Raw genomic sequence first — 56912 nt, forward strand, 5'->3', positions numbered from 1 at the left:
CATCATTCTCGGCGCCGTGCAAAATGAGAAAGTCAACCTTTCAGCAGGCGTGACGAAAGACCTGATCGAAAAAGGCCTTCATGCCGGCAAAATGGTCAAACAAGCGGCTGAAGTCTGCGGAGGCGGAGGCGGAGGCCGTCCGGACATGGCGCAGGCCGGCGGAAAGCAGCCTGAAAAATTGGAAGAGGCGCTGGCATCTGCGGAAGATTGGATAAAATCCGTTTTATAATCCTTTCAAGTAGTGTAGAATGATGATAAGATGAGGACCTCAGGCTGAACTTTGCCTGCGAATTTGGGAAAGAGGTGCAAAACGGTGAGCTCGTTTGATAAAACGATGAAATTTAATTTCTCCGATGATTCTGCTGAAACAAACGTCGAAGAAGTGCTGAATACGGTATATGATGCGCTTCAGGAAAAGGGGTACAATCCTATCAACCAGATTGTCGGATACTTGCTGTCTGGAGATCCTGCATACATTCCTAGGCATCGCGACGCCCGGAACTTAATTCGCAAACTGGAACGTGACGAATTAATCGAGGAATTGGTAAAATCCTATCTAGAACAGCATAAAGAGGCGTAAATACATTCATGAGAATATTGGGACTTGATCTTGGAACGAAAACACTCGGCGTAGCTTTAAGCGATGAAATGGGCTGGACCGCTCAAGGCATTGAGACGATAAAAATAAACGAGGCTGAAGGAGATTACGGTCTGGACCGTTTATCCGAGCTGATGAAAGACTATAATGTAGAGAAGATCGTGCTCGGTTTTCCGAAAAACATGAACGGGACGATCGGTCCGAGAGGCGAAGCCAGCCAAACATTTGCGAAACTGCTTGAAACAGCGTACAATGTCCCTGTTGTGCTGTGGGACGAGCGTCTGACGACGATGGCGGCTGAAAAAATGCTGATCGCGGCTGACGTCAGCAGGCAAAAACGAAAAAAAGTCATTGATAAAATGGCGGCTGTCATGATCCTTCAAGGATATCTGGACAGTTTAAACTAAGAGGTGAAAAAAATGGAACACGGCGAAAAACACATTACAATTGTCGATGATCAAGGCAACGAACAGCTTTGCGAAGTGCTGTTCACATTTGAAAACGACACATTCAACAAATCTTACGTACTTTATTATCCGATTGATGCTCAAGACGATGATGAAATCGAAATTCACGCTTCAAGCTTCGAACCGAACGAAAACGGTGAAGACGGCGAACTGATGCCGATTGAAACTGATGAAGAGTGGGAAATGATCGAAGAAACGCTGAACACGTTTTTAGCGGAAGAAGACGAAGAATAAAATGAACGGGAAAAGCCGGAGCGCATATGCGCTTCGGCTTTTTTTTGTAATAAATTGCCGAATGCACATGAATCATGTAGTATAAGAGCTGTTGGGAGGAAAATACTTGTATGAATATCAATCAGACTAAACATTCATTTCCGCGTAAAAACAAAAAAACGACGATAATACTGTCCTCCGTGATCGCTCTGCTTATCATCATTTGCGGTGCTTTTTTCTATGGAAAATCTCTGCTGTCCCCGGTTGACAAAGGCAGCAAAACGGCAGTCAATATTAATATTCCGAGCGGTTCTTCCGTTTCGGCAATCGCTGAAATTCTTGAGGATCAGCATGTCATCAAAAGCAAAAAAGCATTTCAGCTGTATGTGAAGTATAAAGGCGCTTCCGGGTTTCAGGCGGGATTTTACCACCTGAATAAAGGAATGGATGTGGATGCGATTATCAAAAAACTGACCGCGGGATCAACGGGATATGCCTTTCAGATCTCCGTTCCGGAAGGAAAACAGCTTACACAGATTGCAGAGGCGATCGCAAAAGAAACATCATATTCTAAAGAAGAGATCATGGCGAAACTGGATGACAAAACATTCATCGGCAAACTGAAGAAACAGTTTCCTGATACGATAACGGACGCGCTTTCAAACAAGAAGCTCAAGCATCCGCTCGAAGGCTATCTGTATCCGGCCACATATCCGTTTAATGATCCGGATGCATCGCTTGACACGATTTTGACGACAATGGTTCAGGAAACAAACACCCGTATCGAAACGTATAAATCTGAACTGGAAAAAAAGAAACTTTCCGTCCATAACGCGCTGACAATGGCATCGCTAATTGAAGAAGAAGCCACCGCCAAAGCTGACCGTCACAAAATCGCCAGCGTTTTTTACAACAGGCTCGAAGAAAAAATGCCGCTGCAGACTGATCCGACGGTATTATATGCGGCCGGTAAGCATAAAAGCCGGGTCTACTACAAAGACCTGAAAATTGATTCTCCGTTTAATACGTATAAACATAAGGGGCTGCCGCCGGGACCGATTGCAAATGCCGGTGATTCATCATGGGAAGCGGCTCTCCGCCCTGACAAAACGGATTATCTCTATTTCCTTGCAAAATCAAACGGCGAGGTCGTTTTCACCAAAACATTAAAAGACCATAATAAAGCGAAGGAAAAGTATATTTCCAAAAAAGACAGCGAATAAAAGGAGGGCAAAAGCTCTCCTTTTATTCCATTCTGAAAGGTTTTATGATAAAATATATCGGGTTGTTTACTTATGGATAAAGAAGTGTCTTAAGAGAGTGTCCCCGCGGATTCGTCAGGGGCACTCCTTTTTAGAACGGAGGCTGTTTGCCGTGAATGATCGGTATGAACAAATAAACGAGTATATAAACGCGATGCTGAAGCCTCGGCCTGATAAAGTGAAAAAGCTTGAAGCCTATGCAAAAGAGCACCATGTTCCGATTATGGAAGAAGCGGGCATTGAAGTGCTGCTTCAAATGCTGTCGATTCAACAGGCGAAAAACATTTTGGAAATCGGCGCGGCAATCGGATATTCCGCCATACGGATGGCGCTTGAGCTTCCGGGTGCGAATATTTACACGATTGAACGGGACGACAAACGCTATGAAGAAGCTGTGAACAATATAAAAGACTTTGAAATGGAAAACCGGATTCACGTAATGCACGGGGATGCGCTGGAACTTTCTGAGTCTGTCCGTGTCACGGCTCCTTATGATGCCATTTTTATCGACGCGGCCAAAGGCCAGTACACGAACTTTTTTGAGCTCTATGAACCGATGCTTGCGCCGGATGGAGTCATTTTTACGGACAATGTTCTGTTTAAAGGACTGGTGGCACAAAATCACTCGGACATTGAGCCGAAAAGAAGACGGAAGCTTGTTGAAAAAATTGATCAATATAACCAATGGCTGATGAACCGGCCTGACTATCAAACGGTCATACTGCCGGTCGGAGACGGCATCGCCATCAGTAAAAAGAAGAGGTGAATGATCATGAAAAAACCTGAACTTTTGGTGACTCCGACTTCTGTACAGGATATTCTTCCGCTCATTCAAGCGGGCGCAACGGCCCTGTTAGTCGGAGAACAGAGATACGGCCTGAGACTGGCCGGTGAATTTTCAAGAGAAGATATAAAAGAAGCCGTAAAGACAGCTCATCAGGAAGGCGCGAAAGTGTACGCCGCCGTCAATGCTATTTTTCACAACGAAAAAGTGGACGAGCTGAACGGCTATCTTGCCTTTTTGCAGGAGGCCGGCGTTGATGCGGCTGTTTTCGGTGACCCGGCCGTTTTAATGGCGGCGCGTGAAGCGGCTCCCGAGCTTAAACTGCATTGGAGCACGGAAACAACGGGAACCAACTACTATTCCTGCAATTACTGGGGACGCAAAGGCGCACGGCGGGCAGTGCTGGCTAAGGAATTAAATATGGACAGCATCATTGACATAAAAGAAAACGCCGAAGTGGAAATTGAAATTCAAATCCACGGCATGACGTGCATGTTCCAATCGAAGCGTTCTTTAGTGGGCCATTACTTCGAATACCAAGGTAAAGTCATGGACATCGAACAGAAGAAAAAAGAAGCGGGGATGTTTCTGCATGACAAGGAACGGGGCAATAAATACCCGATTTTTGAAGATGAAAACGGCACGCACATCATGAGCCCGAACGATGTGTGCATGATTGATGAATTAGAGGACCTGATGGACGCCGGCATCGATTCTTTCAAAATCGACGGAGTTTTGAAGTCTCCTGAATACTTAACTGAAGTGACCCGCATGTACAGAGAAGCAATCGATTTGTGCTTCGAAAGCCGAGAGACATACGAAGAGAAAAAAGAGAGCTGGATAGAGCGGATTGAAAGCATTCAGCCTGTGAACAGAAGCATCGACACAGGATTCTTCTTTAAAGAAACGGTCTATTAAAAAGGAGGGTGCAACGGATGACAGCCGTAAATCAAACCATTTCCAAAGTCGTAAACGGAAAACGCGTCATTACGAAAAAACCTGAACTCCTTGCTCCGGCAGGAAACCTTGAAAAATTAAAAATTGCCGTTCATTACGGAGCGGACGCGGTTTTTATCGGAGGACAGGAATACGGACTCCGCTCAAATGCGGATAACTTCTCAATAGAAGAAATTGCAGAGGGCGTAGAATTTGCCAAAAAATACGGGGCAAAAATATATGTGACAACAAACATTTTCGCCCATAATGAAAATATGGACGGTCTGGAAGAATACTTAAAAGCGTTGGGAGACGCAAAAGTTGCCGGAATTATCGTCGCTGATCCGCTGATTATTGAAACATGCCGGAGAGTGGCCCCGGACGTAGAAATTCACCTCAGCACACAGCAGTCCCTTTCCAACTGGAAAGCGGTGCAGTTCTGGAAAGAAGAAGGGCTTGACCGCGTGGTGCTTGCCCGTGAAACGAGCGGACTGGAAATTAAAGAAATGAAGGAAAAGGTGGATATTGAAATTGAAACCTTTATCCACGGCGCCATGTGTATCGCTTATTCAGGCCGATGCGTGCTGAGCAATCACATGACGGCCCGGGATTCCAACCGCGGCGGCTGCTGTCAGTCCTGCCGCTGGGATTATGACCTGTATCAGACAGACGGTGCAAACGCGGTCGCGCTCTATGACGAAGAAGACGCTCCGTTTGCGATGAGCCCGAAAGATTTAAAATTAATTGAATCCATTCCGCAAATGATCGAGATGGGCATCGACAGCCTGAAAATTGAAGGCCGGATGAAATCGATTCATTACGTTGCGACGGTTGTCAGCGTGTATCGCAAAGTCATCGACGCATACTGCGCTGATCCTGAAAACTTTGTCATTCAAAAAGAATGGCTGGATGAGCTGGACAAATGTGCAAACCGGGATACCGCGCCTGCTTTCTTTGAAGGCACGCCCGGGTATGAAGAGCAGATGTTCGGCGAACACGGAAAGAAAACAACATTTGATTTTGCCGGTCTCGTGCTCGCGTATAACGAGGAAACTCAAATGGTGACGCTCCAGCAGCGCAATTTCTTTAAACAAGGTGACGAAGTGGAATTTTTCGGTCCTGAAATCGACAATTTCACATTCACAATCGGCACTATTTGGGACGAAGACGGAAACGAGCTTGATGCTGCCCGCCATCCCCTGCAAATCGTTACATTTAAAGTAGACAAAAAGATTTATCCGAGCAACATGATGAGAAAGGGGAAGTAATCACCAATGGGTAAGAGTCCTGTAGTTATAGGCATCGCAGGAGGTTCCGGATCAGGAAAAACAAGCGTCACCCGTTCCATCTATGAACAGTTTAAAGGACACTCGATTTTAATGATCCAGCAAGACCTTTATTATAAAGACCAAAGCCATCTTCCGTTTGAAGAAAGGCTGAACACAAACTATGATCACCCGCTCGCATTTGATAATGACTATTTAATCGAGCATATTCAAGAGCTTTTGAATTACCGGCCGATAGAAAAGCCGATTTATGATTATAAACTGCATACGCGTTCTGAGGAAACCATTCCGGTTGAGCCGAAGGATGTCATTATTCTGGAAGGCATTCTCGTTCTCGAAGATAAAAGACTTCGCGACCTCATGGATATGAAACTTTATGTCGACACGGACGCGGATCTCCGTATCATCAGACGGATTATGAGAGATATTAACGAAAGAGGCCGTTCAATCGATTCTGTCATTGAGCAGTATGTGTCCGTCGTCAGACCGATGCACAATCAGTTTGTTGAACCGACGAAACGCTACGCGGACATCATTATTCCGGAAGGCGGGCAAAACCACGTCGCGATTGATCTGATGGTCACGAAGATTCAAACGATCCTTGAACAAAATGCAATTTTGTAATACCATAGCATAGACATAAATAACTCAGACCATATTATGTATAGGCTGGAAGGGAATGAGACAGTTCCCTTCTTTCCCTGTTTATAAACCGAAACATTTGCAGAAAACACACATTCAGTTTAAGATAAACAGTACCTATATGGGAGAGAAGAACGAGGACTGCCCTGTGTTCTCATTCTTGATTTTTTCGTTTATGCTCTCATACATAATCACACGTTATTGTTGAGGGACAACCACCAAGGAGTGAAGGAACATGGCACAAGAAAAAGTTTTTCCGATGACTCACGAAGGAAAACAAAAACTAGAACAAGAATTAGAGCAATTGAAAACGGTTAAACGTAAAGAAGTAGTAGAACGAATTAAAATCGCAAGAAGCTTCGGAGATCTGTCAGAGAACTCTGAGTATGATTCTGCAAAAGAAGAACAGGCATTTGTGGAAGGGCGCATCACGACGCTTGAAAACATGATCCGCAATGCGAAAATCATCGAAGACGACGGCGGTTCAAATGTAGTCGGTTTGGGAAAAACCGTATCATTCATCGAATTGCCGGACGGTGAAGAAGAATCTTACACGATTGTCGGAAGCGCTGAAGCTGATCCGTTTGAAGGGAAAATTTCAAACGACTCGCCAATCGCCAAAAGCCTGCTCGGCAGAAAAGTGGACGAAGAAGTGACAGTTCAGACGCCGGGCGGAGAAATGCTCGTGAAAATTGTGAAAATTTCATAAGATCCGTTTAACAATGAAACACCTCGTCCAAAATATGGATGAGGTGTTTTTTATGATCGTATCAAAAAGGCTGAAAACGGCCGTGATTTGTTTTCTGCTCGTGTTTTTCTTTCTGCTTGCGAGGCTGGCTGAAATTCAGTTGTTTTTTACAGAATCTTTTTCAAAATCCAATATTAATCTGATTCAGGAAAGCGTCAAGCAGCGGACGGAAGAAGTCCTTATTTCGGATGGACGCGGCTCTTTTCTTGATCGGAACGGCAAAGAACTGACCGGAAAAAAGCAGCCTGCCGTCATACTGTTTCCCTTTCTCGTGACGCAGGATTGGCCGGTTGACCGGGTATCAGACATTCTCGGAATGAAACAGGGGGAGCTCAGGCAGCTGCTCACGGAAGCGAAAAAACCGGTGGTCCTGAACAGCAGAAAAATAAAACATTTGACGAAACAATCCGTGTCAAATATCAATTCTTTGAAATATCCCGGCATTTACGGCGTATATATGAAAGACAGCAAAGAAACAAACATAGCCGCTCATCTGTTGGGCGCGACAAACCAGGACCCTGAGCTTTTGAAAAAGAAATACCCCGGCAGGAAGGAACTGCCGATCACGGCAAAGATCGGGACAAGCGGGATGGAGCGGACGTTTGATGAGTTTTTACTGGCGGATCAGGACACAAAACTTTTGTATCATGTCGACGGAAGGGGAAACCCTTTATTCGGAATGGACGTCAAATATACGGCTGAAGCAAACGCGTTTTATCCGCTGCAAGTCAAAACCTCCATCGACCGCAATATTCAAAAAGCAATGGAAGATGTATTGAAAGACCGCGGGTTAAAAAAGGGGGGAGCCGTCCTTTTAGACATTGAAAAAAGCAGTGTGCTCGGAATGGTATCAAAGCCTGACGCCGACATGTCAAAGCAGCAGACACTGCAAAATTACATGCTGACGCCGATTTATCCGGGATCAGTATTTAAAACGGTGATCGCCGCAGCCGCAATAGAACAAAACGAAGTGAAGCCGGGCACATCCTTTAACTGCAATCTCAACCTGTACGGAGAGCCGGGGGATGACAAAGGCACGCTCAGTTTTGGAGAAAGCTTTGCCCAAAGCTGCAATTATACGTTTACAAGCCTTGCGGAAAAATTGATCAAAAAAGATGATTCCGTTATTGAAAACATGGCGGAAAAACTTGGTCTCACCCAGCGGGCGGGCTGGGAAGGCAAGCTGTACCGGGAAGACGGATTCAGGCAGCTGTATAATGAAAAAAGCGGGGTCATTTGGGGAGATGACAAAGACAAAACCGTAAAAAAAGCCGTCGCACAGACGGCGATCGGGCAAAAAAACGTGAAAGTCACGCCTCTTGAAGTCGCCAATATGATGGCGGCGATCGCGCGCGGCGGTGAAAAAAAACAAGTCAAAATCGCGGACAAAATTGAATACAAAAACAAAACGACGATGGCGTCATTCAAAGATCAGCCGTTAAAAGGGGAAAACATCGACAAATATACGGCGCAGCAGCTTCAAAAAATTCTCAGAGAAGTCGTCACCTCACCGAAAGGAACCGGCCGAAGGTTTCAGGATCTGCCGTATGAGATAGCAGGCAAATCGGGAACGGCCCAGACGGGAATGTTCACAAAAGAAAAACAGACGCTTTACCACAAATGGTTTGCGGGATACTTTCCCGCGGACAAGCCGAAATATGCTCTCGTGGTGCTGCACATGGACACGCCGGGGGATAAGGCTCTGACAAATACAGTGTTTTATGATATTGTTAAAAAGGTACATGAAAATGAAATAAATCAGACATAGAACAACCGCTCAGCCCATGTTAAAATATATGCTGAGCAAGAGGGATAAAGGAGTGCAGAATGATTGAGCAATAAACAATCTCGTTTTGAAAACCGTGATAAGCGCAGAAAAGCAAATATGGTGCTTAACATTTTAATTGCTATCGTATCTATTCTTATTGTCGTCGTTGCCGTCAGCCTCTTCATCAACAGTCCGTCGAGCGACGTGAGCGAAAAAGCGGACACGAGCCAGAAGCAGGAAACACCTGCATCAGGCAAGACGAAGCAGACATCGGATGAAGACATAAAAGACAGCAAAAAAGATACGGCATCAGACGATGACAAAAAAGATAAACAGGATAAGGACACATCTGATTCATCTTCAGACTCTGACAGCAAAAAAGACGATGATTCATCGAAAAGTGATGACAGCAGCAAAAAAGACTCTGATTCAAGCGATCCTTTTAAAGGCGCAAAAATAACAGAGGGCGGCTCATCAAGCGATGTCGAGAAAACAATTGTTAACCCAAAATGGAAAGCGGTCGGCACAAAGCAGACGGGAGAACATGCGGCGACGTATGACTCAAGCTCTGAAGACTGGTCCGAAATGCTTGACGCCATCTCTTACGCAACAGGCGTGTCAAAAGATCACATGACAGTGCTGTGGCTCGGAAACAATGGAAGCCCGCAAGATGCGAAGGGGAAAGTTTTAGACAAAACGAACGGCAAAAAGTATCAGGTTACCATCACTTGGAAAGACAAAAAAGGCTGGAAGCCGACAAAAGTAGAAACCTTAAAATAACCGCAAAAAAGCAGCTGATTAATCAGCTGCTTTTTTTTGTCATACGTCAGCTGAAAAATGCACCGACGCGCTGTAAAGGATTCTGCCGTCAACGGCCGTCACCTGATGGGATACGGAACGGACGCGAAGCATAATCGCCTGGTTGTTTTCAATCTGAACGTTTATTTTCTTTTCAAGCTCCTGCAAAGATGCCGCTTCGAAAAATTCTACTTTATCTTTGATTAAATCCAATTGAAAATTCATCAGTACAGATCCTCCTGATTTTTCTTCTGAGTCAATGAAAGTATAAGCCTTTCTGCCGTAATTGCGCAATAATCCCAAAGTATTTTAGTACCCTTCCATTCTTTTTTGTGATAGGATAGGAACTGTTCCACGATTAATCCATACTATACTCATAGGAATTATAAATTATGGAGAGTGAAAAATATGGGCCGTGAATTTATTCCATTATTTGAAGATTGGGCAGCGACTTATGACGCCACAGTGCACGGGGCTGACAAACAATATGCCGCTGTTTTTAAAGGATATGACAGCATTCTTGACAGCATTGTCGCACTTTCAGGTTCAAACGTTTTAGAGTTCGGACCGGGAACGGGGAATTTAACGGCGAAATTAGCCGCCGCGAACAAAAAGGTGTTTGGTGTAGAACCGTCTCCGTCAATGAGAAAACTGGCGGCTGACAAGCTTTCTGACAAAGCCGTGTTCAGTGACGGAGATTTTCTGGAGTTTCCCGCTCCGCCTTTTCAAATAGATACCATCGTCAGCTCGTACGCCTTTCATCATTTAACCGATGAAGAAAAGCGAACGGCTGTAAAGCAGTATGGCGCAATCCTTCAGAAGCATGATAAAATAGTGTTTGCCGATACAGTCTTTAAAGATCATGAAGCTTATGATGAGGCCATTAAAAAAGCAATCCGAAACGGCTATCATCAATTAGCGGACGATTTAAAGACGGAACATTATCCGACACTCGGGACAATGAAAAACATCTTTTCAGAAGAGGGATTTGCCGCGCGGTTTACGCAGCAAAATGACTTTGTCTGGATAATGGAGGCGATTAAACGGTAAATCGAAGGGATTGTGTATAAATGAAACTGGCAGTCATCGGAGCAATGGAAGAGGAAGTTACGATTTTAAGAAGCAAACTGAAAGACGCAAAACAAGAGATGATCGCTCACTGTGAGTTTACAACTGGCAGCTATGAAGGCGTCGAAGTCATCTTGCTGAAATCAGGTATCGGGAAAGTCAACGCGGCGATCAGCACGACGCTTCTGCTTGACCGTTTCAAACCTGATTATGTGATTAACACAGGCTCAGCGGGCGGTTTTCATCATACATTGAATGTAGGCGACGTCGTCATCTCAACAGATGTCCGCCATCATGACGTAGATGTGACGGCGTTTGACTATGAATACGGACAGGTGCCGGGTCTTCCGGCAGCATACAAAGCTGATGAAAAGCTGATCAGTATTACTGAGGAAGCGGTTTCTGAACTGAACGGCATTCAAGTCGCCAAAGGCACAATCGCAACGGGAGATTCTTTTATGAATGATCCGAAGCGGGTTGAAGACGTACGCGCCAAATTTGCGGATTTGTACGCGGTTGAAATGGAAGCTGCGGCTGTCGCACAGGTGTGCCACCAGTTCAAAACGCCTTTTGTTGTCATCAGAGCTTTATCTGATATTGCCGGAAAAGAATCTGACGTTTCATTTGATAAATTTTTAGAACAGGCTGCCGTTCATTCAACTGAGCTTGTCCTGAATGTCATCAAACGAATTCACTAAGCGGGGGATTCTCGTTCTCCTCCGCTTTTTCAGGAGGAGGACATATATTGAACGTGATAACAGATATTACAGAACTGATCGGAAATACACCGCTGCTCCGTCTCAAGCATTTTGATATACCGGAGGGAACAGCGGTTTATGCTAAGCTTGAGATGATGAATCCGGGCGGAAGCATTAAAGACAGGCTGGGCGGGATGCTCATTGAAGATGCGCTTCGCACGGGAAAGGTGAAACCGGGCGGCGTTATCATTGAGGCGACTGCCGGAAACACCGGGATCGGACTCGCTCTGTGCGCCAGAAAGCATCAGCTTCGCGCCGTTTTTTGCGTCCCGGAGCATTTCAGCAGAGAAAAGCAGCAAATTATGAAAGCTCTCGGAGCGGACATCGTGCATACGCCGAGAGAAGAAGGCATGCAGGGAGCCATCCGAAAAGCGCTTGAACTGGAGAGAGAGATTAATAATTCTTATGCCGTTCTGCAATTTAAAAACCGAGTAAATCCATTGACTTACTACAAAACGATTGGACCTGAAATATGGAACGCGCTCGGCGGGGATATCCACGCTTTTGTCGCAGGAGCGGGTTCCGGCGGCACCTTTGCCGGTACGGCAGCTTATTTAAAGGAGAAAAATCCTGCCGTCAAAACGGTGATCGTTGAACCGGAAGGCTCGATCCTGAACGGAGGAGAGCCGCATGCCCATAAAACGGAAGGCATCGGCATGGAGTTTATCCCGGATTATATGGACGAGAACCATTTTGACGCCATTTACACGGTGGAGGACGATACGGCGTTTTCGCTTGTCAGAGAAGCGGCCGAGAAAGAAGGCCTCTTAATCGGAAGCTCTTCAGGGGCGGCTCTTTATGCAGCGCTTGAAGAAGCGAAAAAAGCGCCCGCCGGATCAAATATCGTCACCATTTTCCCTGACGGCAGCGATCGATATATAAGCAAAAACATTTTTCAAGGAGGTCAGTAAGATGAAGAAAAAAACGCTGATGGTGCACGGAGGAATTACGGGAGATGAAAAAACAGGAGCGGTTTCCGTACCGATTTATCAAGTAAGCACGTACCGGCAGCCGAAAGCGGGCGAGCACACGGGTTATGAATATTCAAGAACGGCCAATCCGACGCGGACGGCGCTTGAAAGCTTAATTGCAGAGCTTGAAGGCGGCGCGGCGGGATATGCGTTCGGCTCAGGCATGGCTGCGATTACTGCCGTCATGATGCTGTTTGACAGCGGCGATCATGTTATTTTGACGGATGATGTATACGGCGGCACTTACCGGGTGATGACAGGCGTGCTGAACCGCTTCGGCATTGAAGCGGACTTTGTCGATACGAGCAGTGAAGAAAAAGTCAAAAAGGCCATTCGCCCGAATACGAAAGCCATTTATATCGAAACACCGACAAACCCGCTATTGAAAGTGACTGACCTCAAACTGATGTCTGACATCGCAAAAGAAGCGGGTGTATTGCTTATCGTCGATAATACGTTTTACACGCCGTATTTCCAGCAGCCGCTCAGCTTTGGCGCGGACATCGTGCTTCACAGCGCGACAAAATATCTCGGCGGCCACAGCGATGTCGTCGGCGGCTTAGTCGTCACGGCTGATAAAGAACTGGGCGAAAAGCTTCATTATGTGCAAAACTCAACGGGCGGCGTTTTAGGACCGCAGGATTCATGGCTTTTGATGAGAGGCATTAAGACGCTGGGACTCAGAATGGATGCCATCAATCATAGCGCCGGAAAAATCGCCGGGCTGCTTGAAGCGCATGATGCCGTTCAGACGCTCTACTATCCCGGATCAGCGAAACACCCGGGCCATGAGCTGACAAAAGCGCAAAGCTCCGGTTTTGGCGGAATGATTTCCTTTGATGTCGGCAGCAGCGAACGCGTCGACGCGTTTTTAGAAAAATTGAACCTGTTTACGATCGCGGAAAGTTTAGGAGCGGTTGAAAGCTTAATCTCCGTGCCGTCCAGAATGACGCACGCATCGATCCCGCGCGACCGCCGGCTTGCGCTTGGCATTACCGACGGGCTCGTGCGGATCTCGGTCGGTATTGAGGATACTGAGGATTTAACGGCGGATGTGAAACAGGCGCTTGATTCACTTTTATAAAGAATGGATAGATTTACATTCTCTGTCGGCTGTCAGCTTGTATTATAATGTTGGTAGACTATAAAACTGGCAGGTGACCTTATATGGAGAAGAAAAGACTGAAATCATTAATAGAAGATTTTAAGCATTACGCATTTATTCTGCTTGCAGTCAGCACCTTCATTTATATCGGCGCGGTTCTTCCCGGACAAGGGCTGACCGCGGGCCAGAAAATGCTGATGTTTGTAACGGATTGTGTATTTTTAGCGGGCGCTTATTTCTGCGTTGACCGTTCACTTATTTATAAAAAGAGGCTGGAAGAGGCCGATGAATAAAAAAAAGCCATTGTCTTTTGACAATGGCTTTTTCGTTTCTTATTCAGACGGGGTTTCGCGTAATTCTTTTCCCATTCCTTTTAAAAACTGCAGCCCGAAGCCGAGCGCGCGGTTAATATCAGGATCACCGACGGCTTTCATCAGTTCAAACATACTGACTTTCCTGTCCTCTTTTAAAAATCTTTGCGCCTGATCCGTCCCGGCCATGGCGCTTTCTAAAAGTCTGCCCATAAATTCGGGATCAGCTTTTGACAGCGCGCCTCCCGCGGCCATCATCGTATTCAGGAGATTGGTGACAGGTTCCCGGGAAATCTGTCCGAGTGCGATTTTGGCAATCTCCTCTTTTGCCTGGAGCATATAGCCGGCGGCATCAAAAATGCCCAAGCCATTCAGCTCTGCCATGATGGACATCGTTTTCGCGACGGCTTCTTCATTTTCTGCGAGAAGCGTCTTCAGTTCTTCCAGTTTTTCAGCTTTCAGCTGTTCCTCTGTTTTCGTTTCTTTTTGAATTTCAGTAATTGGACTTGCCATAATGTTTCCTCCTTTCCTTAATCAGTTAAGTGCACATAGCCCGGACGGTTCCATTTTCGCTGAGCTTCCACACCGTTTTGCGGATGACGTTTTTTGTTCCGCGGATTCGTTTTCGGAAGCGGCGGAGTATCACAGGAACCGAGCACTTCCATGCGGACTTTTGTCTGCTTATAGGCAGGTGTATGTGTCCGTGAATCATACGCAGGCCCGGTCAGGAAATTAATCGCAGAATCTTTATCTGTAGAGTTCATCGGCAGATAAAGCTCATTCGCGCGGACGCGGTCTGTCACAAGCGCGTTCAATTTAACCGCCCCAAAAGGAGAGACGAGCCGGATCATTGTCCCGTCGCAAATTCCGCGTTCAGCCGCGAGCTCCGGCGATACTTCAACAAATACATCCGGAACTTTAGACTGAATGCCTTTTGACTTGTTTGTCATGTTTCCTTCGTGGAAATGTTCAAGCATCCGTCCGTTGTTAATATGCAGGTCATATTCTTCAGGGAATACGGCAGGCTCCACCCAATCGCTCAGCGCAAAACGGGCTTTTTTGTCGGGGAAGTTAAAGCCGTCTTCATAAAGAAGCGGAGTGCTTTCTCCCGTAAAGCTTCCCCACAAGAAGCTGTTCCAGCCGCTAAGAACGTCGTAGCTTGCTTTTCCGAACAGCGGAGAAAGGCTCGCCATTTCTGAGAAAATGTCGCTAGGATGCGTGTAATTCCAATCAGCGCCTAAACGATTGGCGACTTCCTGAATAATCCACCAGTCGGGTTTTGCATCGCCGAGTGTCGGAAGCGCCTGATACAATCTTTGCACACGCCGCTCTGTGTTTGTAAATGTTCCGTCTTTTTCAAGAGATGGAACCGCAGGCAGGATGACATCCGCGTATTGCGCCGTTCTTGAAAGGAAAATATCCTGCACAACAAAGAAATCAAGGCTGGATAAAATGTTATGAACATGGTTGGCGTTTGAATCGACGAGCGCCATATCTTCACCGACGAGATACATGGCTTTCATGTTTCCTTCTTCAATCGCATGGAGCATTTCGATATTATCAAGACCCGGCTTGCCGTCAATTTCAACACCGTAAGCTTTTTCGAATTTAGCGCGTGCCGCATCATCGGTAATATGCTGATACCCCGGAAGCCAGCCTGGAAGAGTTCCCATATCGCAAGCGCCTTGAACGTTGTTATGTCCCCGCAGCGGATAGGCTCCGGCGCCCGGACGGCGGTAGTTTCCTGTGGCAAGCAGCAGGTTGGAAATCGCCGCTGATGTATCAGAGCCGCCTGTATTTTGAGTAACGCCCATGCCCCAAAGAACACAAGTGCCGTCTGCATCACGAATCATTTCGGCAATGCGGATGATCGTATCCTGAGAAAGTCCGGTGATGCGCTCCGCATATTCCAATGTGTATTTTTCCAGCGTTTCTTTATAATCATCAAAGTAGTTGACATTTTCATCAATAAACGCTTGATCGTGCCAGCCTTGGTCAATCATATATTTCGTTACTGCCATGAGCCAGACCTGGTCAGTCCCTTGTTTTGGGCTGATAAAGAGGTCGGACCGTTCAGCCATTTCATTTCTGCGCAGATCGGCAACAATCAGTTTTTGGCCGTGCAGTTTATGGGCGCGTTTCACGCGTGTGGCCAGAACCGGATGTCCTTCCGCCGGATTGGCGCCGACGATGAGCACGAGGCCCGCTTTTGCGATATCTTTAATTGTGCCAGCGTCTCCGCCCATACCGACGGTGCGGAATAAGCCGTCCGTTGCCGGTGACTGGCAGTAGCGTGAGCAGTTATCCACGTTGTTGGTTTCAAATACTTGGCGCGCTAATTTTTGGATGACGTAGTTGTCTTCATTCGTAATTTTAGAAGAAGAAATAAAACCGACAGAACCATTTCCGTGTTCGGCCTTGATCGAACCGAGTCTTGAAGCGACAAGATCAAGAGCTTCTTCCCATGACGATTCAACAAATGCGCCGTTTTTCCGGATAAGCGGTTTTGTAATTCGTTCTTCCGAATTCACGAAGTCCCAGCCGAATTTCCCTTTCACACAAGTGGAAATCGCGTTAACCGGAGCATCGGAAACAGGCTGAATTTTAAGGATGTCACGTCCTTTTGTCCATACTTCAAAAGAGCATCCGACGCCGCAGAACGTGCAGACTGTTTTTGTTTTTTTCGTCCGTTTATCGCGCATAGCCGCTTCCACTTCAGACACGGCGAAGATGCTTGTATAGTCGGGTTCAACATTTTTCACTAAATCAATCATCGGTTCCATGACATCTTCTTTTATTCCTGTCATAAATCCGGCTTGGCCGATCATTGATTTTTCCATCAGTGCGTTACAAGGACAGACAGTGACACACTGGCCGCAGCTGACGCAGGAAGATTCATTAATGGCGACGCCTTCATCCCAAATGACCCGCGGGCGGTCGCGCTCCCAATCAATTGAAAGGGTCTCATTCACCTGAAGGTTTTGACACACTTCCACACATTGGCCGCAGGCGATGCATTGGTTCGGATCATAGCGGTAAAACGGGTGAGACATATCAACCGCGCACTTTGAATCATCTTTCGGCGTATACGGATATTTCTGATGCTCAATCCCCATCATTTCCGCTGTATTATGGAGTGTGCAATTGCCGTTGTTGTTATCGCATACCGTACAGTAAAGCAGGTGATTCTCGAGCAGGCGGTCCATGGCCTCTGTCTGAGCCTCTTTTACCCTTCCCGACGTAAGCGAGATGGACATCCCGTTTTCTGCAGCCGTGGAACAAGAGCGCTGCAATTTCCCGTTTACTTCAACAATACAGGTGTCACATGTTTGAATCGGATCCACTTCCGGTACATGGCAAATTTGCGGAATCTCAATTCCGTTTTGGTTTAAAATATCTAAAATCTTAGACCCCTCTGGTGCTTCATACTCCGTGCCGTCAATTTTGACACGGATAGACTGAACGTCTGTCACTTCCAATTCCCCTCCATCTTTTAAACTCGAAAAAAAGCCATGCACATAGATACCGGCCTCCTGTCCGGAGAACGGTATAAATACGCATGGCGGAATAGTTCACTAGCAAGTCTTACTAACAGACCAATCCTATTGTATAAAACGATAGACTCATAACACGTTTCCTATTACAAATCCATCTTCACTGCTTTTATTATAAGGTGATATTTATTATAATACAATACGAAAGGAAAACTTTAACCAGGTGAAATGTCACAAAGGGGAACCGGGAATGTCTTTCATAGGCTAAAATCGGAGGGGACAATATGTCTAAAAAAATTCATGAATTTAACGATATTATCCGGAAATTGCGCAAAGAATTATTTGGAAAGGGGCCTGAACGAATTCACACCGTTTTTGTGGATAACATGGCGGTATCTACACTTTACGGCAATCTAAGCGCAAGTGAGCAGTTTATCGCACGCACGCCTGAAGGAAGAGAAATGGTTCATGCGGCGCGAACCAGCTTAATTCAGGAGCTGTATTCAAAACAAACGCCTGACGGAATGGAAGAGCTCATCGGAGCAAAGCTTGTACATCTGTTTTCAGATATTAAAATAGAGGAAAATATTGCCGTATCGGTGTTTGTCTTTGACCGCTCAATTGAAGAGCATAAAGAAGAAATCAAAAGCTGACAATATTCAATTGACACGAAATTGTCAAATTTGATATGATATGAACTGCCAGCAGTGGCCTAAGGACGATTTTTTATGGAATGTGTGCATGATCTGTGCATATTCTATACCGCATATTTTCATTCTGCTTGATATTGTTGTATGGGTATGCATACAAGTTAGGCAGCATTCAAACCCCGTTTTTTCAGACGGGTTAGTTGAATGCTGCCTTTTTTGTTAGGCGTCTTTGGAAACTGCGGGCTGAAATGATAAATGGAGGGGTTATTATGGCTTTTCGTAAACCGGACGAAATAGCGGAGCTTGCGGTCGAATCAGGGGTAAAAAAGGTGCATTCACCGCTTTCAGCACTGATTGTATTAGGATTTTTGGGAGGAGCGTTTATCGCACTCGGTTATTTGCTTGATATCCGTGTCATCGGCGACCTTCCGAAAGAATGGGGAAGCCTGTCGAGTTTAATCGGGGCGTCCGTGTTTCCCATCGGATTGGTGCTCGTCGTTCTTGCCGGCGCGGAGCTGATTACGGGAAATATGATGTCGGTATCCATGGCGCTGTTTTCCAGAAGAATATCCGCCGGTGCATTAGTGAAAAATTGGGTGATCGTGACGTTGATGAATCTTGTCGGCGCACTGTTTGTCGCTTACTTTTTCGGACATGTTGTCGGATTAACCGAAACAGGACCTTACTTGGAAAAAACAATTGCGGTCGCACAAGGCAAATTGGATATGCCGTTTGGAAAAGTCATTGTTTCGGCGATCGGCTGTAACTGGCTTGTCTGTTTGGCCGTCTGGCTTTCTTTCGGCGCAGAAGACGGAGCCGGAAAAATCGCGGGTATATGGTTTCCGATTATGGCGTTTGTCGCAATTGGTTTTCAGCACGTTGTAGCCAATATGTTTATCATCCCTGCTGCGATATTTGCAGGCTCTTTTTCGTGGGGTGATCTGATTGGCAATCTCATTCCGGCCTTTATCGGGAATGTCATCGGCGGGGCAGTGTTTGTCGGTCTTATTTATTTTATTGCATACTCAAAAAAAGATCAGAAAAAGCAAGGGATGAAAAGAGTTTCCTGAGGTAAGAAAGATGCCGGAAAACACGGACAATTGAAGTGGAATGCCAGCACATTTTCCGTCCAAATCTTGAAAAAAATGTTTACAAAATGGAAGCTGATGGATATACTTACAAAGTAAGAAAAAAGCAAAGGGAGGTTGAATCACATGACGACGTTAAACGGCAATCAAAATCTACAATTGAACCGATTCAGCCTGTGGAAGAGTTCGTGTCCTTCCTTAACCTCTGCTTGTCAAGCACGTTAATTTCGGAGTATCAGGACATTCGCAGCTCCCCGCAGGGAAAGAAGCACAGTCTTCTTTTGTCTGCGGATTTAGTCTGCCCGCAGCGCATATGAACTTTGCTGCGGGTTATTTTCGCTTGTGCGGATATTGAAAGGGGGTGAGCGATAATGACCATTAATCTTTTCTTTTTAACACTGACCATTTCAAAGCGTTTTAAAAGTGCGGAAGAGTATGAACGAGAACAGCAGGTCGAAGAGTTTTATAATGAAGCGAAAGAACGCCAGCTGAAACACTTTTATATGAACTGAACGGACACGAAGGGCCAAAACGGAGGAGAAGGAGGAGATTATCATGTTCAGAATTGAACTGCTGAATCATTACACAATGGAGAAGGACCAGGTTTAGCGAGGATGTTGCTGTCACGTCGCAGACGGCCTGCATACCATGGTAAAGAAAGAAAAATTGGTAAGCGGGTGATAGCATGCAAGGCGGTCAGAACAGAATTCCATCCATCGGGCACGGGTATGCGTCAATGCCCCATTCATTTAAACACGGCTACGGCAACCCGTATCGCCGGCAGAGAATGGCGGCGCTTTCCCGGCAGACAAGATATATAGCACCGTATTATTGGTACTAGAGCAGGCGGAAAACCTACGTTTTCCGTCTTTTTTTTTATGAAAACAAATATATATTTCAAATAAATCGAAACGTTCATGAAGAGAAGTGCGTCTAGTTAGTACCTCATACTAATACGAGGTAATATTATTTCTGGATAATAAATCACAGGAATGGAAAAGCGGGTGTTATACAATGTTGCAACACACATCTTCAGCATTAAAACGAATGCGCGCGAAATACTTTGCTGCATCAGAACCGGCAGAGTCAGTCATTCAGCAAATCTTGATGGACATACAGGAATACGACCGCATTTTGGAAATCGGGACCGGAAACGGCTCAATGTTTAAACAAATCATCGGACAGCTTGAAAAGGGCAGTCTTAAAAGCATAGAAACATCGAAACGTAAAATACGGAAAACACAGCGCGCAAACCGTTCGGTTATAAAAGCCGGGCTCGGAAACATTCAGCAGGGGAGGCCGGAAAGCATACCGTTCCGCGACCGCAGCTTTCATAAAGTCTTCTCATTACATACTGCTGAAACAGTCAGCGATTACCGGACGGCATGTAAAGAAGTGTACCGCGTTCTTCAAATCGACGGGTGTTTCTATATGGTTTTGAAACCTTCGCGGATGAGTGAAAAGGATGTGATTGAGGTGCTCTATGATCAGCATTTCAGAGACATTTCAGTTGTCAGCAGAGATTCATTCCATTTTATTACTGCCATTAAATAGAATATTTCTTGGGAAATAAAAAGAGCTGCTTAAGTCACTGCAGCTCTTTTTGTGAAATTGGGCATATTTCCTTATTTTTGGTTATTTCACATATATTTTATATTAAAAAAAGTTTTTTTCTTATACAATGGTAATCAGATGACCGTACATTTTAAATATTTTGAACAAACGGAATGAATATTCATTCCGCGTTTAGAAAGGGGGATGAAATGACAGCTTCAAATAAGGTTGAACTCATTATGAAAGCGTCGCTTACTTTGTTTACAGATAGAGGATTTGACGCCACGACGATTCCGATGATTGCCGCTCAGGCCGATGTCGGAACCGGCACAATTTACCGTTACTTTGACAGTAAAGAGACACTTGTGAACGTACTGTATCAGGAAAGTGCGCAGCGTTTTATGAAAAAAGTCAAAACGGACTTTCAGGGGATATCTGTAAGAGAAGGGTTTCATCACCTGTTTTATTGTCTGATTGATTTTACGAAGGAAAGTGAGTATGCATTGTTTTTTCTTGAAACGAATAAGGACGCCTACTTTCTGAATGAAACGAGCCGTAAGCTTCTTGATGAAATAACACAGATGCTTGACGTCTTTTTTCAGCGCGGCAAGTCTGAAGGCGTGCTCCGCAATCTGCCGTCCAATGTGCTGATGGCGCTGCTGCTCGGGGCATATCTCAAACTCTATCAGCTTGTCCGGACGGGAAGCGTCGAAATAACAAAACCGTTTCTGAAAGAATTGGAACAATGTTCTTGGGATGCCATCAGAACTCATTAATTATTCGCCGAAGGAAGGAAGATCGATATGAAACAGCTAAGCGCTATACCGCAGCCGAAAACATACGGGCCTCTGAAAAATCTCCCTCACTTGGAAAAAGAAAAACTGTCACAATCGCTCTGGAAAATTGCCGAAGAATACGGCCCGATCTTTCGTTTTGAATTTCCGAGCTCTGTCGGGGTCTTCGTATCAGGCCGCGAGCTCGCGGCAGAAGTCTGTGATGAAAAGCGATTTGACAAAAATCTCAGCAAAGCCCTGCTGAAAGTCCGTGAGTTTGGCGGTGACGGACTATTTACGAGCTGGACTCACGAAAAGAACTGGCAGAAAGCGCATCGGATTTTATTGCCGAGCTTCAGCCAGAAGGCGATGAAAGGCTATCATTCAATGATGCTGGATATTGCCATGCAGCTCGTGCAGAAGTGGAGCAGATTAAATCCGAATGAAGAAATTGACGTTGCCGAAGATATGACGCGCCTGACGCTGGATACAATCGGCCTGTGCGGATTTCATTACCGCTTTAACAGCTTTTACCGCGACACACAGCATCCTTTTATCACAAGTATGCTTCGTGCGCTGCAGGAGGCAATGCGCCAATCACAAAGACACAGCCTGCAGGACAAGCTGATGATCAAAACGAGACATCAGTTCCAGCAGGATATTGAAGAGATGAATTCGCTTGTAGACCGGATCATCGCTGAACGGAGGGAAAATCCGGATGAGAATCTGTCTGACCTTTTAGCATTGATGCTTGAAGCGAAAGACCCCGTAACGGGGGAAAGGCTGGATGATGAAAATATCCGTTATCAAATCATTACCTTTTTGATCGCTGGGCATGAAACCACAAGCGGGCTGCTTTCTTTTGCGATATACTGCCTGCTGAAAAATAAAGATAAATTGAAAAAAGCCGTTCAGGAAGCCGAGCGGGTGCTGACGGGAGAGACCCCTGAATATAAGCAGATTCAGCAGCTGACATATATCCGCATGGTGCTAAACGAGACTTTGCGGCTGTATCCGACTGCCCCGGCATTTTCTCTGTACGCGAAAGAAGATACGGTTCTCGGCGGGAAATATCCGATTGCGAAGGGACAGCCGGTGACGATTCTGACTCCGCAGCTGCACCGGGATAAAAGCGCATGGGGAGAAGATGCCGAGTTATTCCGTCCGGAAAGGTTCAGTGATCCCGCGGCAATTCCGGCTGATGCGTATAAGCCGTTCGGAAACGGACAGCGCGCATGCATCGGGATGCAGTTTGCCCTGCAGGAAGCGACAATGGTGCTCGGCCTTGTCCTGAAACATTTTGAACTGATTGATCATACTGATTATGAGCTTACGATTAAAGAAGCTCTAACCATTAAGCCCGGTGATTTTAAAATCCGTGTGAAAAACAAGGACGTGTCCAATCATCAGCCCGTACAAAACCATAAAGCTGAAGGAAGCGGTCACAAAGAAGAAACGAAAGAAATCCCGTCCCACGGAACGCCGCTTCTCATTCTTTACGGATCAAATTTAGGAACTGCGGAAGGAATCGCGGAAGAGCTGGCTGATATCGGAAGAAGCAAAGGATTTTCAACTGAAACCGGCCCGCTCGATGATTATGCCGGGAAACTGCCTGTAAAAGGCGCGGTCGTTATTGTTACGGCTTCTTATAACGGGGCGCCGCCTGATAATGCGGCGGGTTTTGTGAAATGGATGGAAACCCTTGAAGATCAGGAATTAAAGGGTGTTTCTTACGCCGTCTTCGGCTGCGGAGACCGCAACTGGGCCGCCACTTACCAAAGGATCCCTCGCCTGATAGACAAAGTGCTTGAAGAAAAAGGGGCAAAACGGCTGACCTCTATCGGGGAGGGCGACAATGCCGATGATTTTGAGTACAGTCAGGAAGCCTGGGAAGACTCATTCTGGAAGGACATCATGAAGGCTTTTCATATAGAGGCCGCTCCAAAACAGACAAACAAATCACAGTTATCAATCGAATACGTAAGTGAAGCAGCCGAGACGCCGATTGCCAAAACGTACAAAGCATTTGAGGCGGAGGTCATCACGAACAAAGAGCTTCATACCGAAAGCAGCAAGCGCTCAGTCCGGCATATTGAGCTGCGTCTCCCCGAAACAGAAACGTATCAGGAAGGAGATCATCTCGGGGTGCTTCCGCAAAACAGCGGGGAACTGATCAGCCGTGTCATTCGCCGATTCGGTCTTGATCCGAACCAGCACTTTAAGATCAAGGGCCGGCAGCTGCCTCATCTGCCGATGGACCGGCCGGTTAATGCGCCGGAGCTTTTGGCGTCCTATGTAGAGCTGCAGGAGCCGGCAACGAGAGCCCAGCTTCGCGAACTTGCCGCACATACCGTGTGCCCGCCGCACCAAAAAGAATTGGAGCATCTTTATTCTGATGATGCGGCATATAAAGAAAACGTGCTGAAAAAACGAATGACCATGCTGGACCTGCTGGAAGATTATCCTGCATGTGAACTGCCGTTTGAGCGCTTTTTAGAACTTCTGCCGTCCTTAAAGGCGCGCTATTATTCAATCTCAAGCTCACCGAAGGCAACCAGCGGGGAGCTCAGTATCACGGTCGGCGTTGTGACGGCTCCGGCATGGAGCGGCCGTGGGGAATACCGGGGCGTGGCTTCGAACTATTTAGCCGGATTACAAAAAGGCGATTCTGCCGTCTGTTTCATCCGCTCGCCGCAGTCGGGTTTCGCATTGCCTGAAAATCCGAAAACGCCTCTCATTATGGTCGGAGCAGGCACAGGAATTGCGCCGTTCAGGGGATTTATCCAGGCGCGGGCTGCCGAAAAAATGTCCGGTAACAGCCTGGGTGAAGCTCATTTATACTTCGGCTGCCGGCATCCTGAAGAAGACGATCTGTACAAAGATGAATTCGACCATGCGGAGAAAAACGGCCTTGTCACCGTGCATCGGGCGTATTCCAGGTTAGATCAGGACTGTAAAGTATATGTACAGGATGTTCTGCTTCGCGAGGCTGCACAAATTATTGCCCTTCTTGACCAAGGCGGCCATCTCTATATATGCGGCGACGGAAGCAAAATGGCTCCGGCTGTCGAAAATGTACTGCTTCAGGTGTATGAAAAGGTGCATAACACCGATTCAAAAGTTTCCTTGGAGTGGCTTGAACAGCTGCAGGCGGAAGGAAGATATGCGAAAGATGTTTGGGCAGGTATGTAACAGAAGAGTGAGACAACTGAAGAATGTTTTTTAATTGAAGAAAGCCGGCACGATATTTGAAATCTACTGAATCAAAAGGAATAGTTATAGGGAGTATCGTGCCGGCCTTATCTTTAGTATCGGACAAAAGGCACAAATCTTTAATGTTTTTATTGATTTACATGCAGGCGGCTATGTCCCTTTTTTCTGAATTCCGCCAGAAATAAAACCGGATAAGACAGCAATAGCAAAACCGAAATAAATGAAATGATACCGATCCAATGAAAATGCGTCCAAAAGAAACCGCCGCAAGACCCGGCCACGCTTGAACCGATATAGTATGCAAGCAGATATAATGAAGAGGCTTGCGCGCGCTGATCACCGGCTGCGCGGCCGACCCAGGCGCTTGCGATCGAATGAGCGCCGAAAAAGCCGAAGGTAAAGACGGCAATCCCCGCGATTTTGAGCGCAAGCTGGGGCAAAAGTGTCACCGCTGCGCCGGCAAGCATAACAAAAATCGCAATCTTAATCATTTTTCCGCTTCCGAAAAGATCTGCTTTTTTCCCCATATAGACCGAGCTGAACGTTCCCGCGAGATAGACAATAAAAATAAAACCGATCACAGTCTGCGACAAATGATAAGGAGCCGCCATTAAATGAAAGCCGATATAATTATATAATGTCACAAAACTCCCCATTAATATAAATCCCAGAGATATTAACAAAAGCAGCCGTTTGCGGTGCAGGACCGCTCCGTATTCCTTACATGCCGCTTTTACGCCCGCATGCCGCTGAGATGAATGGCGCGGAGCCGGAAGAAAACGCCAAAACAAATAGCTTAATACAATAGAAAGAATGCCGATGATGGCAAGCGCCGGCCGCCAGCCGAATACATCGGTCAGAAGCCCCGTTAACAGCCTGCCGCTCATTCCCCCGATGCTTGTGCCGCTGATATACAAGCCCATCATTTTCCCGAGGCCCTTCGGATCAAACTCCTCGCCTACATATGTCATAGCGACAGCCGGAACTCCTGCCAGGAAAATACCGAGCAGCGCCCTCATCGCCAAAAGCGCCGGAAAGGCCGGACTGAACGCTGTTAATAGACCTAAAACAGAAGTAGCTGTTAACGACAGCACCATTAATTTTTTTCTGCCGAATCCGTCAGACAACGAAGCGGCGGCCAATAATGAAAATGCCAAAACGGCTGTTGAGATGGATAAAGTTAAGCTGGCAGCCGCAGCGGAAATATGAAACTCTTCCGAAAACAAAGGCATAAGCGGCTGTGTCGTGTAAAGCGTGGCGAAGGTCACAAAGCCGCTGATAAACAGAGCCAAGCTGGCCTTTCTGTAAGCCTTTGTGTGAGGCTGAATAAACGTCATGAATGTCCCTCTTTTCTCACTGTTGGTTATATATGTATCGTACGCTTTTCATTTCAATGTGTCTAATTTATAATAACTATAGAATTAATGCGTGTAGGTTATGAAGAAAGGGGAGAAGGAGAAAATGGAGCTTCATCAAATTGACAACTTCATTGCGGCGGCAGCTCATCAGCATTTCACAAATGCGGCAAAAGAAAGAATGATTTCTCAGCCGGCATTAAGCCGATCGATTATCAGGCTCGAAGAAGAATTAGGCGCGCCGTTATTTTACAGAGAGACAAAAGCCGTCCGGCTGACAAGACACGGAGAGCAGTTCTTAATAAAAGCAAAACAAGCGAGAAGAGCTTTAAATGAAGGCGTTGAACAAGTGAAAAAGAATATGAGCCTGGAGCACGGCGAAATATCTGTATCATTTCTTCATACACTCGGGCTGCGCTTAATGCCTCAGCTGATTGCCGAATTTAAAAAGCTATACCCAAACGTGACCTTCCGGCTTTATCAAGGCGCAAATGAAACGCTTCGCAAAATGGTGGAAACGGGAGATGCGGATATCTGTCTCAGCTCCCCGCCGCTTCCCAGCGAGCTTTTACAATGGACAGTGCTGGAGAAAGAGCCTCTATATGCGGTGCTACCTGAGAACCACCCGCTTGCAGGAAATAAAAGCATTCAAATGAAAGAGATGCAGGACGAGGATTTTGTGGGTTTTAAACCGGGATACGGGCTGAGATATATGTTTGATCTGATGTGCCGGGATTTGAATATACACCCGCATCTCGCATTTGAAGGAGAGGAAGTGTCAACCATATTAGGGCTGACCGCCGCGGGTCTGGGGGCTGCAGTGCTGCCGAAAACCGCGGAGCATTCATACTTTCCGGTCGTTTTTCTTCCGGTTGCAGATTACCAATGCGAACGCACCATAGCGTTAGCCCAGCTGAAAAACCATGCTCTCTCTCCTGCTGCTGAGCGTTTTAAACAGTTTGCACTTGAGTATTACAAAGCACGCAACTGAGCGGTCATTTTATTAAAATCAAAGTTGAAAATAAAGCAGAAAGAAATACAGAAAACGGAGGAAAACCATGGCGAAAAAAACAGTGAAAACAAATGCTGTCCGTATCATTGAGCAGCAAAACATTCCCTATGAGCTATTAGGTTACAAAACAGAAGGGGGACAGCCCGCAGACGGTCTTTCCGTTTCACAAAAAATCGGATACGCTGCCGAATATGTTTATAAAACCTTAGTGGCATCTGCAGGAACTGATCATTATTACGTCTTTGTCGTTCCCGTTGCAAAAGAACTGAATCTGAAAAAGGCTGCGAAGGCGGCAGGTGAGAAGAAAATAGAAATGATTGCCATGAAGGACCTTTTGGGAGTGACCGGCTATATACGCGGCGGCTGCTCTCCGATCGGAATGAAAAAAAGGTTTCCGACTTTTATTGATAGATCCGCTGAAACACTGGAGTTTATGATTGTCAGTGCGGGGAAAATCGGAATGCAGCTGAAAGCAGCGCCTCGAGATTTAGCCGAAGCAAGCGGGGCGGTATTTACAGACATTGTATAAATGTCCGGTGAATCTAATGGAATACACGTTTCAAGGGAGAATGATAATGAAAAAAAGATATGAAAACTTGAATGGCGTGAAGAATGAACATGGATTCAGGGACATGTGGAAATGGATGAAAGAACGAAGAGAAAAAAGTAAAGACTTAAGCGAGAACATTCCGAAAGCGGTCACAAGGGATGTCCGTGATGTTGCCGTCAATCGGACGGAAACCGCCATAACATGGATCGGCCATTCTTCATTTCTGATCCAAATACAGGGGTTTAACATAATGACCGACCCTGTATGGGCGCGGAGGATGGGTTTTCAAAAACGGCTGACAGAGCCGGGATATGAATTGAGCGAACTGCCTGACATTGATGCCGTGCTCATCTCACATGGGCATTATGACCATCTTGATTTTCCGAGTATAAAAAAACTGAGAGGAAACCCGGATTTTTACGTGCCTGCGGGACTGAAAAAGCTGTTCAACAAAAAAGGCCGCAAAAAGGTCCATGAAATGAATTGGTGGGATCGTTTTGAGATGCGGGGGGTGAACATATCATTTGTTCCGGCCCAGCACTGGACACGGAGAACGCTTTGGGATACCGATACCTCTCATTGGGGAGGCTGGGTCATAGAAAGCAAAAACGGCGAGTCCATCTATTTTGCAGGAGATACAGGCTATTTTGAAGGCTTTAAAGAAATCGGAGAGAGGTTTCGTATTAAGGCGGCTCTGATGCCGATCGGAGCATACGAACCGGAATGGTTTATGCAAGTGTCACATATCAATCCGGAAGACGCCGTGAAAGCGTTTTTGGAGCTGAAGGCTGACAGCTTCATTCCCATGCATTACGGGGCATTCCGGCTTGCTGATGATACAGGCCCGGAAGCACTAAGCAGACTGCACGGCGAGTGGGATCGGCTTGCATTACCTCCTGAAAACCTGAAAGCATTAGCGCTTGGCGAAACATTTTGGCTGTAACAGCAGGTTTTCGCTGCCGACACCAATCGTTTAAAAACGGTTGGTGTTTTGTTGTCAACCAAAGGTGAACAGCTTTAGTATAAAACATGATTTTTCCGGAATCTGCGGTAAAAAACAAAACTTTTTACTCTTTTGTTTCATTATAAAATGAAAACGGTTTCGTATGTGTAGTATATTTAACCTATCACAATTGCTCCAGCAGAAACGGACAGGAAGGATAGAAAAACAGATGAAATACATGAATTCAAGGCAGAAAAAGATTTTGTATCTGTTGTTATCTGAACCTGATGACTACTTAGTTGTGCAAGATTTCGCAGACAGGGTCCGCTGTTCTGAAAAAACGATCAGGAATGATTTGAAAACGATTGAAGATTTCCTGAATGAACATGCTCAAGCTCAGCTGATCCGCAAACCGGGATTAGGCGTCTATTTACATATATCTGAACAGGAAAGGTCACGGTTAATCCGGCAAATTTATAATGAGCACTTTACGTGCAGGCACAAGACCGATGAAGAAAGAATACTTCACATCGCTTATGATTTATTAATGAATTCAAAGCCCGTTTCCGCAAAAGAAATTGCCGCACAGCATTTTGTAAACAGAGCTTCCATTAAAAAGGATGTAAGTGCGGTTGAAGAGTGGCTGAAGCGATTTGATCTCACGCTGGTTTCTAAACAGCGGCTCGGCTTAAAGATTGAAGGGGACGAAAAAAACAAAAGAAAAGCATTGGCGCGAATTTCAGATTTGATTGATAATGCGGAATTTACAAGCCAATTTATAAAAAGTAAGTTTTTAAGTTATGAAGCGGACTTTGTGAGAAAAGAAATCAAGTTATTACAAAAAAAACATTCTATCTATTTTACGGATGAAACATTTGAAAGTTTGCTGCTGCATACATTGCTGACTATCCGCCGTATCAAAATGAAACAGCCGGTCGCCATTTCTGCAAGACAGCTGGACGCGGTAAAAAAGAAGAAAGAATATGAATGGACACTGGCTTGTTTAAAACGGCTTGAGCCGGTATTTGCCATCCGGTTTCCTGAGGAAGAAGCCGTCTATTTAACTTTACATATAATAGGCGGGAAAGTCCGCTATCCATCGCAGCAAGAAAAGAAGCTTGATCTTGAAGATTCTGAGCTTTCCAAAGTCGTCAGGCATTTGATCAATCGTGTTTCAGAACTGAAAATGCTGGATTTTCATAAAGACCAGGAACTGATCAACGGATTGAACATTCATCTCGATCCGGTGTTGAAGCGGCTGAGCTATGATCTCTCTGTTTCAAACCCCATGCTTCACGACATCAAAAAAATGTACCCTTATTTGTTTCATCTTATCATTGACGTTTTAGAAGACATCAATCAAACATTTGATCTTTATATTCCTGAAGAAGAGGCGGCCTATTTGACGCTGCATTTTCAGGCAGCGATCGAACGGCTGCGCCGAAACAGGCATAACCCTAAAAGGACGATCATCGTCTGCCATATGGGCATTGGCATGTCACAATTGCTGCGGACTAAAATTGAACGCAAATTTCATCACATTACGGTAAAAGACTGTATCGCAAAAGCGGAGCTGACAGAGTATATCAAAAAGCATAAAGATATAGATTTCGTCATTTCTACGATAGGGCTTGGAAATGTAACGATCCCTCATATTGTCGTATCACCGCTTTTGGAGTCTGCTGATGAAAAGAAGCTCAGCGCATTTCTGCAACAGCTTGATATATCACACCGCCGGGAGCAAAAAACGTTTAAAATGCTAAACGATACGACTCCGTTTCTCGTTTTTTTACAGCAAGAGACAGAGCACCGTTATCAGGTCATTGAAAAGCTGGCGCAGGCTTTGTATGAAAAAGGCTATGTAGAAAAAGAGTATGGCATTCATGCAGTAATGAGAGAAAAAATGTCGGCGACAAATATCGGGGCGGGTATTGCCATCCCTCACGCGAACTCTAAATATATCAAACAATCAGCCATTGCAATCGCCACCTTAAAAGAGCCGATTGAATGGGGGACAGAAAAGGTGTCGCTCGTTTTTATGCTTGCCGTCAAACACGAAGATCAAAACAAGGTAAAGCAATTATTCAGTGAGCTTTCCTATCTTAGCGAGCAGCCGGCATTTATTCAAAAACTGACGGAAGAAAAAAATGTGATGACGTTTTTATCGTATTTAAACTATTAAAAGCAGGGAATATCTCCCTGCTTTTTTTCTGTTTATAGGGAAAAATGCCGTTATTTCCGGAACTTATGGTAAAAAAACGCGCTTATCACAGGCTGATTTCAGTATAAAGTTGAGACAAGATCTTGAAATTCAGACTGCAAAGGAGGATTTATATGAAACTGTTAGCGATTACATCATGTCCGAACGGCATTGCCCATACGTATATGGCTGCTGAAAATTTACAAAAAGCAGCCGGCAGATTAGGCGTTGAGATCAAAGTGGAAACCCAGGGCGGAATCGGGGTGGAAAATAGGCTGACCGAAGAGGAAATCCGGGAAGCAGACGCAATCATTATCGCGGCGGACCGCTCGGTGAACAAAGACCGATTCGCGGGAAAAAAGCTGCTGGCCGTCGGGGTTCAGGAAGGCATCCGCAAACCGGAAGAATTAATTCAAAAAGCGCTTAGCGGTGAAGTGCCGGTCTATCAATCTGCTTCAAAAGCTGAAACCGCAAGTCAGCAGGGCAAAAAACAAAACCCGATTTACCGTCATTTAATGAACGGCGTTTCTTTTATGGTTCCTTTCATTGTCGTCGGCGGATTATTGATAGCGGTTGCATTGACGCTTGGAGGAGAAAAAACACCAAAGGGCTTAGTCATTCCGGATGAGTCTTTTTGGAAAACGATTGAACAGATCGGCAGTGCTTCTTTTTCATTCATGATCCCGATTTTAGCCGGGTACATCGCGTTCAGCATCGCTGATAAGCCGGGTCTTGTCCCCGGAATGATCGGCGGATATATTGCGGCATCCGGCAGCTTTTACGACAGTGCAAGCGGCGCAGGATTTCTTGGAGGAATCATTGCGGGATTTTTAGCGGGATATGCTGCGCTTGGAATCAAAAAATGTAAAGTTCCTAAAGCAATACAGCCGATAATGCCGATCATTATTATTCCGGTGTTTGCCTCACTGATCGTCGGTTTGGCGTTTGTATTTCTGATCGGCGCCCCCGTCGCTCATATTTTCGCATCATTAACGGTTTGGCTTGCGGGAATGAAAGGTTCGAGCTCAATTCTCCTGGCATTGATTTTAGGAGCGATGATCTCCTTTGATATGGGAGGACCCGTAAACAAGGTGGCCTTTCTTTTCGGATCGGCAATGATCGGAGAAGGAAATTATGAAATTATGGGCCCGATTGCCGTTTCCATTTGTATACCGCCGATAGGGCTTGGGATTGCAACGTTTTTAGGAAAAAGAAAATTCGCAGCCGCAGAAAGAGAAATGGGAAAAGCATCATTTACGATGGGCCTTTTCGGTATCACGGAAGGAGCCATTCCATTTGCGGCCCAAGACCCCCTTCGTGTGATCCCGAGTATTATGGCGGGTTCTATGACCGGCTCGGTGATAGCGATGATCGGCCATGTGGGGGACAGAGTGGCACACGGCGGCCCCATCGTTGCTGTACTTGGAGCAGTAGATCATGTACTGATGTTTTTTATCGCTGTAACAGCAGGCTCTCTTGTCACCGCTCTGTTGGTTAATGTACTGAAGAAAGATATGGCGAAATCCCCCGCGCCCGGCGAGGTGCTGCCGTCTGCCGCACCAAATGAAGCTGCAGCGGCAAAAGAAACAAAGGAACCATCTCAGGCTGACAGCCGAAAAGCCGGGATGACCGAAATCAAAAAACTGACTGACATTATCAGTACGGACTTGATTGAACCGCATTTATCCGGCGAAACGAGGGATGACATTATCGACGAAATGATCGAGAAAATGTCCCGTAAAGGTATGCTGCTGTCTGACAGCGGATTTAAGCAGGCCATTTTGAGCCGGGAACAGCAGGGAACCACGGCGATAGGTATGAATATCGCCATTCCGCACGGAAAGTCTGAAGCCGTCAAAACGCCGGGTGTCGCATTCGGAATAAGACGTTCGGGTGTTGACTGGAACAGCCTTGATGGTTCTGATGCAAAACTGATTTTTATGATTGCCGTACCGAAGGAAAGCGGCGGAAATCAGCATCTAAAAATATTGCAGATGTTATCCCGAAAACTGATGGATGACAGCTATCGGGAAAGGCTGCTCTCCGTTCAGACAAAAGAAGAGGCGTATGAGCTTCTGGAAGAAATCGAATAAAGCGGGGGATGATCATGTCTACTGAACCGATATTTTTCAATCCGGTTTTCAAAGAAAGAATCTGGGGAGGCGCCGCCCTGCGTGATTTTCACTATAATATTTCGTCCGAGCGGACAGGGGAGTGCTGGGCCTTCGCCGCTCATCAAAATGGACAGAGCACAGTTCGAAACGGCATGTATAAAGGATGTACGCTCGGTGAATTGTGGGAGCATCACAGAGATTTATTCGGAAACCTTGAAGGAGACCGTTTTCCTCTTCTTACAAAAATTTTGGATGCGGACCAAGACCTGTCCGTTCAGGTGCATCCGAATGATGACTTTGCCAAAATGCATGAAAACGGGGAACTTGGAAAAACCGAATGCTGGTATATCATTGATTGTGAAAAAGATGCGGAGATCATTTTCGGCCACAACGCAACAACAAAAGAAGAACTGATGTCCATGATTGAGCGCGGAGAATGGGACGGGCTCCTGAACAGAGTTAAGGTAAAGCCGGGAGATTTCTTCTTTGTCCCAAGCGGCACCGTACACGCGATTGGAAAGAGCACACTTATTTTAGAGACGCAGCAAAATTCAGATACGACTTACAGATTGTATGACTACGGAAGAAAAGATGCGGACGGCAGGATGCGCGAGCTCCATTTGGAAAAAAGTATAGAAGTGATAGACATTCCATCTGTCCGTGAACGGCCGACCGTTCAATATAAACAAACAGATGATCTGCTGGCAGCTGTTTTAATAGAATGTCCTTATTTTTCAGTCGAAAAGTGGGTTGTAAAAGGTGAAGCAAATCTATTCCAGCATCATCCCTTCCTTCTTGTCAGCGTGATCGAAGGAGACGGAATAATGATTGCAGGCGGGCATGAATATCCCTTTAGAAAAGGAGATCATATTCTCCTGCCTTCCGGTTTGGGAGAATATAAACTGGCAGGCCATGCAAATTGTATTGTGTCTCATCTGTGATCCTCAAAACCCTTCTCTGGCATCAGAGAAGGGTTTTTCATTATTTTTACAAAAAGGACGAAATTTCCAGTGTATCAGTGTTTTCGTTCCTGAATTTATTCTCTCAATTTGTATATCTCCCGAGCCATTGATTCAAGTATGTACATAGCGGGGATTTGGGTGGTGACATTCGCATTTTCAACCCATTCTTCCGTCACGTAATATGAAATATTCACATCGGACATTTTGGCAATGGTTGAATGTTTATGATTTGTAATACTGATGACCCGGCTGCCTTCTTGTTTCAGCTGATTCAGATGAGTCACCGTAGAATCTCCTTCACCTGAAACCGATAATGCGATCGTGATGCTGTTATGGCGGAAATGGGAATGGGCCGGAAAGTAAGGATCTTTAATATACATTGAAAGTTTCCCTAAGCACGAAAAATATCTGGCTCCGTATTCGGCGAGAATTCCTGAACTTCCCACTCCGATAAAAATAACGCTTTCTGCATCGGCCGCAAGGGCTGCTGCTTCCTTCAGCTTTTCTTCCATCCCTCCGCTCACTGTTCTTTCAAAAAACTCGGCAACGGAATGATGGGGACTCTTTAAAATCGTTTTTTTATTTGCCTCCGTATACATTTTCAGCTTCACCTTAAACTCCGAAAACCCTTCACAGTTTATTTTTTTGCAGAAACGTAAAATAGAAGCCGTAGATACATGGGTTTCATTTGCCAATTCACGGATTCGCATATAGACGACTTTCTCGCTGTTTTGGGAGATGTAGTTGTATAAAGAAGTTTCAAGCTCGTTAAATGAAGCAATCATTTCGTGTGTGAACATGCAGGGGGATTCTCCTTTTTATGAGAATGGTGAATGTACATCTAATCGTAACATATCATTTTTAAAAGAAACATAGTGTTATATTTATGTGACAAATCACTTTTTGTGTCATTCAAAACAAGACGTCAGCCAATGATTTACGGCGCAAAACAACTGCGGATATAATTCGTTCATACGCTTTATGCATGAACTCTTCAAGGGTCTCTGACAAAAGCGGCCGAAAAAAGGAGGACAATATGAGTATCAAACTGATAGCGGTTGATATGGACGGAACGTTTTTGAATGATGAAATGGCCTATAACAAAGAGCGTTTTATGAATCAGTATCGTGAATTAAAATCGCGGAGAATTAAATTTGCCGTAGCAAGCGGAAACCAGTATGCGCAGCTTACATCCTTCTTTCCGGAAATCAAAAGTGAAATCGCTTTCGTTGCCGAGAATGGCGCTTTCGTCGTGAATGCCGGAGAAGAATTATTCGCGGGTAGCATGTCTGAAGACACTATAAAAGCAGTGATCCGTGCTTTAAAGCAGTATGAGGTGAAAAACGTCATTGTCTGCGGAAAAAAAAGCGCGTATATTCATGAAAATGCCGGTGAAGATGAATATCTGCATGCCAGTAAGTATTATTATGTGTTAAAAAGGGTGCCGCATTTTGAAAACATCGATGATGACATTTTGAAATTTTCCATCAGCTTTCCCGCCGAACATTGTTCCGCACTTCTGAGCTATTTGAAAAACGCCATCGGGTCTTTCGTCACGCCTATATCAAGCGGGCACGGTGACATAGATCTGATCATACCGGGGCTTCATAAAGCAAGCGGGATTAAGCTCCTCCAGAAACAATGGGGGATGGGTGATGAAGAGTGTGCGGCCTTCGGAGACAGCGGCAATGATCTGGAGATGGTGTCCGCCGTGAAATACGGGGTCGCCATGGATAATGCGCAGGAAAGCATTAAACAGGCTGCCGCGCATATCACGCAATCAAACAATGAAGAAGGGGTCTTAAATGCGATTGATTCCATCCTCAAATGTGAAAAACCCTTTGTCTGAAAAAGACGTTTTAACTGCGGAGGTGCTGAACGATGATTAAATTAGTGATTACGGATTTAGACGGTACATTTTTAAATAATCAAGGCGATTTTGACAGAACGTTATTTGAAAAGACAAAACGAGTAATGGAGGAACAGCATGTCGCTTTCGCCATCTGCACCGGGAAGCAGTGTGAAAGAGTGGAAGCTTTATTCGGAGAAGATGCGAACGATTTTTGGGTTTTAGGAGACAGTGCCACACGTATAAAAAAGAACGGCAAGTTCGTATATGAATCTTTGATCAGCAATGAAGCGGGACTGTCAATTATAGGCGCTTTAGAAAAAATCAGCTGCGGGCATAGCATTATCGCATGCACAAAAAATGGCGCGATCGTAAAAGAAAATCTGTCTGAAAGTGAGATGAAATATGTAAATGCCTCTTATGCACATGTAACGAAAATAACTGATTTTACTGAGATAAAAGACGATTTTATCAAGATTACGGTTCATGACCCCGACGCCAACTGTCCGGAAACGAGAGAAAAGCTGCATGAATTTTTTCACCAATTATATATCGTAGCATCAGAGGATACCTGGATGGACATATCAAATATCGGAATACATAAAGGAACAACAGTACAAGAACTGCAGCGATTATTAGGGGTTTCGGCTGATGAAACAATGGCGTTCGGAGACGGCCGCAATGACAAAGAATTGATGGAAGCGGCATCCTACAGCTTTGCGGTTAAGAATGCCATTGACGAAATAAAAGATGCGGCGCACTTTGTCATCAAATCAAATGAGGAAAGCAGCGTCATGCACACGATTATGAGAATATTAGCGCTGCAAAAACAATGATGGGCTAAAATCAATGCGGCATGACTTACTAGGGATAGAAAAAGCGGGCTATCCTCAGACTTTAATTCACTCCTGATTTTCCTAAAGTATGTTAAAAATGAATAAATATCTATATTTGACTCGATGGTATTGGTATAATATGTATAAAATGAATGAAGCGGTGTAATATCAAGATGAAAAAAATCACTTCATATCAGACAAAAAGTAGGAACTGCCTCGTTTTGAAATTGGGAGGTGTTTGTATTAGCCCGCTGTTGAGCCCCGCGTATATCATTCTTATTTTTCTTCCGGCAGCTTCTTTTCTGTTAGGGATTTTAGGATATTTCATCTTTAAAAAAGTATGGATGATGGTTGTTATTGTCTTCATTTTGTCCTTGATATTCATGTTTATTGTAATAGGTGCCGAACCGACATTTTTCATTTGGGTGGCTATGATGACGGGGAGCTGTTTTGTCTCCGGTTCAATCACTAAGACGATATGGACTTTTGCAAAGAGAAAATATTAGACAGAAGAATCCTGTTTGAACAGCTATCCTTTTTTTGTCGATTGAAGAAAAAGAAGTATAGAGGTATCCGTTATGTTCTTATATTTTGTCTGTTGTTGTCAGTTCGGGCTTTCTGTTAAAAATGTCTGTCTATCGTTTTGTTCTTTTTTAACTAAACGGAGCACTATAATTGAACTGCAGATATATAGAAAAACAAAAAAGGATAAGGAGGATTTTTATGTTTCAAACTTTAGACCATTTTTTGAAATCTTGGGAATTCGAAGCCGATGCGACACAAAAACTGCTGAATCATCTGACTGATGAATCACTTAAACAAGAAATCACTTCAGAACATTGGACTTTAGGCCGTATTGCATGGCATACTGTCGCGGCCATTCACATCATTACCTCAAACACAGATTTAACGTTTCATGCTCCGGCTGAAGATTATCCTGTTCCTGCATCGGCGCGGTTTATTGCTGAGAGTTATCATCAAGCCAGTAATGCATTTGTACAGGCGTTAAAAACGCAATGGACTGACGATACACTTCAAGAATGTGTCAACTTTATTGGTCAGCAATTGCCAAATGGTTCACTTTTGATGTTTTTAATTCAACATCAAAACCATCATCGAGGACAAATGACTGTCCTTATGAGACAAGCAGGTTTACCTGTTCCGGGTATTTATGGTCCGGCAAAAGAGGAATGGACAACATTTGGTTTGGAAGCTCCGAAATAGGATGTTGTTGTAAGGGCTCGAACGAATAGATGATACCAATCGATGTTGGTATCTTTTTTGTTTTTTAGAGTTATTAAACCGGTATCCATGACATGCAGACGAATCAACAGTTCAAAAGATGTAAATTAAGGTCAATAAATACAGAAAGGTGATTATGGTGATAACTAAAATGACGCGATTCAATATGAAAGACTTCAATAAACCAAACGAACCTTTCGTTGTTTCAGGGAGAATCATCCCTTCATTTGAGGACAATGTTTGGACATATACAGAGGAGAAATTTGCTGAGCCTTATGTCAAAAAATATGACGATGAAGACATTGATGTCAGTTATATTGAAGAAGAGGATAAAGTTGTCTTTTTTTATTACGCAGAGAACGACTGTGTCGGCCGGAGTAAGCTTCGTTCTAATTGGAATGGATACGCACTGATTGAAGACATTGCCGTTGCAAAAGATTATAGAAAAAATGGTGTCGGGACGGCTTTATTGCATAAAGTGATTGAGTGGGCAAAGGAGAATCATTTATGCGGTCTTATGCTTGAAACACAAGATATTAATGTTTCAGCTTGTCATTTTTATGCCAAAAATAACTTTGTCATAGGAGCGGTCGATACAATGCTTTATTCCAATTTTTCAACAGCAAATGAAATTGCGGTTTTTTGGTACTGTAAATTTTAAATATAACAGTATTTGATGTTTCGTCATTTAGCGGGTGTGTGTCGAAAAGTATTCAAAACATCAGCTTGAGGATTTATAATAAGGTATATCAATCAATGCAGGGGGAGTTATGTATGAAGTGCAAAAAAATGAACAGGGTACAATTAAAAGAGGGAAGCGTATCAATGGCCCTATAAACTGCGTCTGCCCTCATTAATGGAGGGAAATTTGTGAATACGCCTTATTCACAGTCAGCTTTACGGCACAACCAAGTGTTCATTTGGCTTTGTGTTTTGTCATTTTTCAGCGTATTAAATGAAATGGTTTTGAACGTCTCGTTACCTGATATCGCCAACGATTTTCATAAACTGCCAGCGAGTGCAAACTGGGTGAACACGGCCTTTATGTTAACCTTTTCCATCGGAACTGCTCTGTATGGAAAGTTATCAGATCAGCTGGGGATCAAAAAGCTGCTCCTATTTGGAATTATGGTAAATGGCTTCGGGTCGATCATTGGATTTGTCGGACACTCTGTCTTTCCTGTACTCATTCTGGCCCGATTTATTCAAGGGGCTGGTGCAGCCGCATTCCCGGCTCTTGTGATGGTTGCAGTAGTACGCAATATTCCGAAAGAAAACAGGGGTAAAGCATTTGGTCTGATCGGGTCGCTGGTGGCAATGGGGGAAGGTGCCGGACCAGCTATTGGCGGAATGATCGCTCATTATATTCACTGGTCATATTTGCTGCTTATTCCGACAGCAACAGTTATCACCGTTCCATTCCTGATGAAACTGCTGGAAAAGGAAGAAAGAATCAGCGGGCGCTTTGATATGGCGGGGATTATATTAATGTCTGCAGGCATCGTATTTTTTCTGCTGTTTACAACGTCATATAGAATGTCTTTTCTGATCATCAGTATTCTAGCTTTCCTGATATTTGTGAAACATATTAGGAAAACTCAAGATCCCTTTGTTGACCCTGCACTGGGGAAAAATGTCTTGTTTATGATGGGCGCCCTTTGCGGAGGCCTGATATTCGGCACTGCAGCAGGATTTGTGTCTATGGTTCCTTATATGATGAAAGATGTTCACCATTTAAGTACTGCGGCAATTGGAAGCGGGATTATGTTTCCCGGGACGATGAGCGTCATCATCTTCGGTTACATTGGAGGATGGCTTGTTGATCGGAAAGGTTCTTTATATGTGCTGACCATTGGGATTGTATTGATGTCTTCCAGCTTTTTAATCGCTGCCTTTTTCATAGATGCGGCACCTTGGCTCATGACCGTTATCATCGTTTTTGTTTTTGGGGGGCTCTCCTTCACAAAAACGGTTATATCTACAATTGTGTCTGGCAGTTTGAAACAAAAGGAAGCCGGCGCCGGAATGAGTCTGCTTAATTTTACGAGCTTTTTATCAGAGGGAACAGGCATTGCAATTGCAGGCGGTTTATTATCGATCCGCTTGCTGGATCAAAGGCTGCTGCCTGTTAATGCTGATCATTCCGCTTATTTGTACAGTAATATGCTCATTCTTTTTGCAGGAATCGTTGTTATGAGCTGGCTGGTAACCATGAATGTCTATAAACGTTCGCAAAGAAATGACTAAAAAGGGAAAAGGATCAAACTTGATAAAAGTTTTGATCCTTTTTTGAGGAGATTCCTTATTCCGGAAGCTTTTGTCGATCAATGAAAGGGGAGTTCACTGCCAATCGGGACTTTTGAGAAAGTGTTTGAGGATATTAAAATAGGCCGGAGAGAAAGTTAATCATTCTGTTTGAAAATGACCATGAAGTTCGTAAGCAGTATGGTTTTAACACGCATCTGGATTCCCCTGGCAAAGTAAAGGTTTTTGGGGATTTATGTTAAAATAATAGTAAGAACTTTGTGCAGCGGACAGGGAGTTTCGTTGCTTTATAAGGAGGGGGAACGATGAAAAATAATATTCACATACTGGGAGCCTCCGGAGTCGGAACTTCAACATTGGGTGTTGCATTATCAAAGCATTTGCCTCATACGCATCTTGATACTGATGATTACTATTGGACAGATAAATTCACTAAAAAAAGAGAAATTCCTGAAAGAAGAAAGTTGCTTGAAAAAGACTTGACAATAAATGAGAAATGGATTCTTTCTGGCGCAGTGTGCGGCTGGGGCGATGATTTAAAAAGTTATTTTGACCTTGTCATCTTCTTATGGATTCCGCAGGATATACGGCTCGAGAGATTAAGGCATAGGGAATTTCAGCGTTATGGAAACGAAGTGTTAGCCGGCGGCAGTAAATATGAACAATCAAAAACATTTTTAGAGTGGGCTTCTTTATATGATCATGCCGGAATGGAAGTTAGAAGCAAAGCTTTACACGAACATTGGATGGCAGATTTATCTTGTCCATTGTTAAAAATTGAAGGAGATTACTCAGTCAATGAAAGAGTTGATCGTGTCTTGGATTATCTGAATTCAAACTAACGGATGGAGATAACTGCAAAATCCAAAATTCAAAGACAGTTCCGGCCATTTTAACGGAGCTGTTTTTTTATACCGCTTTCTGTTTCTCTGTTGTGAAGTCATTTATTTTCGGCAGCATCCCACAATAGAGAAGTGATTTGTTCTTTGTAAGGAAGTTTTTGGTTAAGTTGCAAGAAACGGAACTCCAATGAGTAGATACACCCTGAAACCTGTCCAGGTTTAAGCTGGTTACCATTGAGTGAAAAGCCATTGCCGCCGGCAAAGACAATACCTGGAATGAAAAGTATTGCAGGGAAAGCTAATTTGGTCATTTACCGTGAAAATACGGAAGGCTTTTACGCTGGCCGAAATATGTATATCGGTTTAGGGGAATGGCAGGTAACCCCGGAAGTGGCTGTATTGACTGGAGTTTTCACTAAAAAGGCGATTACACGTATTGCGCATGTAGCCTTTCAAAGTGCGATGGAACGCCGTAAGAAGGTTACATGGCTCGGGACTCTTTTTGAATACGTGCCGAGAAATGCCGGAACAATACCCTGAAGTGGATGATTATCATATTGATGCAATGACGGTACATTTAGTTCGTCGGCAGCTTGGGGCTTGCACTGTCAATTAATACAAATGGGAAAGCAGGCAATGGCCCAGGCTGCTCACGGTTCGGCACCTGACATTGCAGGGAAAATATTGCGAATCCTATCGGTATTATACTTTCAACTGCTATGTTGTTTGAATGCTCAGTACACAGTATCGTGATAAAAAACTGAAAGAAGCAGCGGAATTAATAGAAAACTCACTTCGGGAAACCGTGAAGGCAGGAATCAAAATGGGAGATCTTAGCGGTCAATCATCAACGTCAGACTTTGCAGAAGCAATTGCAGAAAGGATCGGATGTTAAGGCGGAAAATAAGAGGTGAGAAGCAGATCATCAAAACGCAATAGGACACCTCAATTTAGATTTTCAGTAAGAACGGCTCTGCTCATTAAAAAACTCAATTCGTAGATTAATGGCATCAATAATGCTGCAGATCGGGTTAGTAACTTAAAGAGGAAGGGATGAGACCCCTTCCTTAACACCTTCAATTCCTCTAATTTCATTGTAAGATATATTACTTTTTTGAAATGGGTATCCAAATTTCACTTTTAAAAGATGGCGATGTTACATCTTTATGCTCATTCCACAGGATTTCTGGGCCTTCAATTTGTTCATAATGTGACGATGGAAACCATTCAGAATAAATCCGCCCCCATACTTCCTGCAGTGCATCCGGAAATGATCCGGCTGCTTCGAATACAGCCCACGTTGAGGCAGGGACTTCAAGCTGTGATAGGTGATTTGGGCAATGTTTCGTTGTGGCTGCGCCAATATAGTGATCAAGCTCACCGTTTTCCTCTGTCCGGCCTTCAGAAAAGTTCGTGGATGCACTGATGAGTCCTACAGGCGCTACATTAGAAAGCTCTTTTAGTTGTTTGATTGCTGTTTCATCTAAACTTTCCCACATCGATGCAATGTCAGGATTCACGCCTTTGAATAAAATAGGGACTCTTTTTTTAATGCCGACGATGCGAAATGCCTTTTTTTCTTCAATGCGATAGTTCATTTCATTTCCTCCTTTGATTGATAACTGGAAGGTCATTCGCGGATAAGCTTTAAGTGAATGGCCATTATGTTTAGCTGCTGATGGGCTTATGCCATGCAGATTTTGAAATGCTCGTGCAAAAGAATCTGGTGAGTGATAACCGTATTTTATTGCAAGATCAATCACCTTTACGCTGCTGTCTTTAAGTTCAAAAGCTGCAAGAGTAAGACGTCGTCGACGAATATATTCCGATAATGAAATACCTGTAAGGAAGGAAAACATCCTTTTAAAATGATATTCAGAGCAGAAAGCAAGCCTTGCTGCTTCTTTGAAATCAATATCGTTCGTGAGGTTTTCTTCAATATACGTTAATGCGCTATTCATCCTTTTAAGCGAATCCATTTATTTGACCTCCTTTAACAAAAGAATAACAGGAGCGAAATGTATCTGCCCGACATTTCGTGCACAGTTTTGCAGGATAACTTATATGTAATAAATTAAGTGATTCACCTGTATTTGTACAGATAAAGAAAACCACCTAATAACTGCTTGGGTTTCATAAGATGAAAGAAGTTATCATTGTTTTATATTGAAAAGAAAACAGAAAAAGACGGAGTTTTCTTGTTGGAGGGGTTTACTATCAATCAATTGAAAGTTGCTTACGCAGAGGTAGATAAAATGTCGAGAACGGTGTTCACCTTCACTGCTTGTTCAATTAGAGGAAGTGATTCTTCCTTAAGGGAGATCACTTTTTCTTATTCGACGAAAGCAGCAGTTTAGCGGAAGATGGAGAAAAATCAGTTGACTTACTTGAATACTAAATAGGTGTAAAAAGTGGTTATTCATACGGATTGAAAAAGAAGAACACGCAGCAGATTCACTTGCTCTTGTTCGGGGCAAGTGTTGACAACCCCATTACTGGTTTAATTAAAAGAAGGGGTATAAAACCTGTATCAATGGTGTTACTCGATATCTGCGACACAGGTTTTATATGCAGGTAACTAATATTCCTATATATGTAACATTGCATTTTTTATTATGCAATAGTTCACTCTATTTCTGCTTTCAATTTTTCGAACCACTCTAAATTAACCAAGTGATGTGAACGGGAATTTTCATTCATGCGGCGAAAGTAATTGATTGTGCCGGGAATTTCTTGAGTGATGGACAGGTATTCGTCAAGGAGCTCGATTCGAGTTTTAGTCTGATCGATTTGTGATTGGATCAGATCCAGTAATTTATTTTTGTCGAATTCATCGGCAAAGAGTAACGCCCCATAAAATTGCAGGTTCACATATTCCGATTTAGTGCCGTATTTGATCATTAATTTCTCGAATTCTGCCCTTCCCGATTCTGTGACGTTAAAGTTACGGATTTCACGCCCGCTGGTTGAGGGTTTCTGCTGAATCTGTTCAATCAAACACTTTTCTTCAAGTTGCTGCAGATTGTAATAAAATGAACCTTTCGTGAAGTTAACGATGTACTTGTAATGACGTTTTTCCATTAAGGCCAGAAGTTCATAGCCGTGAGCTCCGGGGTTTTGGATGAGCAAGCCAAGGATAAGTAAGGGAATCATGGTTTCATCACCTTCGCCATCCGCGCCTCAAATTCCGCGTACGTGATTTTACCCGAAGCCAAATCCATACTATGAAGGTAAATCTGTTCTGTTTTAGAATAGTCACCATTCACTTTCAGTGATTGCTCCTCTCCCGAAATGGGTTTCAGGATATGGTGCTTTTTCGAAAAAGCCTCGAAATAGCGATAACCGAATTTGCGTTGTGAAGCTGCGTCTAAATGAATGCCATCAGGATTCGCAGTCAAACCTGCCGCAGTAACAAAATAACAATTCTGTTGTTCATTAGCAAAACGCAGCAATTGTTCATTAACCTGTCGAAATTCAGTCGCGTGCTGTCCAAAACCAGTCTTCCCAAGAAAGTCACCAAGCCCTCCAATAATCAACGGTAGCTCATCTAATTCCAACTCGTTTCTTAGCGTCTCGATGATAAGAGTTAATTTCTCGTAATAAGTTTCATGCAGCGAACGATAACTGTCACTCTCACCTTGATGCCAAAGGATTCCACAAATTTGACTGGATCGGAGGGCGAAGCGGGCTTCGGACAAAGCATGCTGAAAAAGGATGCCTTCCGGATGCCAGTCATTCAATGAACTGCCGCCTTCCGCACACGGGATCAAGCCAATTTCTTCATCGGGATGAGCTTTCGACCATGCATCTGCAAAAGATGCGGCCAGGCCAACGCCTGAAACCGGACGGTCGTAATTAATCGGCTCTGTCATCATCTGCCACTGTCCATTGCGCAGCATTTTAATTTTTTCATTATAGATAGGGTCTACTTCATTCAAAAATCCACGGCCCGCCATATTCGACTGCCCCAACATTAAAAAAGACTTTATCATCTAATTTTTCACTTCTTTACATCAATATTTTAGTCTAATTAGACTATAGTCAATTCAGCTTGTCTTGTAAAGTTTCAACTAGGTTTTATTTTTATTATTAGTATGTATGAAAAACAAACTAACATTGAAAATTTGGTGGATGTATTTGAGAATTAGCAAGTTCTTTTGCTTTAGGTCTTGATAAACAATGAAAAAACAACAAAAACCCTGTGATGTAAGGGTTCCTATGAGGTTCAAAATCATTTTTCATAGGAAATACATTCAATGATGGGGGTGTAGCCCAAATGAAATGGATTGTTAAAAAGGGAGGGCTATGTTGAAGGGGTTAAATATCAATGAAAAATTATTAAAAAGGTTAACGATTGTACCAATTCTATTCATTTGTTATGTTTTATTTTTAAATCCTGAAGTTATACTTGAAGAGCAATGTCCTAAAATGCAGAAAAAGCCGGGATGTCAGATCCGGCTTTTCGCTCACTTTCCCTTCTTCTTCCGCTTCTCCTTCTCCGCCCGATAAAACTCATGAAACATCTTCATCAATGCGCGTTTTTCAATCCGCGACACATAACTCCTTGAAATGCCGAGCTCCTTTGCGATCTCGCGCTGCGTTTTTTCTTTTTTTAAATCAAGCCCGAAGCGGCCGACGATGACTTCTTTTTCGCGGTCGTCTAAAATATCGATATATTTTTTGACCTTTTCAAGTTCCATGTTGAGCTGAATGGTATCGATCACATCTTCGCTTTCCGACTTGAGGACATCGATCAGGCTTATTTCATTCCCTTCTTTATCCTGGCCGATCGGATCATGAAGGGAGACGTCTTTTTTCGTTTTTTTCAATGCGCGCAGATGCATTAAAATCTCATTTTCAATACATCGTGCAGCATATGTGGCAAGCTTCGTTCCTTTTCCGGCTGAGTAGCTTTCAATTCCTTTAATCAGCCCGATTGTACCGATGGAGATCAGATCTTCCGCGTCCTCTCCCGTGTTTTCGAATTTTTTCACAATATGGGCGACTAAACGGAGATTATGTTCGATCAGCATGTTGCGGGCGTGTTCATCTCCTTCAGCCATAAGGTCTAAGTATTTTTTCTCCTCATTATTTGAGAGCGGTTGTGGAAAGGCATTATTTTTCACGTATGATACTAAGAACACAAGTTCTTTCACAATAAACCCGAGCGCTGCAAAAACACCTGTCACCGTCCTCACCTCCACAAAGTTATGTAGGCAATCGCCTATATGTAACTGTATGTGGAGGTAGGGCTGTTTGTGTCTGTACAGGGAAATTAATCAAAATCGGGTTTTATTTCTTACAGCCTCTTGATTTTTGATGATTGAGCCTGTATATTTTTTAAAAAAGTAAGGGTGAAAACAATATAACCGAAAAGCGCTGAAGAGACGAGTAGACAGATATCATTCATGACAGAGAGCTCCGGGAGCTGTGAAGGAGTATGAATGGATGTGTTGAAACAAACCTCTTAGCTTCGCATCGGAATCATGCAACCCGACGATGATGCGGCGGATACTCCTGTTACCGAGTAAGCTTTGTACCCGGCAAGGCCGGCACCAAACCGAATTGAGGTGGCATAGCGGGCTGTTTCCCGTCCTCAAGACTTTATTGTCTTGAGGGCGTTTTTTATTTCTAAGGGAGGGATAAGATGAAAAACCTGAAGTCTTGGCGGTACCCGTTGCTTCTGTTAACCGGAATCGGGATAGCAAATATTGGTGAATGGATCTATTTTTTGTCTCTTAATCTTATTGTCTTAAAAGAAACGGGGTCTGCTTTTGCGGTTTCCATCCTTTATTTAATCAGGCCTGCGGCTGTTTTGATGACAAATGGCTGGGCGGGCAGCATCATCGACCGGTGTAACAAACGGAATATGATGATGTCGCTTGATTTCACCCGGGCTGCATTCATTGCCGTTCTGCCGCTGATGGTTACTGCACGGTCTTTATTTTCCGTTTATTGTATCGTGTTTTTGATTCATATGGCCAATGCGATGTTTCGTCCGTGTTCCATGGCGTATGTGACGATGCTTATCCCGGCTGAAAGGAGAAAACGATTCAATTCACTAAGGGCTTTGTCGGAATCAGGGGCTTTTCTCCTCGGGCCGGCTGCGGCCGGACTGCTTTTTATCGCCGGCACGCCGATTTTTGCGATTTGGGTGAATGCGGCGGCTTTAGTGCTGTCCGGTTTCATCACGATGATGCTGCCGAACCTTGAAAATGAGCCTCACGTACATTCTCCCAGACAGAAGCTTTCTTTGGCAGTGTGCAAAGAAGATTGGAAGCTCGTCTATCGCTTCAGCCGAACGGCGCGAAACGTCATGATCATTTATTTTTTATTCAGTCTGGTCATGACCGTTATGCCATCCGCGCTTGATTCGCTTGAAGCCGCTTTTGCAAAAGAAGTTCTTCAGCTGACTGATGCCGATTATGGTTTTCTCGTCAGTGTCTCAGGGGCAGGCATTATTGCGGGAGCGCTTGTCAATGTGTTCTTTAATAAAAAAATGCCGGCTTCTTTATTGATGGGAATGGGCTCTTTATTCACAGCGGCCGGATATATGATTTATGCGTTTTCTGACGTTTTTTGGACGGCTGCTTTCGGATTTTTCCTTCTCGCTTTTTTTCTGGCGTTTGCCAATACAGGCTTTCTGACGTTTTATCAAAAGAATGTTCCGGTGGACATCATGGGGAGAGTGGGGAGCTTTTATTCATTAGTCGAAGCCGTCTTCATTATAGTAGTAACGGCGGTTTTCGGAGCGGCTTCTGTCAGTTCTTCCGTCCGCGGCATCGTCATCGCAGGCGCTGCTGTTATGCTGGCGTTGGCAGCCGTTTTATGCTCGTTCTTATTTGCGGCCGCAAGAAGGAGGACTCCTGATGTATTTCAAGCGGATCAATTTAAACAAACATAAAGAGACGGCCGTTTCGTTTGGTGAGGATTCGTTTTTCGTCAGCTTTGGCACGGCGGATCATTTTAATAGGGATGAATATCTCAGGTGGCTGTCATCCCAAATCAAATGCTTTCCCGACGGTTTTATGCTGCTTTTTCATAACGGACAGCCGATCGGACAGCTAGAAGCTTCCATCAAATTTTACCGCAGCCAAAAAATCGGTTATGTGCACCTTTACTATATGACTGAGAAGCAGAGGGGAAGGGGGTGCGGAACGAAACCGCATCAATACGCGAATCAGTTTTTCAGAGCGAACGGTGTTTCGGAATATCACCTGAGAGTTTCGCCGGGCAATGAAGCGGCTCTGTCATTTTACAGAAAGAAAAACATGGAAGTGATCGGTTCAGAATGTAACGGAAAAGTTCTCAGAATGAGAGGAGCCGTACCGCCGGAATAGGGGGCGGTACGCGCTTCATTTTTTCGTTGTTTTTAAAAGGCCGGGAAACTTCTTATAAATGACCGCCATTAAGACGAGCATATACATTCCGTAAATCCCGAAAGACAGCAGTTTGTTGCTTGTAAATGAAGCGCCTGCGACGGTCACGATCACAATGTTCGGAATTTTGCCGAGCACCGACGCAGAAAAAAAGATCGGCCATCGGATATTACTCAGCCCGCAGACGGTATTCATGGCAAGCGACGGTATAATCGGAATCAGCCGCCCGAAAAGCACCGCCGTAAACGCGTGCTGATGAAATGAATCTTCATATTGGGCCGCTGCCGGGTAAGCCAGCAGCTTTTTTCTGGCCCAGTCTCTGAATCCGTACCGAACGAGAAAAAACAACGCCATTGTTCCGAGCATCGCGCCTGACAATGTAATCCACACCCCGTTTACAATCCCGAAAACCGCTCCGTTTAAGGCCGCGATAATGGCGAATGGAACAATCGGAAAAAATACGTCAGCTGCGACCAGAAGGATACTCATAAGCACGGCGTACATGCCGCCCGCGCGAATCATGCTGAGCCAGACATCTTTTTGCATAAAGCCGATCATCACGACAGCAATGATGACGGCAAGACTGAATCCCTTTTTTATCATCTGCACGTTCACCTCTTTTCAATTAGTATACAGCACAAATCTATCTCCTTCTATTAAAATAAGCTGTCCGATAAGCGTACTTGTTTATCAGCATTTGCCGTTTGATGAGAAACGGCTGCACCCGGATTTGGACAAAAACAAGCGGGAAGCGGGTGATGTGCATCATTTGATGCAGAGAATGATTTTTTATAAAAGGGGACACGTTAACAGTAGTGTTTACTGGAGGTGTAAACGTTGAGATGCTTTCATCTGATCATCATGATATGCGTCCTCACGAGTCTCACTGCCGTGTCTGCCGATGCGAAATCTTTAAAAAGAAGTGACATGGAGAAGACGGGAAACGTGTACTGGGATATAAGGTCTGAAAAAAAGAAACTATCTTTAACCTTCGATGACGGCCCCCATCCTGTCTATACGGAGGCTGTGTTAGACGTGCTGAAACAGCACAATGTTAAAGCAACCTTTTTTTGTGTCGGGAGCCGTATAGACAAATACCCCATAACGGCAAAACGCATCGTTGAAGAAGGGCATGAAATCGGCAACCATACGATGAACCATGTTTATTTTCACCGTCTGAAACGCAAAGACATTTTACAAGAGCTTCACAGCTCAGCGCATCATATCACATCGCTGCAGCCGGAAGGGGACAAGTTATTCCGCCCGCCGGGAGGGTCGCTGAATCATACGGCTTTCAAAAGCATCTTAAAAGAGGGCTATCATATCATCATGTGGTCATGGAACCAAGACCCGAGGGACTGGAAAAGGCCCGGGAAAGGAAAAATCGTCAGGCACGTTGTTTCACATGCCAGAGATGGAGATATCGTTCTTCTGCATGACGGCGGAGGAAACCGGCGCCAGACGGTTGAGGCTTTGAAAGAAATCATTCCAAAGCTGAAAAAGCAGGGCTACACGTTTGTTAAGGTTTCGGATTTGATCGGACAGGATTCCGGTCCTTTTCATATTCAGTAAAGAGAGCGCCGCGTTGAAAGCCGCCAAAGAGATGTGTACCATAGGAGGTAAGGTTTGGGGGGAGAGAAAATGAAGTTTGCTGTTCTTTTTATTACGATAATCTGTCTGTTATCAGGATGCGCCGCGGGCAAAGAAAAAAGTGTTGTCGCGTTCGGCGACAGCAATACGCGCGGTTCCAACTGGGATTATCGTGATTATCCGAAGGCACAGCAGTGGGTAAACATTTTAAAAACAGCGGAACGCGGCCGTCTTACGGTTATAAATGCGGGAATAGGCGGCCAGACGACTGAGGATGCGCGCCTGCGCTTTCAAAGCGACGTGCTGGACCGTAAGCCCCAATATTTATTTATCATGTTCGGAACAAATGATGCGGGCATTTTGACGGGCGATCAGCCGCGGGTATCAAAGAAACGGTTTAAAGAAAACCTGACTTATTTCATAAACGAAAGCAGAAATCACGGCATAAAGCCGATTTTAATGACGTGCATCCCGGTTATAGAAGGAAACGGAACGCATCATCTCTATTACTATTCGAGATATAAAGCCTCAGCCTTTAAAGAAAAAGGCGGCGCGAGAAAATGGCATAATTCCTATAACGGCGTTACGAGGCAGGTTGCAGCTGAGTTGAAAGTGCCGCTGGTGGATAACTGGAAACACTTTATACGCGCGGACGGCGGCAAAGATACAGACCGGGCGCTGATTCAATCCGGACTGATAGATCCCTCCGGAAATCATATGACGCCAAAAGGCGCCAGAATCTTAATTGAAGGCATAAAAAATGGGCGGGTTTTGGAACGCTGACGCCGTCAGCTGCCTAAACCGTTTTGCTTCTGCTTCATAGGCTGTAGAAAAAACATCTTTTTGGAGGCGATTGCTATGAACCGCGGTTTCCCTCCGCAATATCCTGTATGCCCGCCTCCTCGGGTGAATGCGGGGTACTGGTACGCATTTTTTGTTGTGCTGCTCGTCGTCATTCTCGTCCTGGGCGGTCTGTATTGGTTCAATATATAGCAGCTGTCCTCTTAAACACCTCTATTTTAGGGGTGTTTTTTGTTGAAAGTGGTAGTAATGCGCATAACCGAAGTGATATAATATCAGTCATCTGAGTAAAAAAAGGAAATTCGCCCGGGAACTTTTTTCTGTTTAAGAAGAAACGGAAATAATGTGTCCGAGCGATCTTCTTTTAATTTCGTTTTCAATTAACTCGATAAATTCACGGCTCAAATTCATTTCATTGGCTTTGAAATAAGATTCTATTAGTAATTCATCAGAAAGCTTTCTCATGCCGGGGACCCAATTAATGGGAGTGGCACCTCCTTACAATTGTAATCAATCATCAGACGCAAGCATATGATGGAAGGTTGCGTTTCAATCATGGTGAGGTTATCTTTAATCTACCATGAAATACAAATAAGAACAATCGTTCTGTTATCCACACTCGTAAGTGGATAACCTGTTAGTATCTTGTTTATAATCTGGATAAATCCGGATGTAATAAGAGTGGATAATGTGTGTAATTTTATCCACAACTGGTGAAGAAACCCAATTTTTGTCGAAATTTTTTTACTGAGTCCGACTTTGTTTTTAAATCTGACAGGTTTCGACATATAGATGGTAGAAAGAAAAGGAAGGGTGCGGGTTTTGTTAAAAAAGTTTTTTTTACCTGACGAATTTGTGAAAAATATATTTCATATCACACCGGAAAAGCTCAAAGAACGCAATGTGAAAGGGATTATTACAGACCTTGACAACACGCTTGTGGAGTGGGACAGACCGAGTGCGACACCTCGATTAATCGAGTGGTTTGAAGAAATGAAGGAGCACGGCATTAAAGTCACGATCGTCTCCAATAATAATGAACGAAGAGTGAAATTATTCTCGGAGCCGCTTGGCATACCGTTTATTTATAAGGCAAGAAAACCGATGGGGCGCGCCTTTAAAAGAGCCGTCAGCAGCATGGATCTGAAAAAAGAAGACTGTGTGGTCATCGGCGATCAGCTGCTTACTGATGTTCTCGGCGGAAACAGAAACGGGTATCATACGATCCTCGTCGTGCCTGTCGCTTCCTCTGACGGAGTCATGACGCGCTTTAACCGCCGGATTGAACGGAGAATATTGAGTTCTTTGAAACGTAAAGGCCATATTCAGTGGGAGGATTAGAAATGGAAAAGGTTGTTTGCATCGGCTGCGGAGTAACGATCCAGACCGAGGATAAACAAGGTCTCGGATACGCGCCAAAGGCATCGCTCACGAAAGAGAATGTCATCTGCCAGCGCTGCTTCAGACTGAAAAATTACAATGAAATTCAAGATGTTTCATTAACGGATGATGACTTTTTAAATATCTTGCACACAATCGGCGATACTGACTCTCTTATTGTCAAAGTCGTTGATATTTTTGATTTTAACGGAAGCTGGATAAACGGGCTGAACCGCTTTGTCGGCGGTAATCCGATCATTCTTGTCGGTAATAAGGCCGATATCCTGCCGAAATCCGTAAAACGGGAACGGCTCGTTCAATGGATGAAACGCGAAGCGAAAGAATACGGCTTAAAACCCCTTGATGTCTTTTTAATCAGCGCTTCCCGCGGACAAGGGATGAAGGAAGTCATTGACGCCATTGAACATTACCGCGAAGGGCGCGATGTGTATGTGGTGGGCTGTACCAATGTCGGCAAATCCACATTTATCAACCGGATTATTAAAGAGGTCTCAGGGGAAGAGAATATTATTACCACCTCTCAATTTCCGGGCACGACGCTTGACGCGATTGAAATCCCGCTCGATGACGGATCTGCGCTTTACGATACGCCGGGAATCATTAACCATCACCAGATGGCGCATTACGTGGACAAGCGTGACTTAAAGGTGCTGACACCGAAAAAAGAACTGAAGCCGCGCACTTTTCAGCTGAATGAAAAACAAACGCTTTATTTCGGCGGGCTTGCCCGGTTTGACTATGTATCAGGCGATAAAACGGCGTTTGTCTGCTATATGCCGAATGAATTGATGATTCACAGAACAAAGCTTGAAAATGCTGATGCCTTATACGAAAAGCATGCGGGAGAACTGCTTACCCCGCCCGGAAAAGATCATTTGGATGAATTTCCGGAGCTTACGCCCCACACGTTTACGATTAAAGAAGGAAAGACGGATATCGTTTTTTCCGGTCTCGGCTGGGTCACGGTGCAGCAAGCAGATAAAAAAATAACGGCATACGCTCCGAAAGGCGTACACGTATTTGTCCGCCGTTCATTAATATAGAGAGAAGGGGAGAGGGAGCATGAAACAATTGTACGGAGTAATCGGTAATCCGATCGGGCATTCAATGTCACCCGATATTCATAACGCGGCTTTGCAAGATAAGAACATCAACGGGCAGTATTTTGCGTTTCAGGTGGAACCTCATCATCTCAAGGACGCCGTTAACGGAATCAAGGCGCTTGGCATCTGCGGAGTGAACGTCACAGTCCCGCATAAAGTCGCGATCATGGAGCATCTGGATGAAATACATGAAAGCGCGAAAGTACTTGGGGCCGTAAATACCGTCAAAAGAGAGGGAGACAGGCTCATCGGGTATAATACTGACGGAGATGGGTTTTATAAATCCTTAGTCAAAGTATTGGACAAACCGATATCAGAGCTCTCCATCCTTATGATTGGGGCGGGAGGAGCGGCAAGAGCGATTTTTACGACGATCGTCCGCAGAGAGCCGAAACAATTTGACGTTTGCAACCGCACGCCGGAAAAAGCGGAAAGTCTGATTGCGGCTGCTCCCTCTTTTCAGCAGAAACGCGCCCTTACTTTAAAAGAAGCTGAAAATCAGCTTGAACAATATGACGTCATTATTCATACAACATCTGTCGGCATGTATCCGAAAACGGATGCCGTGCCGCTCTCATTGGAACGGGCCAAAACGGGCGCCATCGTTTGTGATATCGTATACAATCCGATTCAAACGGCGTTCTTAAAAGAAGCTGAAAAAAGAGGTTTAACAACCCTTGACGGTGTCGGCATGTTTGTGGAACAGGCTGCACTGTCTTTCAAGCTGTGGACGGGACAAGAGCCTGACAGCGGCTTAATGAGAGCAATTGTTGAAGGAAAACTAGGAGGAACACAATGTTAACAGGAAAACAAAAACGGTTTTTGCGTTCAAAAGCGCATCACTTAACGCCTATTTTTCAAGTGGGAAAAGGCGGAGTCAACGAAAACATGGTGAAACAGATTGCTGAGGCTTTAGAAGCAAGAGAGCTGATTAAAGTCAGCGTGCTTCAAAACTGCGAAGACGATAAAAATGATGTCGCAGAAGCCCTTGTGAAAGGCAGCCGCTCACAATTGGTGCAGACGATCGGAAATACGATCGTACTGTATAAGGAATCAAAGGAAAATAAACAAATCGAGCTTCCGTAAGGTGGTTGACATGAAGAAAATCGGAATATTCGGGGGCACATTTGACCCTCCGCACAACGGACATCTTCTGATGGCTAATGAAGTCCTTCATCAGGCGGAGCTCGATGAGATTTGGTTTATGCCCAATAAAATCCCTCCGCATAAGCAGAATGAAGACTTTACAGACAGCCGGCACCGGGTGGAGATGCTGAAGCTTGCCATCAGCTCTAATTCCGGCTTTAAGCTTGAGCTTGCGGAAATGGACCGGAAAGGCCCTTCTTATACCTATGATACCGTCCGTTTACTGAAGGAGCGGCACCCGAACGACAAGCTTTTCTTTATTATCGGGGCGGATATGATTGAATATCTGCCGAAATGGTACAAACTGGACGAACTGCTCACGCTCATTCAATTTATCGGAGTGCGGCGCCCGGGGTATCATATTGAGACCCCGTACCCGCTGCTTTTTGCCGACGTTCCGGAATTTGACATTTCGTCAACGATGCTGAGAGAACGTCTCAAAGCAAAAAAGCCGACGCAATACTTAATGCCGGATAAAGTGAGGCAGTATATAGAGGAGAATGATTTATATGAATCGTGAGGAAGCACTTGCCTGCGTCAAAGAGCAGCTGACCGAGCATCGCTACATCCACACAATCGGCGTGACAGATACGGCGGTTATTCTCGCAGGCCGGTTCGGAGCAGACCCGAAAAAAGCGGAAATGGCGGCTATTTTTCATGATTATGCGAAATTCCGGCCGAAAGAAGAAATGAAGCAGATCATCGTGCGGGAAAAAATGCCGGCTGAGCTCTTGGATTACAATGCCGAGCTGTGGCATGCCCCTGTGGGAGCGTATTTGGCTGAGAAAGAAGCGGGGATCACTGATCCTGAGATCTTGGATGCAATCCGCTATCACACGTCAGGGCGTCCCGGAATGACCCTTTTAGACAAAGTCATTTACGTTGCGGATTACATTGAACCCGGACGCCATTTCCCCGGAGTGGAAGAGGTGCGCCGTCTGGCGGAAACAGATCTGAACGAAGCGCTCATACAAGCAATGAAAAATACAATGATATTTCTGATGAAAAAAAACCAGCCGGTCTTTCCGGAGACGTTTGCAACCTATAATTGGCTGGTGTCTCAAAATTGACAGGAGGAATTTAAAGAATGAATCAAGCTTCCGTATTAAAAATCGCGGCAAAAGCATGCGACGATAAACGTGCAGAAGATATTTTAGCGCTGGACATGGAAGGAATCTCACTTATAGCGGATTACTTTTTAATCTGCCACGGGAATTCTGATAAGCAGGTTCAGGCAATTGCGCGTGAAATTAAAGATCAGGCAGAAGAAAACGGCATTGATGTCAAAAAGATGGAAGGGTTTGATGAGGCCCGCTGGATTTTAGTTGATCTCGGCGACGTCATTGTCCACGTTTTCCATAAAGATGAAAGAAGCTACTACAATCTTGAAAAGCTATGGGGCGACGCGCCGCTCGCAGAGCTTGAACTCGGCTTGAACTCATGATTTACCAAGGCTTCGCCGGCGTATATGACGAGTTAATGTCACATGCGCCGTATGATGAATGGGCGGGCTGGATCGAAGCGTCTCTTCCGGAAAAGGGAAGGGTGCTTGATCTTGCCTGCGGAACCGGAGAAATATCCATCAGGCTTGCTGAAAAAGGCTGCGAAGTCACGGGGATTGATTTGAGTGAAGATATGCTGAGCTGTGCCCAGCAGAAAAAAACGGGAAAGCCGATTCTTTTTCTCCAGCAGGATATGAGAGAGCTTTCCGGTTTTGAAGAACAGTTTGATGCCGTTGTCATCTGCTGTGATTCCCTAAATTACTTAAAAACGAAAAGTGATGTCTTAAGCACCTTCAAAAGTGTTTTTCAAGTTTTGAAAGAGGGCGGCCTGCTTCTGTTTGACGTCCATTCCCCATTTAAAATGACGGAGCTTTTTCCGGACAGCACCCATGCGGATCAGGATGAGCAGATCAGCTATATCTGGCAAAGCTTTGCCGGCGATGAAGAGCTTTCTGTCATCCATGATATGTCCTTTTTCGTATGGAACGGACAATCTTATGACCGTTATGACGAGACGCATGAGCAAAAAACATTTTACATTGAAGAATATGAACAAATGCTTGCAGAGACCGGATTTGAACTGAAGAAGGTGACGGCTGATTTTACAGACCGGCCTCCTTCAACAGAGTCTGAACGTCTTTTCTTTACGGCAGGCAAACCAAAAACCATCGTTTAAACGTGAACGATGGTTTTTAAAATGCATTTTTTGCGATTGGCGCGATAAAGCACTTTATGGCATACTCAGTTACACGTGAAATTGCTTCTTCACTAACGATATATCTTCATCGTATTTGTCATGTGTACGCTGAAAGACACGGTTGAACATATCCTGAACACCGCTTTCGAGAGCCTTCAGTCCTTCCCCGGTGACGCCGCCTTTTACGCATACTTTTTCCTGCAAGGCGGAAAGCGTGTAATGCCCTGTTTCCAGAAGCTTTCCGAGACCGACAAGCATTTCCGTCGACATTATCACGGCTTCTTCTTTGGTGATGTCCGTTTCTTCCACTGCCGCGTCAATAAAGCGCTGAACGAGATAACTCATAAAAGCGGGCCCGCAGCTGACAATGTCTGACGCCGCTCTTGTAATGCCGCTGCTGATTTCTACAGGTTTTGAAATATGAGTGAACAGCGTTTGAATATCCGCTTTTGCAGCCTCGCTGCAGCTTTTGCCGAACGTAACAAGCGAGACGCCGGCCAAGGCGCGGTTCGTAATGCTCGGAATGACGCGGGCCGTCTGACACGGAACCGTATGTTCAATCTGATCCGTCTGAACGGGGCTGGTAATGGAGATTAAAATGTGATCTTTCCGTAAATGCGGTGTGAGTTTTTTCAG

At 44.7% G+C, this 56912-nt stretch carries 63 protein-coding genes and 1 pseudogene (2 of these 64 only partly in view); 52 read left to right on the plus strand and 12 right to left on the minus strand.

Annotated elements, in window-relative coordinates:
- From alaS to AC3WTF_RS05465, 12 genes are all read left to right on the plus strand, one after another.
- A protein-coding gene (gene alaS, locus AC3WTF_RS05410; RefSeq protein WP_007408211.1) for an alanine--tRNA ligase crosses the window boundary here: on the plus strand, positions 1-229 show its end. 2408 nt of this gene lie to the left of the window's left edge; 229 of the gene's 2637 nt are visible here — the last part of the coding sequence; the start codon falls outside the window, past its left edge; the stop codon is at positions 227-229.
- A gap of 84 nt (positions 230-313) precedes the next feature.
- A complete protein-coding gene (locus tag AC3WTF_RS05415) occupies positions 314-580 on the plus strand; it encodes an IreB family regulatory phosphoprotein (protein WP_012118070.1) in 267 nt (88 codons plus the stop codon).
- 8 nt (positions 581-588) lie between these two features.
- Positions 589-1005: a Holliday junction resolvase RuvX gene (gene ruvX, locus AC3WTF_RS05420; RefSeq protein ID WP_003152750.1), complete on the plus strand. Its 417-nt coding sequence runs from the start codon at positions 589-591 to the stop codon at positions 1003-1005.
- A gap of 12 nt (positions 1006-1017) precedes the next feature.
- Positions 1018-1299, plus strand: a complete 282-nt coding sequence (locus AC3WTF_RS05425) for a DUF1292 domain-containing protein (protein ID WP_003152751.1) — start codon at positions 1018-1020, stop codon at positions 1297-1299.
- Between the two features lie 110 nt (positions 1300-1409).
- Entirely contained in the window at positions 1410-2501 is a 1092-nt protein-coding gene (mltG, locus tag AC3WTF_RS05430) for an endolytic transglycosylase MltG (protein WP_047935986.1), read from the plus strand.
- Between the two features lie 151 nt (positions 2502-2652).
- A complete protein-coding gene (locus AC3WTF_RS05435) occupies positions 2653-3306 on the plus strand; it encodes an O-methyltransferase (protein ID WP_015387906.1) in 654 nt (217 codons plus the stop codon).
- Positions 3307-3312: 6 nt separating this feature from the next.
- The gene (locus AC3WTF_RS05440) at positions 3313-4242 is read left to right on the plus strand and encodes a peptidase U32 family protein (RefSeq protein ID WP_007408214.1); all 930 of its coding nucleotides are present in this window, start codon (positions 3313-3315) and stop codon (positions 4240-4242) included.
- Positions 4243-4259: 17 nt separating this feature from the next.
- On the plus strand, positions 4260-5528 hold the full coding sequence (locus AC3WTF_RS05445) for a peptidase U32 family protein (RefSeq protein ID WP_003152759.1): 1269 nt from the start codon (positions 4260-4262) through the stop codon (positions 5526-5528).
- 6 nt (positions 5529-5534) lie between these two features.
- Complete coding sequence (udk, locus tag AC3WTF_RS05450; RefSeq protein WP_003152763.1) at positions 5535-6170, plus strand: uridine kinase; 636 nt, start codon at positions 5535-5537, stop codon at positions 6168-6170.
- A gap of 253 nt (positions 6171-6423) precedes the next feature.
- The gene (greA, locus tag AC3WTF_RS05455) at positions 6424-6897 is read left to right on the plus strand and encodes a transcription elongation factor GreA (RefSeq protein ID WP_003152766.1); all 474 of its coding nucleotides are present in this window, start codon (positions 6424-6426) and stop codon (positions 6895-6897) included.
- A gap of 52 nt (positions 6898-6949) precedes the next feature.
- Entirely contained in the window at positions 6950-8704 is a 1755-nt protein-coding gene (locus tag AC3WTF_RS05460; protein ID WP_015417895.1) for a peptidoglycan D,D-transpeptidase FtsI family protein, read from the plus strand.
- Between the two features lie 63 nt (positions 8705-8767).
- Positions 8768-9484, plus strand: a complete 717-nt coding sequence (locus AC3WTF_RS05465) for a YrrS family protein (RefSeq protein WP_014305483.1) — start codon at positions 8768-8770, stop codon at positions 9482-9484.
- Positions 9485-9523: 39 nt separating this feature from the next.
- On the opposite strand, the gene AC3WTF_RS05470 is transcribed toward AC3WTF_RS05465, so the two are convergent.
- The gene (locus tag AC3WTF_RS05470; RefSeq protein WP_003152771.1) at positions 9524-9727 is read right to left on the minus strand and encodes a YrzA family protein; all 204 of its coding nucleotides are present in this window, start codon (positions 9725-9727) and stop codon (positions 9524-9526) included.
- A 183-nt stretch (positions 9728-9910) separates the two neighbouring features.
- On the opposite strand from AC3WTF_RS05470, the gene AC3WTF_RS05475 reads away from it, so the two are divergent.
- The 5 genes from AC3WTF_RS05475 (at position 9911) to AC3WTF_RS05495 (ending at position 13697) form a co-directional block, all read left to right on the plus strand.
- Positions 9911-10552: a class I SAM-dependent methyltransferase gene (locus tag AC3WTF_RS05475; RefSeq protein WP_032866643.1), complete on the plus strand. Its 642-nt coding sequence runs from the start codon at positions 9911-9913 to the stop codon at positions 10550-10552.
- 20 nt (positions 10553-10572) lie between these two features.
- Entirely contained in the window at positions 10573-11268 is a 696-nt protein-coding gene (gene mtnN / locus AC3WTF_RS05480; RefSeq protein ID WP_003152774.1) for a 5'-methylthioadenosine/S-adenosylhomocysteine nucleosidase, read from the plus strand.
- Positions 11269-11315: 47 nt separating this feature from the next.
- Positions 11316-12239 (plus strand): O-acetylserine dependent cystathionine beta-synthase, encoded by a 924-nt coding sequence (locus tag AC3WTF_RS05485; protein WP_015387961.1) that lies wholly within the window; start codon positions 11316-11318, stop codon positions 12237-12239.
- Between the two features lies 1 nt (position 12240).
- Positions 12241-13383 carry a bifunctional cystathionine gamma-lyase/homocysteine desulfhydrase gene (locus AC3WTF_RS05490; RefSeq protein ID WP_007408221.1) on the plus strand — a complete coding sequence of 381 codons (1143 nt, stop codon included), beginning with the start codon at positions 12241-12243 and terminating at the stop codon, positions 13381-13383.
- An 83-nt stretch (positions 13384-13466) separates the two neighbouring features.
- On the plus strand, positions 13467-13697 hold the full coding sequence (locus tag AC3WTF_RS05495) for a YrhC family protein (protein WP_012118061.1): 231 nt from the start codon (positions 13467-13469) through the stop codon (positions 13695-13697).
- Positions 13698-13736: 39 nt separating this feature from the next.
- Here the strand turns inward: AC3WTF_RS05495 and AC3WTF_RS05500 are convergent, their stop codons facing one another.
- Together AC3WTF_RS05500 and fdhF are read right to left on the minus strand one after the other, a co-directional pair.
- Positions 13737-14228, minus strand: a complete 492-nt coding sequence (locus AC3WTF_RS05500) for a helical membrane plugin domain-containing protein (protein ID WP_003152780.1) — start codon at positions 14226-14228, stop codon at positions 13737-13739.
- 17 nt (positions 14229-14245) lie between these two features.
- Positions 14246-17188, minus strand: coding sequence for a formate dehydrogenase subunit alpha (gene fdhF, locus AC3WTF_RS05505; protein ID WP_129003654.1), 2943 nt, complete (start codon positions 17186-17188; stop codon positions 14246-14248).
- Positions 17189-17493: 305 nt separating this feature from the next.
- On the opposite strand from fdhF, the gene AC3WTF_RS05510 reads away from it, so the two are divergent.
- The 7 genes from AC3WTF_RS05510 to AC3WTF_RS05540 all read left to right on the plus strand — a co-directional run bounded on the left by AC3WTF_RS05510 (position 17494) and on the right by AC3WTF_RS05540 (position 24466).
- The gene (locus tag AC3WTF_RS05510) at positions 17494-17862 is read left to right on the plus strand and encodes a Na-translocating system protein MpsC family protein (RefSeq protein ID WP_007408224.1); all 369 of its coding nucleotides are present in this window, start codon (positions 17494-17496) and stop codon (positions 17860-17862) included.
- Positions 17863-18128: 266 nt separating this feature from the next.
- Positions 18129-18929: a formate/nitrite transporter family protein gene (locus AC3WTF_RS05515; protein WP_007408225.1), complete on the plus strand. Its 801-nt coding sequence runs from the start codon at positions 18129-18131 to the stop codon at positions 18927-18929.
- 389 nt (positions 18930-19318) lie between these two features.
- Positions 19319-19459 (plus strand): YrzI family small protein, encoded by a 141-nt coding sequence (locus AC3WTF_RS05520; RefSeq protein ID WP_003152787.1) that lies wholly within the window; start codon positions 19319-19321, stop codon positions 19457-19459.
- A 173-nt stretch (positions 19460-19632) separates the two neighbouring features.
- Entirely contained in the window at positions 19633-19788 is a 156-nt protein-coding gene (locus tag AC3WTF_RS05525) for a hypothetical protein (protein ID WP_007408227.1), read from the plus strand.
- Positions 19789-19961: 173 nt separating this feature from the next.
- Entirely contained in the window at positions 19962-20501 is a 540-nt protein-coding gene (locus AC3WTF_RS05530; RefSeq protein ID WP_007408228.1) for a class I SAM-dependent methyltransferase, read from the plus strand.
- A 209-nt stretch (positions 20502-20710) separates the two neighbouring features.
- Positions 20711-21277 (plus strand): TetR/AcrR family transcriptional regulator, encoded by a 567-nt coding sequence (locus tag AC3WTF_RS05535; protein WP_014418456.1) that lies wholly within the window; start codon positions 20711-20713, stop codon positions 21275-21277.
- A 27-nt stretch (positions 21278-21304) separates the two neighbouring features.
- A complete protein-coding gene (locus tag AC3WTF_RS05540; RefSeq protein WP_221663822.1) occupies positions 21305-24466 on the plus strand; it encodes a bifunctional cytochrome P450/NADPH--P450 reductase in 3162 nt (1053 codons plus the stop codon).
- A 149-nt stretch (positions 24467-24615) separates the two neighbouring features.
- Here the strand turns inward: AC3WTF_RS05540 and AC3WTF_RS05545 are convergent, their stop codons facing one another.
- Positions 24616-25824 (minus strand): MFS transporter, encoded by a 1209-nt coding sequence (locus tag AC3WTF_RS05545; protein ID WP_007408230.1) that lies wholly within the window; start codon positions 25822-25824, stop codon positions 24616-24618.
- A 124-nt stretch (positions 25825-25948) separates the two neighbouring features.
- On the opposite strand from AC3WTF_RS05545, the gene AC3WTF_RS05550 reads away from it, so the two are divergent.
- From AC3WTF_RS05550 to manA, 6 genes are all read left to right on the plus strand, one after another.
- Positions 25949-26833: a LysR family transcriptional regulator gene (locus AC3WTF_RS05550; protein ID WP_015240269.1), complete on the plus strand. Its 885-nt coding sequence runs from the start codon at positions 25949-25951 to the stop codon at positions 26831-26833.
- 67 nt (positions 26834-26900) lie between these two features.
- Positions 26901-27383, plus strand: coding sequence for a Cys-tRNA(Pro) deacylase (gene ybaK / locus AC3WTF_RS05555; RefSeq protein WP_032870522.1), 483 nt, complete (start codon positions 26901-26903; stop codon positions 27381-27383).
- A gap of 46 nt (positions 27384-27429) precedes the next feature.
- Positions 27430-28347 carry an MBL fold metallo-hydrolase gene (locus AC3WTF_RS05560; protein ID WP_492314208.1) on the plus strand — a complete coding sequence of 306 codons (918 nt, stop codon included), beginning with the start codon at positions 27430-27432 and terminating at the stop codon, positions 28345-28347.
- A 229-nt stretch (positions 28348-28576) separates the two neighbouring features.
- On the plus strand, positions 28577-30529 hold the full coding sequence (gene manR, locus AC3WTF_RS05565; RefSeq protein ID WP_492314209.1) for a mannose transport/utilization transcriptional regulator ManR: 1953 nt from the start codon (positions 28577-28579) through the stop codon (positions 30527-30529).
- A gap of 152 nt (positions 30530-30681) precedes the next feature.
- Positions 30682-32640: a fructose-specific PTS transporter subunit EIIC gene (locus AC3WTF_RS05570; protein WP_129003658.1), complete on the plus strand. Its 1959-nt coding sequence runs from the start codon at positions 30682-30684 to the stop codon at positions 32638-32640.
- Between the two features lie 14 nt (positions 32641-32654).
- Entirely contained in the window at positions 32655-33602 is a 948-nt protein-coding gene (gene manA / locus AC3WTF_RS05575; RefSeq protein ID WP_492314210.1) for a mannose-6-phosphate isomerase, class I, read from the plus strand.
- A 95-nt stretch (positions 33603-33697) separates the two neighbouring features.
- On the opposite strand, the gene AC3WTF_RS05580 is transcribed toward manA, so the two are convergent.
- Positions 33698-34423 (minus strand): MurR/RpiR family transcriptional regulator, encoded by a 726-nt coding sequence (locus AC3WTF_RS05580; RefSeq protein ID WP_007612737.1) that lies wholly within the window; start codon positions 34421-34423, stop codon positions 33698-33700.
- A gap of 236 nt (positions 34424-34659) precedes the next feature.
- On the opposite strand from AC3WTF_RS05580, the gene AC3WTF_RS05585 reads away from it, so the two are divergent.
- The 9 genes and pseudogenes from AC3WTF_RS05585 to AC3WTF_RS05625 all read left to right on the plus strand — a co-directional run.
- The gene (locus tag AC3WTF_RS05585; RefSeq protein WP_047935976.1) at positions 34660-35472 is read left to right on the plus strand and encodes a Cof-type HAD-IIB family hydrolase; all 813 of its coding nucleotides are present in this window, start codon (positions 34660-34662) and stop codon (positions 35470-35472) included.
- 32 nt (positions 35473-35504) lie between these two features.
- Complete coding sequence (locus AC3WTF_RS05590; protein WP_007408239.1) at positions 35505-36308, plus strand: HAD-IIB family hydrolase; 804 nt, start codon at positions 35505-35507, stop codon at positions 36306-36308.
- A 173-nt stretch (positions 36309-36481) separates the two neighbouring features.
- Positions 36482-36814: a DUF2651 family protein gene (locus AC3WTF_RS05595; RefSeq protein WP_079892032.1), complete on the plus strand. Its 333-nt coding sequence runs from the start codon at positions 36482-36484 to the stop codon at positions 36812-36814.
- A gap of 217 nt (positions 36815-37031) precedes the next feature.
- The gene (locus AC3WTF_RS05600; protein ID WP_047935975.1) at positions 37032-37532 is read left to right on the plus strand and encodes a DinB family protein; all 501 of its coding nucleotides are present in this window, start codon (positions 37032-37034) and stop codon (positions 37530-37532) included.
- A gap of 157 nt (positions 37533-37689) precedes the next feature.
- Entirely contained in the window at positions 37690-38211 is a 522-nt protein-coding gene (gene satA, locus AC3WTF_RS05605) for a streptothricin N-acetyltransferase SatA (RefSeq protein WP_032870506.1), read from the plus strand.
- 113 nt (positions 38212-38324) lie between these two features.
- On the plus strand, positions 38325-38387 hold the full coding sequence (locus AC3WTF_RS05610) for a tetracycline resistance efflux system leader peptide (protein WP_134816631.1): 63 nt from the start codon (positions 38325-38327) through the stop codon (positions 38385-38387).
- 33 nt (positions 38388-38420) lie between these two features.
- Positions 38421-39797, plus strand: coding sequence for a Tet(L)/Tet(K)/Tet(45) family tetracycline efflux MFS transporter (gene tet, locus AC3WTF_RS05615; protein ID WP_047935974.1), 1377 nt, complete (start codon positions 38421-38423; stop codon positions 39795-39797).
- Between the two features lie 323 nt (positions 39798-40120).
- Entirely contained in the window at positions 40121-40657 is a 537-nt protein-coding gene (locus tag AC3WTF_RS05620) for an ATP-binding protein (RefSeq protein ID WP_047935973.1), read from the plus strand.
- A gap of 255 nt (positions 40658-40912) precedes the next feature.
- Positions 40913-41552, plus strand: a pseudogene (locus AC3WTF_RS05625) (isocitrate/isopropylmalate family dehydrogenase); the annotation flags it as partial.
- Between the two features lie 211 nt (positions 41553-41763).
- Here AC3WTF_RS05625 and AC3WTF_RS05630 read toward each other — a convergent pair.
- The 4 genes from AC3WTF_RS05630 to sigK all read right to left on the minus strand — a co-directional run bounded on the left by AC3WTF_RS05630 (position 41764) and on the right by sigK (position 45846).
- Positions 41764-42636 (minus strand): AraC family transcriptional regulator, encoded by an 873-nt coding sequence (locus tag AC3WTF_RS05630; RefSeq protein ID WP_007408245.1) that lies wholly within the window; start codon positions 42634-42636, stop codon positions 41764-41766.
- A gap of 646 nt (positions 42637-43282) precedes the next feature.
- Entirely contained in the window at positions 43283-43810 is a 528-nt protein-coding gene (locus tag AC3WTF_RS05635; RefSeq protein WP_007408246.1) for a PadR family transcriptional regulator, read from the minus strand.
- Positions 43807-44649 (minus strand): sialate O-acetylesterase, encoded by an 843-nt coding sequence (locus tag AC3WTF_RS05640; RefSeq protein WP_007408247.1) that lies wholly within the window; start codon positions 44647-44649, stop codon positions 43807-43809. Before AC3WTF_RS05640 ends, AC3WTF_RS05635 begins: the two co-directional genes overlap by 4 nt.
- 474 nt (positions 44650-45123) lie before the next feature.
- Complete coding sequence (gene sigK / locus AC3WTF_RS05645; RefSeq protein ID WP_007408248.1) at positions 45124-45846, minus strand: RNA polymerase sporulation sigma factor SigK; 723 nt, start codon at positions 45844-45846, stop codon at positions 45124-45126.
- A 458-nt stretch (positions 45847-46304) separates the two neighbouring features.
- On the opposite strand from sigK, the gene AC3WTF_RS05650 reads away from it, so the two are divergent.
- Together AC3WTF_RS05650 and AC3WTF_RS05655 are read left to right on the plus strand one after the other, a co-directional pair.
- Entirely contained in the window at positions 46305-47561 is a 1257-nt protein-coding gene (locus AC3WTF_RS05650; RefSeq protein ID WP_108724808.1) for an MFS transporter, read from the plus strand.
- On the plus strand, positions 47527-47997 hold the full coding sequence (locus AC3WTF_RS05655; protein ID WP_129003672.1) for a GNAT family N-acetyltransferase: 471 nt from the start codon (positions 47527-47529) through the stop codon (positions 47995-47997). Before AC3WTF_RS05650 ends, AC3WTF_RS05655 begins: the two co-directional genes overlap by 35 nt.
- 15 nt (positions 47998-48012) lie before the next feature.
- Here AC3WTF_RS05655 and AC3WTF_RS05660 read toward each other — a convergent pair whose 3' ends face one another.
- Positions 48013-48639 carry a TVP38/TMEM64 family protein gene (locus tag AC3WTF_RS05660; RefSeq protein ID WP_012118035.1) on the minus strand — a complete coding sequence of 209 codons (627 nt, stop codon included), beginning with the start codon at positions 48637-48639 and terminating at the stop codon, positions 48013-48015.
- A gap of 234 nt (positions 48640-48873) precedes the next feature.
- Between AC3WTF_RS05660 and AC3WTF_RS05665 the strand changes: the two genes are divergently transcribed.
- From AC3WTF_RS05665 to AC3WTF_RS05675, 3 genes are all read left to right on the plus strand, one after another.
- The gene (locus AC3WTF_RS05665) at positions 48874-49608 is read left to right on the plus strand and encodes a polysaccharide deacetylase family protein (RefSeq protein ID WP_007612700.1); all 735 of its coding nucleotides are present in this window, start codon (positions 48874-48876) and stop codon (positions 49606-49608) included.
- Positions 49609-49677: 69 nt separating this feature from the next.
- Positions 49678-50409, plus strand: coding sequence for an SGNH/GDSL hydrolase family protein (locus AC3WTF_RS05670; protein ID WP_007408253.1), 732 nt, complete (start codon positions 49678-49680; stop codon positions 50407-50409).
- Positions 50410-50484: 75 nt separating this feature from the next.
- Positions 50485-50619, plus strand: coding sequence for a hypothetical protein (locus AC3WTF_RS05675; RefSeq protein WP_003152848.1), 135 nt, complete (start codon positions 50485-50487; stop codon positions 50617-50619).
- Between the two features lie 132 nt (positions 50620-50751).
- On the opposite strand, the gene AC3WTF_RS05680 is transcribed toward AC3WTF_RS05675, so the two are convergent.
- Positions 50752-50892 carry a sporulation histidine kinase inhibitor Sda gene (locus AC3WTF_RS05680; RefSeq protein ID WP_003152850.1) on the minus strand — a complete coding sequence of 47 codons (141 nt, stop codon included), beginning with the start codon at positions 50890-50892 and terminating at the stop codon, positions 50752-50754.
- Positions 50893-51249: 357 nt separating this feature from the next.
- Here AC3WTF_RS05680 and AC3WTF_RS05685 point away from each other — a divergent pair, with 357 nt between their 5' ends.
- The 8 genes from AC3WTF_RS05685 to AC3WTF_RS05720 are packed head-to-tail and all read left to right on the plus strand — an operon-like array spanning position 51250 to position 56255.
- Positions 51250-51768: a YqeG family HAD IIIA-type phosphatase gene (locus AC3WTF_RS05685; RefSeq protein WP_007408254.1), complete on the plus strand. Its 519-nt coding sequence runs from the start codon at positions 51250-51252 to the stop codon at positions 51766-51768.
- 2 nt (positions 51769-51770) lie between these two features.
- The gene (gene yqeH / locus AC3WTF_RS05690) at positions 51771-52871 is read left to right on the plus strand and encodes a ribosome biogenesis GTPase YqeH (protein ID WP_007408255.1); all 1101 of its coding nucleotides are present in this window, start codon (positions 51771-51773) and stop codon (positions 52869-52871) included.
- Positions 52872-52890: 19 nt separating this feature from the next.
- Positions 52891-53733 carry a shikimate dehydrogenase gene (aroE, locus tag AC3WTF_RS05695; RefSeq protein WP_007408256.1) on the plus strand — a complete coding sequence of 281 codons (843 nt, stop codon included), beginning with the start codon at positions 52891-52893 and terminating at the stop codon, positions 53731-53733.
- Positions 53727-54017: a ribosome assembly RNA-binding protein YhbY gene (yhbY, locus tag AC3WTF_RS05700; RefSeq protein WP_003152858.1), complete on the plus strand. Its 291-nt coding sequence runs from the start codon at positions 53727-53729 to the stop codon at positions 54015-54017. Before aroE ends, yhbY begins: the two co-directional genes overlap by 7 nt.
- A 10-nt stretch (positions 54018-54027) precedes the next feature.
- Positions 54028-54597 carry a nicotinate-nucleotide adenylyltransferase gene (locus AC3WTF_RS05705; RefSeq protein ID WP_032866687.1) on the plus strand — a complete coding sequence of 190 codons (570 nt, stop codon included), beginning with the start codon at positions 54028-54030 and terminating at the stop codon, positions 54595-54597.
- Positions 54587-55147, plus strand: a complete 561-nt coding sequence (gene yqeK / locus AC3WTF_RS05710; protein ID WP_014418422.1) for a bis(5'-nucleosyl)-tetraphosphatase (symmetrical) YqeK — start codon at positions 54587-54589, stop codon at positions 55145-55147. Before AC3WTF_RS05705 ends, yqeK begins: the two co-directional genes overlap by 11 nt.
- A gap of 17 nt (positions 55148-55164) precedes the next feature.
- Positions 55165-55521 (plus strand): ribosome silencing factor, encoded by a 357-nt coding sequence (gene rsfS / locus AC3WTF_RS05715; RefSeq protein WP_007408260.1) that lies wholly within the window; start codon positions 55165-55167, stop codon positions 55519-55521.
- Entirely contained in the window at positions 55518-56255 is a 738-nt protein-coding gene (locus AC3WTF_RS05720) for a class I SAM-dependent DNA methyltransferase (RefSeq protein ID WP_015240247.1), read from the plus strand. Before rsfS ends, AC3WTF_RS05720 begins: the two co-directional genes overlap by 4 nt.
- Positions 56256-56324: 69 nt before the next feature.
- On the opposite strand, the gene comER is transcribed toward AC3WTF_RS05720, so the two are convergent.
- Positions 56325-56912 carry the 3' portion of a late competence protein ComER gene (comER, locus tag AC3WTF_RS05725; protein ID WP_129003674.1) on the minus strand. It continues 234 nt past the right edge of the window, so the window shows 588 of its 822 coding nt (coding positions 235-822); its start codon lies off the right edge, out of view; its stop codon occupies positions 56325-56327.

The organism is Bacillus sp. EB106-06-01-XG163, assembly GCF_058791615.1.

Coding starts and splice junctions, on each gene's coding strand:
- AC3WTF_RS05580 (WP_007612737.1), bottom strand. CDS start 34,423: ATGTTCACACACGAAATGATTGCTTCATTTAACGAGCTTGAAACTTCT.
- AC3WTF_RS05475 (WP_032866643.1), top strand. CDS start 9,911: ATGGGCCGTGAATTTATTCCATTATTTGAAGATTGGGCAGCGACTTAT.
- AC3WTF_RS05490 (WP_007408221.1), top strand. CDS start 12,241: ATGAAGAAAAAAACGCTGATGGTGCACGGAGGAATTACGGGAGATGAA.
- yqeK (WP_014418422.1), top strand. CDS start 54,587: ATGAATCGTGAGGAAGCACTTGCCTGCGTCAAAGAGCAGCTGACCGAG.
- AC3WTF_RS05720 (WP_015240247.1), top strand. CDS start 55,518: ATGATTTACCAAGGCTTCGCCGGCGTATATGACGAGTTAATGTCACAT.
- aroE (WP_007408256.1), top strand. CDS start 52,891: ATGAAACAATTGTACGGAGTAATCGGTAATCCGATCGGGCATTCAATG.
- AC3WTF_RS05470 (WP_003152771.1), bottom strand. CDS start 9,727: ATGAATTTTCAATTGGATTTAATCAAAGATAAAGTAGAATTTTTCGAA.
- AC3WTF_RS05540 (WP_221663822.1), top strand. CDS start 21,305: ATGAAACAGCTAAGCGCTATACCGCAGCCGAAAACATACGGGCCTCTG.
- mltG (WP_047935986.1), top strand. CDS start 1,410: ATGAATATCAATCAGACTAAACATTCATTTCCGCGTAAAAACAAAAAA.
- manA (WP_492314210.1), top strand. CDS start 32,655: ATGTCTACTGAACCGATATTTTTCAATCCGGTTTTCAAAGAAAGAATC.
- AC3WTF_RS05620 (WP_047935973.1), top strand. CDS start 40,121: ATGAAAAATAATATTCACATACTGGGAGCCTCCGGAGTCGGAACTTCA.
- AC3WTF_RS05680 (WP_003152850.1), bottom strand. CDS start 50,892: ATGAGAAAGCTTTCTGATGAATTACTAATAGAATCTTATTTCAAAGCC.
- AC3WTF_RS05560 (WP_492314208.1), top strand. CDS start 27,430: ATGAAAAAAAGATATGAAAACTTGAATGGCGTGAAGAATGAACATGGA.
- AC3WTF_RS05545 (WP_007408230.1), bottom strand. CDS start 25,824: ATGACGTTTATTCAGCCTCACACAAAGGCTTACAGAAAGGCCAGCTTG.
- mtnN (WP_003152774.1), top strand. CDS start 10,573: ATGAAACTGGCAGTCATCGGAGCAATGGAAGAGGAAGTTACGATTTTA.
- AC3WTF_RS05515 (WP_007408225.1), top strand. CDS start 18,129: ATGGCTTTTCGTAAACCGGACGAAATAGCGGAGCTTGCGGTCGAATCA.
- AC3WTF_RS05630 (WP_007408245.1), bottom strand. CDS start 42,636: ATGGATTCGCTTAAAAGGATGAATAGCGCATTAACGTATATTGAAGAA.
- AC3WTF_RS05640 (WP_007408247.1), bottom strand. CDS start 44,649: ATGATAAAGTCTTTTTTAATGTTGGGGCAGTCGAATATGGCGGGCCGT.
- AC3WTF_RS05510 (WP_007408224.1), top strand. CDS start 17,494: ATGTCTAAAAAAATTCATGAATTTAACGATATTATCCGGAAATTGCGC.
- AC3WTF_RS05495 (WP_012118061.1), top strand. CDS start 13,467: ATGGAGAAGAAAAGACTGAAATCATTAATAGAAGATTTTAAGCATTAC.
- AC3WTF_RS05655 (WP_129003672.1), top strand. CDS start 47,527: ATGTATTTCAAGCGGATCAATTTAAACAAACATAAAGAGACGGCCGTT.
- AC3WTF_RS05570 (WP_129003658.1), top strand. CDS start 30,682: ATGAAACTGTTAGCGATTACATCATGTCCGAACGGCATTGCCCATACG.
- udk (WP_003152763.1), top strand. CDS start 5,535: ATGGGTAAGAGTCCTGTAGTTATAGGCATCGCAGGAGGTTCCGGATCA.
- AC3WTF_RS05445 (WP_003152759.1), top strand. CDS start 4,260: ATGACAGCCGTAAATCAAACCATTTCCAAAGTCGTAAACGGAAAACGC.
- AC3WTF_RS05600 (WP_047935975.1), top strand. CDS start 37,032: ATGTTTCAAACTTTAGACCATTTTTTGAAATCTTGGGAATTCGAAGCC.
- ybaK (WP_032870522.1), top strand. CDS start 26,901: ATGGCGAAAAAAACAGTGAAAACAAATGCTGTCCGTATCATTGAGCAG.
- AC3WTF_RS05500 (WP_003152780.1), bottom strand. CDS start 14,228: ATGGCAAGTCCAATTACTGAAATTCAAAAAGAAACGAAAACAGAGGAA.
- AC3WTF_RS05460 (WP_015417895.1), top strand. CDS start 6,950: ATGATCGTATCAAAAAGGCTGAAAACGGCCGTGATTTGTTTTCTGCTC.
- manR (WP_492314209.1), top strand. CDS start 28,577: ATGAAATACATGAATTCAAGGCAGAAAAAGATTTTGTATCTGTTGTTA.
- AC3WTF_RS05550 (WP_015240269.1), top strand. CDS start 25,949: ATGGAGCTTCATCAAATTGACAACTTCATTGCGGCGGCAGCTCATCAG.
- AC3WTF_RS05425 (WP_003152751.1), top strand. CDS start 1,018: ATGGAACACGGCGAAAAACACATTACAATTGTCGATGATCAAGGCAAC.
- AC3WTF_RS05705 (WP_032866687.1), top strand. CDS start 54,028: ATGAAGAAAATCGGAATATTCGGGGGCACATTTGACCCTCCGCACAAC.
- ruvX (WP_003152750.1), top strand. CDS start 589: ATGAGAATATTGGGACTTGATCTTGGAACGAAAACACTCGGCGTAGCT.
- AC3WTF_RS05595 (WP_079892032.1), top strand. CDS start 36,482: ATGAAAAAAATCACTTCATATCAGACAAAAAGTAGGAACTGCCTCGTT.
- AC3WTF_RS05520 (WP_003152787.1), top strand. CDS start 19,319: ATGACCATTAATCTTTTCTTTTTAACACTGACCATTTCAAAGCGTTTT.
- AC3WTF_RS05650 (WP_108724808.1), top strand. CDS start 46,305: ATGAAAAACCTGAAGTCTTGGCGGTACCCGTTGCTTCTGTTAACCGGA.
- AC3WTF_RS05670 (WP_007408253.1), top strand. CDS start 49,678: ATGAAGTTTGCTGTTCTTTTTATTACGATAATCTGTCTGTTATCAGGA.
- AC3WTF_RS05675 (WP_003152848.1), top strand. CDS start 50,485: ATGAACCGCGGTTTCCCTCCGCAATATCCTGTATGCCCGCCTCCTCGG.
- AC3WTF_RS05660 (WP_012118035.1), bottom strand. CDS start 48,639: ATGATAAAAAAGGGATTCAGTCTTGCCGTCATCATTGCTGTCGTGATG.
- greA (WP_003152766.1), top strand. CDS start 6,424: ATGGCACAAGAAAAAGTTTTTCCGATGACTCACGAAGGAAAACAAAAA.
- AC3WTF_RS05635 (WP_007408246.1), bottom strand. CDS start 43,810: ATGATTCCCTTACTTATCCTTGGCTTGCTCATCCAAAACCCCGGAGCT.
- AC3WTF_RS05585 (WP_047935976.1), top strand. CDS start 34,660: ATGAGTATCAAACTGATAGCGGTTGATATGGACGGAACGTTTTTGAAT.
- AC3WTF_RS05525 (WP_007408227.1), top strand. CDS start 19,633: ATGCAAGGCGGTCAGAACAGAATTCCATCCATCGGGCACGGGTATGCG.
- AC3WTF_RS05590 (WP_007408239.1), top strand. CDS start 35,505: ATGATTAAATTAGTGATTACGGATTTAGACGGTACATTTTTAAATAAT.
- AC3WTF_RS05535 (WP_014418456.1), top strand. CDS start 20,711: ATGACAGCTTCAAATAAGGTTGAACTCATTATGAAAGCGTCGCTTACT.
- AC3WTF_RS05530 (WP_007408228.1), top strand. CDS start 19,962: ATGTTGCAACACACATCTTCAGCATTAAAACGAATGCGCGCGAAATAC.
- yhbY (WP_003152858.1), top strand. CDS start 53,727: ATGTTAACAGGAAAACAAAAACGGTTTTTGCGTTCAAAAGCGCATCAC.
- rsfS (WP_007408260.1), top strand. CDS start 55,165: ATGAATCAAGCTTCCGTATTAAAAATCGCGGCAAAAGCATGCGACGAT.
- AC3WTF_RS05440 (WP_007408214.1), top strand. CDS start 3,313: ATGAAAAAACCTGAACTTTTGGTGACTCCGACTTCTGTACAGGATATT.
- yqeH (WP_007408255.1), top strand. CDS start 51,771: ATGGAAAAGGTTGTTTGCATCGGCTGCGGAGTAACGATCCAGACCGAG.